49 protein-coding genes and 1 pseudogene (1 of these 50 only partly in view) are annotated in these 56,289 nt (G+C 72.3%); 27 read left to right on the top strand and 23 right to left on the bottom strand.

All coding sequences use genetic code 11. From position 1 onward, the window contains the following. Window positions 1-326, bottom strand: the start of a protein-coding gene (locus tag ACZ5WC_RS30700) for a DeoR/GlpR family DNA-binding transcription regulator (protein ID WP_468543903.1). The gene continues 436 nt to the left of window position 1, outside the view; only the first 326 of its 762 coding nucleotides appear in the window; its start codon is at window positions 324-326; its stop codon lies off the left edge, out of view. 159 nt (window positions 327-485) lie between these two features. Then, window positions 486-734, bottom strand: a complete 249-nt coding sequence (locus ACZ5WC_RS30695; RefSeq protein ID WP_468543902.1) for a DUF6296 family protein — start codon at window positions 732-734, stop codon at window positions 486-488. Window positions 735-916: 182 nt separating this feature from the next. On the opposite strand from ACZ5WC_RS30695, the gene ACZ5WC_RS30690 reads away from it, so the two are divergent. After that, window positions 917-1,729, top strand: coding sequence for a PepSY domain-containing protein (locus ACZ5WC_RS30690; protein ID WP_468543870.1), 813 nt, complete (start codon window positions 917-919; stop codon window positions 1,727-1,729). Between the two features lie 64 nt (window positions 1,730-1,793). Here the strand turns inward: ACZ5WC_RS30690 and ACZ5WC_RS30685 are convergent, their stop codons facing one another. From ACZ5WC_RS30685 to ACZ5WC_RS30675, 3 genes are all read right to left on the bottom strand, one after another. Next, window positions 1,794-2,924: a serine hydrolase domain-containing protein gene (locus tag ACZ5WC_RS30685; protein WP_468543901.1), complete on the bottom strand. Its 1,131-nt coding sequence runs from the start codon at window positions 2,922-2,924 to the stop codon at window positions 1,794-1,796. A gap of 253 nt (window positions 2,925-3,177) precedes the next feature. After that, the gene (locus ACZ5WC_RS30680; protein ID WP_468543869.1) at window positions 3,178-3,681 is read right to left on the bottom strand and encodes a GNAT family N-acetyltransferase; all 504 of its coding nucleotides are present in this window, start codon (window positions 3,679-3,681) and stop codon (window positions 3,178-3,180) included. A gap of 79 nt (window positions 3,682-3,760) precedes the next feature. Continuing rightward, a complete protein-coding gene (locus ACZ5WC_RS30675; RefSeq protein WP_468543900.1) occupies window positions 3,761-5,791 on the bottom strand; it encodes an ATP-binding protein in 2,031 nt (676 codons plus the stop codon). Between the two features lie 196 nt (window positions 5,792-5,987). On the opposite strand from ACZ5WC_RS30675, the gene ACZ5WC_RS30670 reads away from it, so the two are divergent. The 3 genes and pseudogenes from ACZ5WC_RS30670 to ACZ5WC_RS30660 all read left to right on the top strand — a co-directional run. Then, a complete protein-coding gene (locus tag ACZ5WC_RS30670) occupies window positions 5,988-6,203 on the top strand; it encodes a hypothetical protein (protein ID WP_096630474.1) in 216 nt (71 codons plus the stop codon). Window positions 6,204-6,385: 182 nt separating this feature from the next. After that, window positions 6,386-6,547 carry a hypothetical protein gene (locus tag ACZ5WC_RS30665; protein WP_468543868.1) on the top strand — a complete coding sequence of 54 codons (162 nt, stop codon included), beginning with the start codon at window positions 6,386-6,388 and terminating at the stop codon, window positions 6,545-6,547. Between the two features lie 311 nt (window positions 6,548-6,858). Then, window positions 6,859-7,182: pseudogene (locus ACZ5WC_RS30660) on the top strand (alpha-glucosidase); the annotation flags it as partial. Window positions 7,183-7,478: 296 nt separating this feature from the next. Here the strand turns inward: ACZ5WC_RS30660 and tsaD are convergent. After that, on the bottom strand, window positions 7,479-8,549 hold the full coding sequence (tsaD, locus tag ACZ5WC_RS30655) for a tRNA (adenosine(37)-N6)-threonylcarbamoyltransferase complex transferase subunit TsaD (protein ID WP_468543867.1): 1,071 nt from the start codon (window positions 8,547-8,549) through the stop codon (window positions 7,479-7,481). Between the two features lie 300 nt (window positions 8,550-8,849). Between tsaD and ACZ5WC_RS30650 the strand changes: the two genes are divergently transcribed. From ACZ5WC_RS30650 to ACZ5WC_RS30640, 3 genes are all read left to right on the top strand, one after another. Then, window positions 8,850-9,002: a hypothetical protein gene (locus tag ACZ5WC_RS30650; protein WP_468543866.1), complete on the top strand. Its 153-nt coding sequence runs from the start codon at window positions 8,850-8,852 to the stop codon at window positions 9,000-9,002. Window positions 9,003-9,142: 140 nt separating this feature from the next. Beyond that, entirely contained in the window at window positions 9,143-9,820 is a 678-nt protein-coding gene (locus tag ACZ5WC_RS30645; protein WP_468543865.1) for a lysophospholipid acyltransferase family protein, read from the top strand. A 141-nt stretch (window positions 9,821-9,961) separates the two neighbouring features. Continuing rightward, window positions 9,962-10,774: a VOC family protein gene (locus ACZ5WC_RS30640; RefSeq protein WP_468543864.1), complete on the top strand. Its 813-nt coding sequence runs from the start codon at window positions 9,962-9,964 to the stop codon at window positions 10,772-10,774. A 43-nt stretch (window positions 10,775-10,817) separates the two neighbouring features. Here the strand turns inward: ACZ5WC_RS30640 and ACZ5WC_RS30635 are convergent, their stop codons facing one another. Together ACZ5WC_RS30635 and ACZ5WC_RS30630 are read right to left on the bottom strand one after the other, a co-directional pair. Further along, window positions 10,818-11,678 (bottom strand): endo alpha-1,4 polygalactosaminidase, encoded by an 861-nt coding sequence (locus ACZ5WC_RS30635; protein ID WP_468543863.1) that lies wholly within the window; start codon window positions 11,676-11,678, stop codon window positions 10,818-10,820. Between the two features lie 179 nt (window positions 11,679-11,857). Then, a complete protein-coding gene (locus ACZ5WC_RS30630; protein ID WP_468543862.1) occupies window positions 11,858-12,805 on the bottom strand; it encodes a LysR family transcriptional regulator ArgP in 948 nt (315 codons plus the stop codon). A 66-nt stretch (window positions 12,806-12,871) separates the two neighbouring features. On the opposite strand from ACZ5WC_RS30630, the gene ACZ5WC_RS30625 reads away from it, so the two are divergent. Then, window positions 12,872-13,483, top strand: a complete 612-nt coding sequence (locus ACZ5WC_RS30625) for a LysE/ArgO family amino acid transporter (protein ID WP_468543861.1) — start codon at window positions 12,872-12,874, stop codon at window positions 13,481-13,483. Window positions 13,484-13,499: 16 nt separating this feature from the next. Here ACZ5WC_RS30625 and ACZ5WC_RS30620 read toward each other — a convergent pair whose 3' ends face one another. Then, window positions 13,500-14,138, bottom strand: coding sequence for a ScbR family autoregulator-binding transcription factor (locus ACZ5WC_RS30620; protein WP_468543860.1), 639 nt, complete (start codon window positions 14,136-14,138; stop codon window positions 13,500-13,502). Window positions 14,139-14,332: 194 nt separating this feature from the next. Between ACZ5WC_RS30620 and afsA the strand changes: the two genes are divergently transcribed. The 3 genes from afsA (at window position 14,333) to ACZ5WC_RS30605 (ending at window position 16,917) form a co-directional block, all read left to right on the top strand. Further along, window positions 14,333-15,238, top strand: a complete 906-nt coding sequence (gene afsA / locus ACZ5WC_RS30615; RefSeq protein WP_468543859.1) for a 2-oxo-3-(phosphooxy)propyl 3-oxoalkanoate synthase — start codon at window positions 14,333-14,335, stop codon at window positions 15,236-15,238. A gap of 56 nt (window positions 15,239-15,294) precedes the next feature. Continuing rightward, window positions 15,295-16,149 (top strand): NAD(P)H-binding protein, encoded by an 855-nt coding sequence (locus ACZ5WC_RS30610; protein ID WP_468543858.1) that lies wholly within the window; start codon window positions 15,295-15,297, stop codon window positions 16,147-16,149. A 108-nt stretch (window positions 16,150-16,257) separates the two neighbouring features. Continuing rightward, window positions 16,258-16,917, top strand: a complete 660-nt coding sequence (locus ACZ5WC_RS30605) for a ScbR family autoregulator-binding transcription factor (RefSeq protein WP_468543857.1) — start codon at window positions 16,258-16,260, stop codon at window positions 16,915-16,917. Between the two features lie 215 nt (window positions 16,918-17,132). Here ACZ5WC_RS30605 and ACZ5WC_RS30600 read toward each other — a convergent pair whose 3' ends face one another. Continuing rightward, on the bottom strand, window positions 17,133-18,041 hold the full coding sequence (locus tag ACZ5WC_RS30600) for a helix-turn-helix domain-containing protein (RefSeq protein ID WP_468543856.1): 909 nt from the start codon (window positions 18,039-18,041) through the stop codon (window positions 17,133-17,135). A 152-nt stretch (window positions 18,042-18,193) separates the two neighbouring features. Between ACZ5WC_RS30600 and ACZ5WC_RS30595 the strand changes: the two genes are divergently transcribed. Beyond that, on the top strand, window positions 18,194-19,234 hold the full coding sequence (locus ACZ5WC_RS30595) for an NAD(P)-dependent alcohol dehydrogenase (RefSeq protein WP_468543855.1): 1,041 nt from the start codon (window positions 18,194-18,196) through the stop codon (window positions 19,232-19,234). Between the two features lie 112 nt (window positions 19,235-19,346). Here the strand turns inward: ACZ5WC_RS30595 and ACZ5WC_RS30590 are convergent, their stop codons facing one another. Further along, window positions 19,347-19,712 carry an ArsR/SmtB family transcription factor gene (locus ACZ5WC_RS30590; RefSeq protein WP_468543854.1) on the bottom strand — a complete coding sequence of 122 codons (366 nt, stop codon included), beginning with the start codon at window positions 19,710-19,712 and terminating at the stop codon, window positions 19,347-19,349. Window positions 19,713-19,847: 135 nt separating this feature from the next. Here ACZ5WC_RS30590 and ACZ5WC_RS30585 point away from each other — a divergent pair, with 135 nt between their 5' ends. Beyond that, entirely contained in the window at window positions 19,848-20,966 is a 1,119-nt protein-coding gene (locus ACZ5WC_RS30585; protein ID WP_468543853.1) for an NADH:flavin oxidoreductase/NADH oxidase, read from the top strand. Window positions 20,967-21,058: 92 nt separating this feature from the next. On the opposite strand, the gene ACZ5WC_RS30580 is transcribed toward ACZ5WC_RS30585, so the two are convergent. From ACZ5WC_RS30580 to ACZ5WC_RS30530, 11 genes are all read right to left on the bottom strand, one after another. Further along, window positions 21,059-22,228 (bottom strand): AI-2E family transporter, encoded by a 1,170-nt coding sequence (locus ACZ5WC_RS30580; RefSeq protein ID WP_468543852.1) that lies wholly within the window; start codon window positions 22,226-22,228, stop codon window positions 21,059-21,061. Window positions 22,229-22,293: 65 nt separating this feature from the next. Continuing rightward, complete coding sequence (locus ACZ5WC_RS30575; protein WP_468543899.1) at window positions 22,294-24,507, bottom strand: HelD family protein; 2,214 nt, start codon at window positions 24,505-24,507, stop codon at window positions 22,294-22,296. Window positions 24,508-24,732: 225 nt separating this feature from the next. Beyond that, the gene (locus ACZ5WC_RS30570) at window positions 24,733-26,250 is read right to left on the bottom strand and encodes an AMP-binding protein (protein ID WP_468543851.1); all 1,518 of its coding nucleotides are present in this window, start codon (window positions 26,248-26,250) and stop codon (window positions 24,733-24,735) included. Further along, entirely contained in the window at window positions 26,247-26,672 is a 426-nt protein-coding gene (locus tag ACZ5WC_RS30565) for an acyl-CoA thioesterase (protein WP_468543850.1), read from the bottom strand. Before ACZ5WC_RS30565 ends, ACZ5WC_RS30570 begins: the two co-directional genes overlap by 4 nt. Then, window positions 26,669-27,007: a holo-ACP synthase gene (locus ACZ5WC_RS30560; RefSeq protein ID WP_311118261.1), complete on the bottom strand. Its 339-nt coding sequence runs from the start codon at window positions 27,005-27,007 to the stop codon at window positions 26,669-26,671. The genes ACZ5WC_RS30565 and ACZ5WC_RS30560 overlap by 4 nt, the downstream gene beginning before the upstream one ends. Continuing rightward, complete coding sequence (locus tag ACZ5WC_RS30555; RefSeq protein WP_468543849.1) at window positions 26,997-27,962, bottom strand: ferritin family protein; 966 nt, start codon at window positions 27,960-27,962, stop codon at window positions 26,997-26,999. The genes ACZ5WC_RS30560 and ACZ5WC_RS30555 overlap by 11 nt, the downstream gene beginning before the upstream one ends. Window positions 27,963-27,987: 25 nt before the next feature. Further along, entirely contained in the window at window positions 27,988-28,248 is a 261-nt protein-coding gene (locus tag ACZ5WC_RS30550) for a hypothetical protein (protein ID WP_096625145.1), read from the bottom strand. 59 nt (window positions 28,249-28,307) lie between these two features. After that, the gene (locus ACZ5WC_RS30545; RefSeq protein ID WP_468543848.1) at window positions 28,308-28,934 is read right to left on the bottom strand and encodes a TIGR03086 family metal-binding protein; all 627 of its coding nucleotides are present in this window, start codon (window positions 28,932-28,934) and stop codon (window positions 28,308-28,310) included. Between the two features lie 167 nt (window positions 28,935-29,101). After that, window positions 29,102-30,442 (bottom strand): aminotransferase-like domain-containing protein, encoded by a 1,341-nt coding sequence (locus ACZ5WC_RS30540; protein WP_468543847.1) that lies wholly within the window; start codon window positions 30,440-30,442, stop codon window positions 29,102-29,104. 4 nt (window positions 30,443-30,446) lie between these two features. Further along, window positions 30,447-31,397 (bottom strand): alpha/beta hydrolase, encoded by a 951-nt coding sequence (locus ACZ5WC_RS30535; RefSeq protein WP_468543846.1) that lies wholly within the window; start codon window positions 31,395-31,397, stop codon window positions 30,447-30,449. Between the two features lie 25 nt (window positions 31,398-31,422). Then, window positions 31,423-32,136 carry a TetR/AcrR family transcriptional regulator gene (locus tag ACZ5WC_RS30530; RefSeq protein ID WP_468543845.1) on the bottom strand — a complete coding sequence of 238 codons (714 nt, stop codon included), beginning with the start codon at window positions 32,134-32,136 and terminating at the stop codon, window positions 31,423-31,425. A 152-nt stretch (window positions 32,137-32,288) separates the two neighbouring features. Between ACZ5WC_RS30530 and ACZ5WC_RS30525 the strand changes: the two genes are divergently transcribed. Then, entirely contained in the window at window positions 32,289-33,368 is a 1,080-nt protein-coding gene (locus ACZ5WC_RS30525) for an alpha-hydroxy acid oxidase (RefSeq protein WP_468543844.1), read from the top strand. A gap of 388 nt (window positions 33,369-33,756) precedes the next feature. Then, window positions 33,757-35,097 (top strand): class I adenylate-forming enzyme family protein, encoded by a 1,341-nt coding sequence (locus ACZ5WC_RS30520; RefSeq protein WP_468543843.1) that lies wholly within the window; start codon window positions 33,757-33,759, stop codon window positions 35,095-35,097. Here the strand turns inward: ACZ5WC_RS30520 and ACZ5WC_RS30515 are convergent. Continuing rightward, the gene (locus tag ACZ5WC_RS30515) at window positions 35,067-35,735 is read right to left on the bottom strand and encodes a 4'-phosphopantetheinyl transferase family protein (protein WP_468543842.1); all 669 of its coding nucleotides are present in this window, start codon (window positions 35,733-35,735) and stop codon (window positions 35,067-35,069) included. The genes ACZ5WC_RS30520 and ACZ5WC_RS30515 overlap by 31 nt on opposite strands. Before the next feature lie 18 nt (window positions 35,736-35,753). Here ACZ5WC_RS30515 and ACZ5WC_RS30510 point away from each other — a divergent pair, with 18 nt between their 5' ends. The 12 genes from ACZ5WC_RS30510 (at window position 35,754) to ACZ5WC_RS30455 (ending at window position 56,162) form a co-directional block, all read left to right on the top strand. After that, window positions 35,754-36,017, top strand: coding sequence for an acyl carrier protein (locus ACZ5WC_RS30510; RefSeq protein WP_096625159.1), 264 nt, complete (start codon window positions 35,754-35,756; stop codon window positions 36,015-36,017). 172 nt (window positions 36,018-36,189) lie between these two features. Next, a complete protein-coding gene (locus tag ACZ5WC_RS30505; RefSeq protein ID WP_468543841.1) occupies window positions 36,190-37,839 on the top strand; it encodes a class I adenylate-forming enzyme family protein in 1,650 nt (549 codons plus the stop codon). Then, a complete protein-coding gene (locus tag ACZ5WC_RS30500) occupies window positions 37,836-39,101 on the top strand; it encodes a beta-ketoacyl-[acyl-carrier-protein] synthase family protein (protein WP_468543840.1) in 1,266 nt (421 codons plus the stop codon). Before ACZ5WC_RS30505 ends, ACZ5WC_RS30500 begins: the two co-directional genes overlap by 4 nt. A gap of 16 nt (window positions 39,102-39,117) precedes the next feature. After that, window positions 39,118-40,185: a 4-hydroxyphenylpyruvate dioxygenase gene (gene hppD, locus ACZ5WC_RS30495; RefSeq protein WP_468543839.1), complete on the top strand. Its 1,068-nt coding sequence runs from the start codon at window positions 39,118-39,120 to the stop codon at window positions 40,183-40,185. 50 nt (window positions 40,186-40,235) lie between these two features. After that, window positions 40,236-41,153 carry a phytanoyl-CoA dioxygenase family protein gene (locus ACZ5WC_RS30490; protein ID WP_468543838.1) on the top strand — a complete coding sequence of 306 codons (918 nt, stop codon included), beginning with the start codon at window positions 40,236-40,238 and terminating at the stop codon, window positions 41,151-41,153. Next, entirely contained in the window at window positions 41,153-42,049 is an 897-nt protein-coding gene (locus tag ACZ5WC_RS30485) for a prephenate dehydrogenase (protein WP_468543837.1), read from the top strand. The genes ACZ5WC_RS30490 and ACZ5WC_RS30485 overlap by 1 nt, the downstream gene beginning before the upstream one ends. A 65-nt stretch (window positions 42,050-42,114) precedes the next feature. Next, window positions 42,115-44,085 (top strand): FAD/NAD(P)-binding protein, encoded by a 1,971-nt coding sequence (locus tag ACZ5WC_RS30480; protein WP_468543836.1) that lies wholly within the window; start codon window positions 42,115-42,117, stop codon window positions 44,083-44,085. Next, a complete protein-coding gene (locus ACZ5WC_RS30475; RefSeq protein WP_468543835.1) occupies window positions 44,082-45,536 on the top strand; it encodes a nitrosuccinate lyase in 1,455 nt (484 codons plus the stop codon). The genes ACZ5WC_RS30480 and ACZ5WC_RS30475 overlap by 4 nt, the downstream gene beginning before the upstream one ends. A 170-nt stretch (window positions 45,537-45,706) precedes the next feature. Further along, window positions 45,707-47,158 (top strand): DHA2 family efflux MFS transporter permease subunit, encoded by a 1,452-nt coding sequence (locus ACZ5WC_RS30470; RefSeq protein ID WP_468543834.1) that lies wholly within the window; start codon window positions 45,707-45,709, stop codon window positions 47,156-47,158. 101 nt (window positions 47,159-47,259) lie between these two features. Further along, window positions 47,260-54,531: an amino acid adenylation domain-containing protein gene (locus ACZ5WC_RS30465; RefSeq protein ID WP_468543833.1), complete on the top strand. Its 7,272-nt coding sequence runs from the start codon at window positions 47,260-47,262 to the stop codon at window positions 54,529-54,531. Between the two features lies 1 nt (window position 54,532). Further along, window positions 54,533-55,717: an FAD-dependent monooxygenase gene (locus ACZ5WC_RS30460; protein ID WP_468543832.1), complete on the top strand. Its 1,185-nt coding sequence runs from the start codon at window positions 54,533-54,535 to the stop codon at window positions 55,715-55,717. A gap of 10 nt (window positions 55,718-55,727) precedes the next feature. Continuing rightward, window positions 55,728-56,162 (top strand): nuclear transport factor 2 family protein, encoded by a 435-nt coding sequence (locus ACZ5WC_RS30455; RefSeq protein ID WP_468543831.1) that lies wholly within the window; start codon window positions 55,728-55,730, stop codon window positions 56,160-56,162. Window positions 56,163-56,289 lie beyond the last annotated feature (127 nt).

Genomic DNA, 56,289 nt, shown 5'->3' with positions numbered 1-56,289 from the left:
GCGGCGAGCCGGGCGGTCGTGGTCCCGGCGTCGACGATCACACTGCCGTCCGCGGGGAGCTCGGCGAGCGCGGTCTGTGCGATGCGGTCCTTCTCATCGGCGGCGAGGGCGTCGCGCTGGGCGAGATCGGGCTCGAAGTCCAGCCGTCCGGCCGGAATCGCGCCGCCGTGCACCCGGCGCAGCAGCCCCGCCCGGTCCAGCGCCTTGAGATCCCGCCGGACCGTCTCGGCGGTCACCTGGAACTCCTCGGCCAGGGACAGTACGTCGACCCGGCCGCTCTCCTGGGCGAGGCGGAGGATCTCCTGCTGACGCTCCGGTGCGTACATGTGGTTTCGTTTCCGTTTCATGCCCGAGTCTGTGGTTTCGCGCTCAGGTTACGTTCGAGGTGCGGGAATGTAAACACAAACGGGCGAGGAATGGGCATGAACGGAAGGCGGGGCGCACCCGTGAGGGGTACGCCCCGCCGGTGGGGCTGTCCGGACTGGTCAGTGCGCTTGCGGTGCGTCCTCGCGGAGGGGGCGGACCAGCAGGGGAGCTCCCGGGAGCTGGTGTCCGCCGCTGGCGAGCATGCGGACCTCGCCCCGGTCGCTGATCTCGGCCCGTATGATCCCGGTCTCGTCCTCGTACACCGGGAACCCGCCCGCCCCCATCCGGTCCGTCAGTCGGACGGTGACCACGTCGTCCGTGGCGCCGGACAGCTGGAAGATGAGTTCGTAGCGCTCCGTGTGAACCATGTGGTGCATAACGGCCTCCCGGCCGGACCGCGGACAGGATGCGGTCCTGCAACCCATTGTTTCGCACCCCGTCACCCCTTGCCCGGGGAGCGACGGCCAACGGGCGGAGCCGCCCGGTCGATCGGGTGACTCCGCCCGGTAGGACAACATGAGCGGCCGCGCGGAGGGCTAGGCATGCGTGCATGAGACTTGAGCCTCGACGAAAGAACAGCGCTTCCCTCCGTTCCCGCAACCTCACGATGGTCGGCGCCCTCGGTATGGCGGCGGCCGCGGCCGTTCTGCTGACGGGCTGTGGCCAGAGCGCGGACAACGCGACGTCCGCGGCCACCTCCGAGGCCGCGAAGGTCGTTCCGCAGCAGCAGACGACCACCCCGTCCGCCACCGCCGAGCTGACCGAGGAGCAGCAGGAACGCAAGGAGGTGCTCGACGCCACGAAGGTCACCTTCGACGACGCCGCCACGACCGCTGTCGGCGAGGTGGCCGGGGGCAAGCTGGTCGATCTCGACCTGGAGGGCGTGGACGACGACGACCGCGACGAGAGCCCCAGTCCGACCGCGACCGGAAGCCCGACTGGGACGGCCAGCCCGACCGGAACCGCGAGCCCGACCGGAACGTCCAGTCCCACCGCGAGCCCCGGTGCCGAGGGCCCTGTCTGGGTCGCGGAGGTCGCCGAGAGGGACGGCACGATCCACACCGTGCGGATCAACGCGGTCGACGGCAAGGTCACCGAGGCCCGCGTCGACGCCGATCAGGACACGGAGGACAAGGAGCAGACGGTCGAGTGGCTCTCACAGGCCACCCAGACCCCCCAGCAGGCGGCGAAGGTCGCCACCGAGAAGAAGAAGGGGACGGTCACCTCCGTCAGGCTGGAGGAGAACAACGGCGACGGCGTCATCTGGGCCGTCGACGTGGTCGGCTCCGACTGGAAGAGGACGACCTTCGACGTGGACGCCAAGACCGACGCGATCGTCCGCGAGGAGAACGACGACTACTGACCGCTGAGAGCCTGCGAGGAAAGAGGGGTACGCCGGAGGTCCGGCGTACCCCTTCGCGCGTGCGCTACCGCTTGCCGCCCGGCTCGCGGCGGTCGAGCAGCCGGCAGACGAAGTCCTCCTGGAGCGCGCGGAGGGTGGCCAGCAGCCGCGGATTCGTGGTGCTGTTCACCTGGGAGGTGAGGGAGACGGTCAGGGACCGCTTGCCGTCCTTCGTGCCCGCCGCGAGCTGCGTGTAGCCGGGGAAGTTGCCGGTGTGTCCGTACACGGTGCCGCAGTGCGTCGTATAGGAGAAGAGGGCGAGTCCGGCCCTGTTGCGGCCGGGTCCGGCCGGTTCGGAGCTCCCCTCCACGAACGTCAGCTGCTGGCGGCGGACCGCGGGCCCCAGGCCCCGGCCCCCGGCGTAGCCGCGGATGAAGGCCCCCAGATCCCGGGGCGTCGAGACGATGCCGCCCGACGCCCACACTCCGGAGGCGCCGAGCACCGTGCTGACGTCCTCGGGCGCGTTCGGCGGGTCCGTCGCGTAGCCGTGCAGATAGGGCTCCGGCAGCCGGTAGCCCTGGGGGAGGGTGGTGTGACGAAGACCCAGTGGCCGGTACACGAGTTCGGCGAGGAGCCTCTCGTAACGCTGTCCCGTCGCTGCCTCCGCCATGAGGGCGACGGCGATGTTGTCGGAGTTCGAGTAGCGGTACGCGGAGCCCGGCCGGAACCGCAGCGGGTCCCCGGCGACGTAGTCCAGCAGCTTCCGGGAGTCGAAGTGCCTGCGCGGGTCGGCGGTCAGCTCGGCGATGAACGTGGGGTCCTCGGTGTAGTCGGGCAGCCCACTGGTGTGGTTCAGGAGCTGGCGGAGCGTCACCCGGTGCCAGGCGGAGGGCAGCCGGGGCAGTCGGCGCCCGAGGGTGTCGTCGAGGGAGAGGGCGCCACGGTCCGCCAGACGCAGGGCGACCGAACCGCTGAAGGCCTTCGCCGTGCTGGCGATCCGCATGTGATCGCCGGTCCGCGGGGGGCGGCCGGTGCCGATCTGCGAGGTGCCCGCCCGGTAGACCTCGCTGCGGCCGCCCGCCGTGAGGACCGCGATGGCCCCCGGCGGACCGCCCGGCGTGTCGACGAGCGCCTGGAGCTTGCGCCGCAGCTCAGGGTCGGCCGGCCCGTGCGGGCCGTCGCCCCCGTCACCGCCCGCGTGGGCCGGGCCGGTCAGCAGTCCGGCGAGCGAGGCGGCCGCCAGCACGGCGACGACGGCTCCTCGCCGGGCGGCTCGTTGCCGCAGGGAGCGGCCAGGGGGCGGCGGGACGGGGGGAAGGTGGCGTGTCGGCACCGGGGGTACCTCCTGGAAGGGGTGGCGTCGCGCGGACCGCGCGGGCGGGGCGTTCCGCTCCCGCGAGCCCCAGCATCCGACGGCCGGACGGGCCCTGCCCCCGAGGTGGCCCATCCGGCCGATCACTGGCGCACCGTCACCGGGCCGGGGCAGTGCCCCGGCGCAGATCGAGGACGTACCGTCGCCCCGGGCGGCCGCCGAACATGACGTCCTCCACCGGCTCGAAGCCGGTGCGGGCCAGCACCGCACGGGAGCCCGAGTTGTCCAGCGTCGTCTCCGCCCGCAGCTCGGTCAGCCCGTACTCCCGCACCGCCAGCACGCAGACCTGCTGAACCGCCCGGGTCGCGAGGCCGCGCCCGGCCGCCTTCTCGGCGATCCGGTACCCGAGCTCCGCCGAACCGTTCTCCACCTGCACGAGGTTGACGCGGCCCAGGACGGTCCCGTCGGCGTCCTCCATGAGATGGAAGTGGTGCAGGCCCGCGTCCTGCTCGGCGAGCAGCTCACGGTGGCGTTCGGCGAAACCGGCGAAGTAGTCGTCGCCCCGGTCGGGCACCGAGGCGGAGAAGTACGCGCGGTTCTCCCGCTCGAACGCGAGAAGGGCGTCGGCATGGCCGGGACGCAGGCGGCTGATGGTCGTCATACCGGGATGCTAGGCGGTTTCCGGCCCCGGCCCGGGGGCGTTTCCCGGCCCATCCCCGGCTCTCGCCGCGGGACAGCCCTCAGGGCAGCCGGCGTTCCAGCGCGTGGGCCAGGCCCCGTTCCGCGTCGTCGGCCGAAGCACTCAGGTAGGCCCGCTCGTAGGCCGAGTCGCCCGCGGCCTGCCGGGCCCGGAGCTCCCACTGCTCGCGGATCGCCCCGAGCTCCGGGGTGCCCCGGTGGGGGTGCCCGATCATGCGCCAGTACGTGTGCCCCGTCCCGGAGGCGCGGGCCGCGGCCACCCCGTTGCCCTGGACGGCGATGGCTCCGGCGAGCAGGTCGAGGCCGAGCGCGATACCGAGGCTGTCGTGCAGCTCGTGCTTGCTCGCGAGCATCGCCCGCGCATGGCTCTCCGCGTGCCGGGGGCGTCCCTGGAGCAGGTGGATGAGAGCCAGTTGGTGATCGGCGTAGGCCCGGGCCCAGTGCTCGCCGAAGCGCAGGCTGATCCGCTGGAGCCGGGTGGCCTCCTCGTACGCCTCGTCGAGGCGGCCGAGCGCGGACAGGGCGAACAGGCGTATCACCCGGCAGCGGAGCTGCGAAGGCGCGTCGGCGGGGTCGCCCGCGTGGTGGCGCAGCGCGTGGTCGCTGATGGAGTGCGCGGTGTGCGGCTTGCCCATCATCAGATACGTGAAGCTCATGGAGTGCGCCGCGAGGAGCACCGCCTCGGCGTCCTCGTCGCGGCGGGCCGCGGCATGGCACTCCTCGCCCGTACGGCGGGCCGCCTCGTGGTCGCCCTGGAGCGTCAGCGTGATGCCCAGGGCCCAGAGCGCGCGGGTGCGGTGCGGACCGGCGGAGAGCGGCAGGGCCAGCACCCGTTCCAGATACGTACGGGCCTGGTGCAGATGGCCGCAGCAGCTCCAGAACAGCCCGGCGCACCCGGCCATCTCCATCGCCTTCTCCGGGTCCTCGGCCAGCAGGTGGTCCAGGGCCGCGCACAGATCCGCGTGCGTGCCGGCGATCCGGTGGTACCACGCGACCTGCGAGGGCCCCAGCCAGCCCGCGTACGCCTGGACGGCGACCTGGGCGAAGTGCCGGGCGTGCCGGTCCGCCAGGAGGGCGTCCTGCGCCAGCTCGGCGAGCCACATCGCCCCGTACTCGCGCAGCGTGTCCAGCATCAGATAGCCCTCCCCGGTCCGCCGGAGCACCGACTGGTCGGCCAGCCGCTCCAGCGCGGGGGCGATCGCGTCGGCGTCGAGCGGCCCGCCCGCGCACACCGCCTCGGCGTCCGCCGCCGTGACGACGCCCCGGAAGACGGAGAGCCGCGCCCACAGCAGCCGCTCCAGCGGAGCGCAGAGCTCGTGGCTCCAGCCGATCGTGGTGCGCAGGGCGCGGTGGCGGCGGGGCCACAGCGTGTCGTCCGTGAGGGAGTCCATCCGGGAGGCCAGCCGTCCGGTGATCTCCTGGGCGCTGCTCCCGCGGAGCTGGGCGCAGGCCAGTTCGACGGCGAGCGGTATGCCGTCGAGGCGGCGGCAGATGTCGGCGACGGCGGCCGCACTGTCCGGGGCGTCGAGCCGGAGGTCCGGAACGATCGCGGCCGCGCGGTCGTGGAAGAGGCGGACGGCATCGTCCCCGTCGGATCCCGAGGAGAGCGGGGGCACCTCTATGACGTGCTCGTCCGGTGCGCCGAAGGGCTCCCTGCTGGTGGCCAGCACCGTCAGGCCCGGAGCCGCGGAGAGCAGTTCGGCGACGAGCTGCCGGCACGGGCCGACGACCCGCTCGCAGCAGTCGAGGACCAGGAGCAGCCGCCGGTCGGCCAGCCATTCGCAGAGTGCGGCCACCGGGCGGCGGGGGCTGTGGTCGAGCAGTCCGACCCCGTCGCAGACCGTCGTGGTGAGCAGCTGGTCGTCGTGCAGATGGGACAGGTCGGCCCACCACACACCGTCCGCGTAACGGCCCTGGACCCGCTCGGCGGTGCGCAGGGCCAGGCGGCTCTTGCCGACCCCGCCGCTGCCCGTGAGCGTGACCAGCCGATGATCTCGAAGTGCCCGTTCGATGCTGACCAGTTCGCTGTTGCGGCCGACGAAACTGGTCGTCACGACGGGGAGGTTGCCCATCACGGGGACATCCTGCCTCGCCGGGCCCCGCCGCCTCCGTTCATAGCGAAAAGCAGTCAGAAACGGCCGACAATGCATCCCATCCGATCGATGGGCGACGGGACCCGAAAGGTCAATGCGGGTCGGCGCCGGTCGGCGCCGGTCGGCGCGCGGGCGGCCCGGGAGCACTGTCAGTCCCCTGCGCTACGTTGCTGGCATGACGCGATTCGCAGGAGGGGCACCCTCGACCGGTCCGGAGGAGCGGCCTCCGGCCGAGGCGGCCACCGAACACCCGGAGATCACGTACATCGGATGCGCACGGTGCGGCACCCAGATCGCGGGCCTCGACGGCCGCTACGCCTGCTCGGGCTGCGGCTGGGTCAACCAGTGGACCGATGGCCACCGCCCGCTGCCCGCGGCCCGCGTCGGCTGACCGGGCCGGCCGCCCGCCGGTGCCGCCCGCCGGTGCCGCCCGCGCGGGTGTTCCAGCAGGTGTGACGGTTGTCCCAGTGCTGGACCGGAATCGCGACCGCCGCCGCCCACCACGTACACTCGCCCCCGCCTTTGCCGACCGGCAGGGGCTCTTCGCACGAGACCGACGGGGAAGTATTCCGTATGAGTACCGCAGACAGCACCGAAGCGCCGATCTACGCCGGCCTTGTGGAGGAACACGGCGACGTGCTCGCCGAAGTGCGCCGCGTGGCCGAGGAGGTCCTGCGCGACGCCGACCGCGCGGTCGACTTCGGCACCGTCCGGACGGCCGCCGCCGCCCGCTAGCAGCCCTGGGCGGACGAGCCGAAACCCGGCCCGCGTCCGCGAGGGCGGCCATGTGCCCCTGCGGGCCTGGCCATCACGGGACGGTGAACGTCCTGCGACTATTGCCATGTTCTTGCGTTCGTGACGCGATGGTTTGTTGAAGAACCGCCGCAAGCGGAAGCGGGTGAGGCCGCGGTAGGCCGGATGTCCTGAATCCAGGCCCGGCGCCACCGCGGCCCCCGGCGGACCGCCACGGACACCCCGGCGGCCCCGCGTCGGTGAGCGGCCCGCGCCGGCGCGCGGAGAGCGCTCCCGAGCGGGCGTCCCGAGCGGACCTGGACCTCGGCGCCCGCGCCGCCGCCCCGCTCTCGCTCGCCCTGCCCGGCTCCGCCTACCCCCACCAGGGCGAGGAGCGGGGGCCTGCCGGAAGCCGACGTACCGCTGGACCGCGTCCAGGACCCCCCATGTGCTTCCGCGCTGAGCGACGGGCCCCGGCCGCTGCGGCTGCCGTACCCCGCTGCCCCGGGCGGCTGGTGAACCGTACGCGGGCTTCGGTTCCACCGTGGAACCCTGGCTTCCGTTGCCCCCGGGACGGGCCGCTGCGCGCGGCCGACCGCCAGGCCGACGACCCCGCCTCCATGCTGTCCCTGTACCGCGTACCGCGAGGTCCTGCGGCAGAGGCGCTCCCTCACCGCGCTGCACACCGGACCGCTGTGCCGACTGAGCGAGGGGCCGGACCTCTGGATGTCCGCGCGCAGATGCACGTGGTCTGCATGTCCGAGCGCGGCGACCGCCCGGTCCGCGCGGTCGACCCCGCCGGGGAGCCCGTACCCCTCCCGGCCCGCACCGGGGTCCTGCTCACCCGTGGCCCCCTGGACGCCGAGGGCCGCCGAAGGGCCCGGGTTCCGGACGCCCCCCGGCGTCCGGAACCCGGGAGAAGACGGCCGGGGCCTCAGGCGGCCCGGCTCGCACTCCGCACACCCGGGTGCAGCGCCGCGTACTCCAGCGGCGCCGACGGGTCGATCGACACATCCAGCGGAGCGGGTTCCGCCCCCGCCCGCACCAGCAGATCGCCGACCGCCGCGATCATCGCCCCGTTGTCCGTGCACAGCTTCAGCGGCGGCACCCGCAGCGTGACCCCGGCCGCCCGGCACCGCCGCTCCGCCAGCTCCCGCACCCGCGAATTGGCGGCCACCCCGCCGACCACGACCAGCGTGGACACCCCGTGATCGCGGCAGGCAGCCACCGCCTTACGGGTCAGCACATCGGCCACGGCCTCCTGGAGCGACGCGGCCCCGTCGGCCACGGGCAGCTCGCCGCCCTCCACGCGCCGCTGCTCGGCCCACCGAGCGGCCGCCGTCTTGAGCCCGGAGAAGGAGAAGGAGTACGGGGCGTCCCGCGAGCCGGTCATCGGCCGCGGGAACGCCACCGCGCGCCGGTCGCCCTCCCGCGCCGCCCGGTCGATCGCCGGACCGCCCGGATAGGGCAGCCCGAACACCCGGGCGACCTTGTCGAAGCACTCCCCGGCCGCGTCGTCCACGGTGTCCCCGAGGTGCACGATCGGATCGCGAGCCAGATCCCGCACGAGCAGCAGCGAGGTGTGGCCGCCGGAGACGATCAGCACCACACAGGGGTCGGGCAGCGGACCGTGCTCCAGCGTGTCGGCGGCGACATGGCCCGCCAGATGATGCACGCCGTACAGCGGCACGCCCAGCGCGTACGCCAGCCCCTTCGCCCCGGCCAACCCCACCTGGAGGGCCCCGGAGAGCCCGGGCCCCGTGGTGACGGCGACCGCGCCGATGTCCTCCGTGCTCAGCCCCGCGCTGTCCAGCGCCTGCCGGACCACCGGGGGGAGCGCGTGCACATGCGCCCGCGCCGCGATCTCCGGCACGACTCCGCCAAAACGAGCGTGCTCGTCCATGCTGGAGGCCAGCGCATGCCCGAGCAGCCGTCCGTCCCGCACCAGTCCCGCCCCGGTCTCGTCGCAGGACGATTCGATCCCGAGCACCACGGGAGAGCCCACTGGAGCCTCCTTGCCACATTTCAGTAAGTGCAATCTATGTGCAATAAGGTAGTCCACCGCAGGCGGGCCCTTCACCGCGCGGGGGAGCCCCGGTGCTCCAGCAGAATCGTCGCGATGACGACCCGCGCGGGTTCGAGCGCGGTCCGGCCGCCCTCGGCATACCGGAGCCCGCTCCGCAGCACCCGCCCAGCGTCCGGCCGACGGTCCGTCGCCGGTCCAGCCCCAGCGCCGCGGTCAGCAGGCCGAAGCGGTACAGCACGCCATCCGTCACGCCGCCCCCCCACCACGTTCTCCCAGCGCATGCCCAGCGCGGGCAGCAGCGCGAAACCAGGGTCGCCCGCCAGCGGCTCGGGGCCGATCGCCCGCCTCGGCCCGCGCCCGCACCGCATGTCGACGCGGCACGGCAGCGCCGCCGAGCAGACCGGAGCCGAGCACCTGACCAGGTACGCCTGAGTACGAGCGCTCAGGCCCACCGCCCGGGCCGCCGCGAGGATGAGGACGACAGCCGGGGCGAGCGCCGGGCGGGCCCGGCCCGTCCGCGTCGCACCGCGGAAGGCCGCCCCGCCCACCGGACCACTGGAGAACCGAGACCCGTGCTCAGCCGCATCGCCGCCGTCGTCGTCCCCTCCTTCGGCCGCCTCACCGTGACGTCCGACCACGCCGCCCCGGCCGCGGGCAGCATCATCGTCGCCAACCACACCTCCCTCGCCGACCCGGGCATCGTCCTCGCCGCTCTGCTCCGCCTCGGCGTCGAACCCGTCGTCCTCGCCACCGCGGGGCTCTGGCGGATCCCGGTCCTCGGCCGGCTGCTGGAGCACGGCGGCCATGTGCCCGTGCACCGCCACACCCGCCGGGCGGCCGGCGCCCTCGACGAGGCGGCCGCCGCGCTCGGGGACGGGCGGCATGTCCTGATCTACGGGGAGGGCCGGCTGCCCGGCCGCACCGACGCCGCCGAGGCCCCGCCGGAGAGCTTCCGCAGCGGCCTCGCCCGCCTCGCCCACGCGTCCGGCGCTCCGGTCGTGCCGCTCGGCCAGGCGGGCGCCCGCCGCGTGACCTCAGGCCGGTGCGTCAAGCAGATCTCCGGGCTGCTCACCGCTCCGGCCCGCCGCCCCCGCCTCCACGTCCACGTCGGCGCCGCGCTGCACCTTCCGCCGGACGTCGAGGCGGCCACCGCCAGGGCCCGCGAAGCCGTCACCTCCGCCTGGCGCACGGCGGCCGGACACCTGGGCGAACCCGCGGCCCGGGTGGCGGCGGCGACGCGGGCGGCGTAGGTATGGAGGGCATGCTGCTCCGAGGAGGCGTGAGGCCGCGGAGCGCATCGGCCTGGAAGCGGCCGATGACCACCAGACCCACCCGCCGGACCGGCGTCAGCGGCCGGCGGCCCAGGACCGGGGGCGAGGAGACGGATCCCGATGACGGCGGCAGAGCAGACCACTCCCGTGCACGGCGTTCCGTGCTGGGTCAGTCTCATGACCCCGGACCTGCGGGCCACCGAGGGCTTCTACACGGCCGTTCTCGGCTGGACCTTCCGCTCCGGCACCCTCGGCAAGGGCTTCTCCGTCGCCCACGTCGGGACCGTGCCCGTCGCCGGGATCGGACAGATCGCCCCGGGCCTGCCCGCGTCCGTGAACTGGACCCCGTACTTCGCCGTCGACGACGTGGACGCCGCCGCGGGCAGGGTCCGGGAGCGCGGTGGCACGATCGCCGTCGGCCCGATCCGGCTGGGCCCCGGCCGGGGAGCCGTCGCCGCTGACCGCGAGGGGGCCGGATTCGGTTTCTGGGAGGGCCGGACCCCTCCGTGGCTGCTCGGTCGCGACAACGCACCGGCCTCCCTCGAACTGCGCACCAGCCACGCCTTCGACGCCGCGATCTTCTACGCCGAGATCTTCGGCTGGGCCTCCGAGGAGCCCGGTGGCTGCGAGGTCGGTTACGCCTACGCGCAGGACGCCGTCGTCGTACGCCAGGGCGGCCGGACCGTGGCCACCCTGCGCGGCGGCGGGGACGGCGCGTCCCCCGATCCCCGGCTGCGCCCGCGCTGGCACGTCCGCTTCCTGGTCGAGGATCTGGAAGCGGTCACCGAGGCGGCCCGCGGGGCGGGCGGCACGGTCTCGCCGCCGGTGGACTGCCCGGCCGACGGAACCGAGTCGGTGATCAGCGACCCCTACGGCGGCATCTTCACCGTCTGCACCCACCCCGTGCCGGACGCGCCCGGCCCTTCGGCCTGAGCCCGTCAGCAGGGCCGGACGCCTGTTCCTTCGGCCTGAGGCGTCAGCAGGTACGGAACACATACCCCGCTCGTCCGGCCGGCCTGACGTCCAGGTCCCGGCGCACCACCGACAGCCGGGCTCCCACGGACGAGCAGGCCCGGGCGAAGTCGCGCGCGGTGTACTCGACGACGAAGACCCGGTCGTCGTACGCGGAGGCGTAGTCCGCGCACTCGTCGTACCGGCCGCACTCCTCACTGACCGCGAAGTCGAACCCGATCGCCTCGCGCCGCTCCAGCAGATCGGCGCTGTTCTTCTGGCCGATCGCCAGCCCGGCCGCGTGCGCCCGGGCGGCCAGGAGCGAGGCGAACGCGGCGTTGTGCGCCGGGGTCAGCAGGCCGCCGGAGCGCTCGTAGGAGTCCAGGTTGTCCGGCTCCACCGCCTGGAACCCCGCCTTCGCGCAGCCGTCGATCCAGTCCCCGACGATCACCGCCAGCCGACCGCGCTTGGCCGCGGTCGAGGTGTCGAGCAGCGCCTCGCCCCACGCCTCGTCGTTGACCAGGTCGCCGTCGCTGTCGCGCAGCAGCAGACCGGGGCCGTTCTTCCGCCACCAGGCGAGTGCGTCCGGCTGGGCCTGGAACGCGTTGACGTAGCAGACGTTGTACAGCCCTTCGGCGGGCTGGTCGCCACGGTCGCGGACGACCGCCTCCACCCCGGCAGGCGGGGGGTACGCACCGCCGATCTGGTAGTCGAACGTCGCGTTCGCCGTGGGCGGCACGACCTTCGGCGCGGGCCGTGCGGGAGAGCCGGTGGCGAGGACGCCGGACAGGAGCAGCCCCGCTGCCGTCGCGACCGCGACACCGCCGGCGAGTGCGACGAGCCTGCTCCTGCGGCGGAGGAGGGGGGCGGGGACCTGCGGGGACATGCGTACTCCGGTGTGTGGGCGCCCGATTGGCGTCAGGCGGCGAGGCCTCGATGATCTGGAAGACGTTCGGTACGGGCGGCGGTGTGATGGCGTGGAGGGCGCAGCCGCCCGCCGTGCACAGGGCGGCGAATTCGCCGGCGGTACGTTCCCGGCCGCCGACGTCGACGAGCATATTGCGGTCACTGAGGCGGACGTCCTCCGGGCGGTCGGCCGGACCGGGGGCCGCGCAGGGTCTCGGCGGCCTCGGCCGCCACCGCCTCGGCAACGGCCGCCAGGGCCGGGGAGTCCAGTTTCCACTGCTGCCAGTACAGCGGGACGTCGACGACGTGATCCGGGGTGAGGGTCACCAGCTGGCCGGTGCTGAGCAGCGGTCGCGCGTGGACGTCGGGCAGCATGCCCCAGCCCATGCCCGCCGCCACGGCCTCCACGAACCCTTCGGAGGTGGGGACGGAGTGCCGCCGTGCGCCCGCTCCGGCCGGGAGGCCGAGCCCGCGCGCGAAGGAGTCCTGGAGGTCGTCCCGCCGGTCGAAGCAGAGCACGGGTGCGTCGGCGAGCAGCTCGCGCAGTTCGGCCCCCGTGCCCCGCCCGAGCCACCGGTCCGCGAAACCGGGCGTCGCCACCGGCATGTACCGCATCCGGCCCAGCCCCCGCACCGAACAGCCCGTCACCGCTTTCGGCGACGAGGTGACGGCCGCCATCACCAGTCCCTCCCGCAGCAGCGCGGCGGTGTGGTCCTGGTCCTCCCGGCGGAGCTCGTAGCAGAGGTCCAGCTCCTCGGGCACGCGCCGCAGGGCGGGCAGGAACCAGGTCGCCAGCGAGTCCGAGTTCACCGCGATCGCCAGGCGCGCCGACTCGCCCGGCCCGGACATCCCGAGCGCCGCGCGGGTGTCGCGCTCCAGCCGGGCCAGCTGCCGGGCGAAACGCACCACCGCGTCGCCGGACTCGGTGGGCCGGACCGGTTTCGTCCGCATCAGCAGCACCCGGCCCGTGCGCTGCTCCAGCGCCTTCACGCGCTGGCTGACCGCCGACGGTGTGACCCGCAGAGCCTGCGCGGCCGCATCGAACGTGCCTTCGTCGACGACGGCCAGCAGCGTCCGCACCTGATCGAGAGGAAGCTCCGACATCATGTGAGCTAATGATACGTAAGAATCATTAGCTGTACATGAGGATGCTGGCGTTCATACGGTTCTCCCATGACCAACGCCCTGACCGCCGCGGCCGCCGGCTTCGGCACCGGCCTCTCCCTCATCGTCGCCATCGGCGCCCAGAACGCCCTCGTGCTGCGCCAGGGCGTCCGCCGCGACGGCGTGCTCGCGGTGGTGGCCATCTGCGCCCTGTCCGACGCGGCGCTCATCGCGCTCGGCGTCGCCGGGGTCGGCGCCGTCGTCGTGGCCTGGCCGGCGGCCCTGAGCGTGGTGGGGCTGCTCGGCGGCGTGTTCCTGATCGGCTACGGCCTCCTCGCCGCGCGCCGTGTCCTGCGCCCGGCCGCGCTCCACACGCACGACGCCCCGGCCGCGACGAAGCGGGGCGTCGTGCTCACCTGCCTCGCGATGACCTGGCTCAACCCCCATGTGTACCTCGACACCGTCTTCCTGCTCGGCTCCGTCGCGGCCGACCAGGGGGCCCTGCGCTGGACCTTCGGGCTCGGCGCGATCCTCGCCAGCGTGTGCTGGTTCGCCGCCCTCGGCTACGGCGCCCGGCTGCTGAGCGGGGTCCTCGCGCGCCCTTCGTCGTGGCGGGTGCTGGACGGCCTCGTCGCCGTGATGATGATCGGCCTCGGTACGAAGCTGGCCCTGGGCGCCTGAACCCGGCCCGGCGGGCTCAGGTGACGGGATCGAGGCGGCTGAGGCGCTCCGCGCGCTCCGGGGTCAGATCGAGGGCGGTCAGGATCGAGGGCGTGGCGATGCTGGGGAGGATGTGCTGCTGGAGGGTGATGTGGCGGCGCTGGAGGTCGCGGTAGTCGGTGAGGGTCTGGGAGACCGCCTGGGTGCCGGCGAAGGCGGCGACATAGAGATCCGCGGTCTCAGTGGGGTTGACGTGAGGGAGCAGTTCGCCGTTGTGTTTGGCTTGGGCGAGGAGGGCGTGGGTGGCCTCCTGCCAGCGGAGGAAGGGGCCACTGCGGTCGAGGCCCTGAGCCTGCTGGTCCATCGAGAGGCGGACACCCGCTCGGGCGAGGAGGCTGGTCTGAAGCCGATGGCTGAAAAGTATCCCTACGTCGATGAGTTCCTGGAGCTTGAGGGTCTGGTCCGGGGCCGCCCTCGGCGGTTCCTGGGCATCGAGGACACCGAGGGCGAGATCTTCTTTCGACGGAAAATGAAAATAGAGGGCGCCTTTCGTGACGCCGGCGCTTTTCAGTATTTCGGTAATGGTGGCTGCTTGGTAACCGTATTTCTCAAAGGCCTGGGCTGCCGCCATCAGAATTGTCTGGCGTGTGCGGATCGCCCGGTCCTGCTTGGCCATTCTGTCTCCTTCGCTGGGCGGGGGCCGGTGAACGGCCGGGTCGGTGTGGGGGGCCCACCCTGCCGGGGATAGAAAAAAAACCGCTTAGTCTGTATCTTATCAGCGCGCGTGCATCGCAGGAACGGCTCGCCATCACATGACCCCTGGGGGGAGTTATGACCGAAGCAGCAGTTTTGATCGATCCGGTGCCGGCTATGGATTCGGAGGCCGCGGTGGTGCATCCCGTGGGGATCGAGATGGTGCACCGGAGCCGGCCGGAGGACGCCTTTCCGCAGAACTGGGTCCGCCTGGGGCATGACCGGTTCTCGGTGGAGGCGCTCCTCCCGCACGACCACCCGTTCTTCGCGCCCGTGGCGGAGGACCGGCACGACCCGCTGCTCGTCGCCGAGGCGATGCGGCAGGCGGCCATGCTCGCCTTCCACGCCGGGTACGGAGTCCCCCTCGGCCACCACTTCCTGATGGCGGACCTGGACTACGTGTGCCATCCGGAGCAGCTGGCCGTCGGGGGCGGGCCCACCGTGATCGACGTGGAGGTGTACTGCTCCGACCTGAAGTGGCGGGGCGGGCTCCCGGCGCAGGGGCGCGTCGGCTGGGCGGTGCACCGGGACGGACGGCTCGCCGCCACGGGCACGGGGGCGACCCGGTTCACCACCCCCAAGGCGTACCGGCGGATCCGTCAGGACGTGCCCACCGAAGGCATATCCATACCGCGGACCGCACCGGTGCCCGCCGCCCGGGCGGGCCGGACCAGGGCCGAGGACGTGGTGCTGTCGGAGACCGGACGGGACGGCGTCTGGGGACTGCGCGTGGACACCCGGCATCCGACGCTGTTCCAGCGCCCCAACGACCACGTCCCGGGCATGCTGCTGCTGGAGGCGGCCCGGCAGGCCGCGTGCCTGGTGGCCGGAGGCGGCGGGATGGTCCCGGCGGAGGCGAGCACCCGCTTCCACCGGTACGCCGAGTTCGGCAGCCCGTGCTGGATCAGGGCGGTGGTCCTGCCCGAATCGGCCGGCGATACGGTGACCATGAGGGTGACGGGCCACCAGGACGGCAAGCCGGTGTTCTCCACGCTCCTGTCCGGTCCACTGGTCAGGGCCTGAGGTGCGGCCGACCCCGAAGTGCTACGGCTGTGGACAAGGGTGTTGAGGGGTTCCGGATGATTCTGGTGACGGGTGCGACCGGGGCGGTGGGTCGCGAGGTCGCCGGACTGCTGGCGGCGACCGGGCCGGTGCGGATTCTCGCGCGCCGCCCCGAGCGGCTGACCGTACGGGGACCGCAGGTCGAGGCCGTCGCGGGTGAGTACGCGGACCGCCCCGCCCTCGACCGGGCGCTGAACGGCGTCACGTCGGTGTTCCTGGTGACGAACAGCCCCACGGAGCCCGACGACGAGAGGGTCGCGACGGCCGCGGCCGCGGCGGGCGTCCGCCACCTGGTGAAGCTGTCGATGATGGCCGTGGAGGAGCCCGGCGCCGACGACTTCATCACCCGGCGCCAGCGGGAGAACGAACAGGCCGTCAGGGAGTCGGGCGTCCCGTGGACGTTCGTCCGCCCCAGGACCTTCATGTCCAACACCCTGTCCTGGGCGCCCGGTATCCGCTCGTCGGGCGTGGTACGCGCCCTGTACGGCGACGCGCCGGTCGCCTGCATCGACCCGCGCGACGTCGCAGCGGTCGCCGTCGGCGTCCTGACCGGTACGGGTCACGAGGGCAAGGCGTACGCCGTCTCGGGCCCCGAGGCGATCACCGCACGTGAGCAGACGGCCCAGCTCTCCCGAGCACTGGGGCGGCCGCTGCGCTTCGAGGAACTGGGCCCGGACGCGGCGCGCACGGCACTGCTCGCGAAGTATCCCCGGCCGGTGGCGGAAGCCTTCCTCGAAAGCGCGGAGCGGCAGCTCGCGGGCGCCAAGGCGGCGGTCGTGCCGACGGTCCACGACGTGACGGGCGGCGAGGCCCGGCCGTTCCGTACCTGGGCGGCCGACCACAAGGACGCGTTCGCGCCGGTCCAGCGGTGATGCCCCGCTCCCGCGGTGTGCCGCGCTCTCCCCTTCTCCGGTTCTCCGCGAACAAAACCGGTAAGTTGGTTTGATATCCCCCGACGCCGTCCATGAGCGGAGGCTCCGGTGACCAAGCAGGAGCGTGCCACCCGTACCCGCCAGGCGCTGATCCGATCCGCCGCCACCGTGATCGAGCGGCACGGCTACGCGGAGGCGCGACTGGTCCTGATCAGTTCCGGCGCGGGCGTCAGCACGGGCGCGCTGCACTTCCACTTCGAGAACAAGGCAGCCGTCGCGGAGGCCGTGGTCGCCGAGGCGTCACGCGGCCTGCACGAGGTGTCCGGCGCGATCCGCCACCGTACGGACACCGCCCTCCAGGCCCTCGTCGACACCTCGCACACCGTCGCCGAACTGCTCCGCGACGACCCGGTCACCCGGGCCGGGTTCCGGCTGAGCTGTGACGGGGAGCGCTCCGCCGCACCGGACCTGCGCGCGGAGTGGCAGCGCCGTGTCCAGGACCTGCTGACCGAGGCCGCCGACGCCGGAACGCTCGCCGAGGGCGTGTCCCGCGAGGACGCGGTGGCCGCGATCGTCGCGACGACGGCCGGATTCGAGGTGCTGGGCCGGCACGACGGCGCCTGGCTGTCCCCGCGGACGCTCACGGGCTTCTGGCAGCTGCTGCTGCCCCGGCTCGCCACCCCACAGGCCCTCGCATGGCTGGACCCGTCCGGCACCGGGGCGACGACGGCCACTCCCGGGCACACCGTCCGCGAGGGGGCGGGGTAGGCAGGGGAGCCGGAACCGGTCGCGCGGCGCTGACGGCCGCTCGGAACGCTCATGGACCCGAGGGGTGTGAGCCGCCCACAGTGTGGGAGTTCCGATGTATCGGTCGCGCAGCCGCCGCGTAGCGGCCTTGTCCTGTCGCCGCGGGGCGTGCGATCCCCGACCAGCTGGGTGGCCCCGGGCCGCCCCGGTCGGTGTCGCTGATCACGCCCGGCTGATCACACCCGCCCCGACGACTCCGCTGCCCGGGCCGCGTCCGCTCCCCAGCTCGCCAGGAGGCGCAGGGCCTGGGCCGACTCGGAGCCGGGCTCCGCGTGATACGTGACCAGGTACTGCTCCTCGTCGTCCGGGAGGTTCAGCGTCTCGTAGGACAGGGTCAGTTCACCGGCGAGGGGGTGCCGGATCACCTTGACGCCGTGGCCCTTCTCCTTCACGTTGTGCGTGGCCCACAGCCGCCGGAACTCCTCGCTCTTGACGGAGAGTTCGCCCACCAGGGCCGACAGCTCCGGATCGTCCGGGTGGCAGCCCGCGTACAGCCGCAGATAGCTGACCATGTCCGAGGCCTTGGAGCCCCAGTCCACGAACAGGTCCCGGTAGCCGGGGGAGAGGAACACGAGCCGCGCCCAGTTGCGTTCGGCGGGCGGCAGGGCGCCCCAGTCGCCGAACACGGCCGCCGCCATGGGGTTCCAGACGAGGATGTCGGAGCGCGCCCCGGAGACGTATGCCGGGACGCCGTCCATCGCGTCCAGGAGATGCCGCAGCCCTGGCCGCACCTGCTGGACCCGCGCCGGGCGGCGCTTCTTCTTGTGCTGCCCCGGCTTGGCCAGGTGCGTCAGATGCGCGTGTTCGGCGTCGGTGAGCCGCAGCGCACGGGCGATCGCGTCGAGCACCTCGGCGGACACATTGCGGCCGTTGCCCTGTTCGAGGCGGGTGTAGTACGCCACGGAGACCCCCGCGAGCTGCGCCAGCTCCTCCCGCCGCAGCCCCGGCACCCGGCGGGCCCGACCGAACTCCGGCAGCCCCACGTCCTGCGGCAGGAGCCGGGCCCGCCGGGTGCGCAGGAACTCGCTGAGCTCGGCGCGACGGTCCAGCGGCTCGGGGGCGGAGGCTGCGGGCTGATCGTCCATGGCTCCCATTATTCCTGGTCGTACGCCCAGGAGCCTGTCCCTGCCAGTGGTAGGACCAGTGGGCGTAGGCAGAGCGGTGACCTGGGTAAAGGCCGGCCGCAGAGTAATGCTGGAGGTGTTCTTACCGCACCACCCAGAGGAGAACCTCCGGCATGACCACCGTTGCCGCTTACGCCGCTCCCCGTGCCAAGGCCCCGCTGGAGCGCACCACGATCGAGCGCCGCCCGGTGGGCGAGTTCGACGTTCTGATCGACATCAAGTACGCCGGTATCTGCCACTCCGACATCCACCAGGCCCGTGACGGCTGGGGCGAGGGCATCTTCCCGATGGTGCCCGGCCACGAGATCGCCGGTGTCGTCGCGGAGACCGGGTCCGGCGTCACCGGGTTCAGGGTCGGCGACCGCGTCGGCGTCGGCTGCATGGTCGACTCCTGCGGAAGCTGCGACGCCTGCCTGACGGGCCGCGAGCAGCACTGCGCCGAGGGCAACACGCAGACGTACAACGCGCTCGACCGGAGCGACGAGCCGACGTACGGCGGCTACTCGACGCACATCGTCGTGCGCGACGCGTTCGTCGTCCGCATCCCCGAGGGCATCGCCCTCGACGAGGCCGCGCCCCTGCTGTGCGCGGGCATCACCACGTACTCCCCGCTCAAGCGCTGGGGCGCGGGCCCCGGCAAGAAGGTCGCGGTCGTCGGGCTGGGCGGCCTCGGCCACATGGCCGTCAAGATCGCGCACACCCTCGGTGCGGAGGTCACCGTCCTCTCCCAGTCGCTGCGGAAGAAGGACGACGGGCTGAAGCTGGGCGCCGACCACTACTACGCGACCAGCGACCCCACGACCTTCGAGGAGCTGGCCGGAACCTTCGACATCATCCTGTCCACGGTCTCGGCGCCGCTGGACTTCGGCGCCTACCTCGACCTGCTGCGGACCGACGGCACGCTGGTCAACGTCGGCGCCCCCGAAGAGCCGATCACGCTGAACCTGTTCTCGCTGATCAGCGGCAACAGGTCGATCTCCGGCTCGGCGATCGGCGGGATCGCGGAGACCCAGGAGATGCTGGACTTCTGCGCCGTGCACGGTCTCGGCTCCGAGATCGAGGTGATCGAGGCGAACCGGATCAACGAGGCGTACGAGCGGGTTCTCGCGAGCGACGTCCGCTACCGGTTCGTGATCGACACAGCGACGATCTGATACGACCGGAACGACCGGAACGACCGGAACGGCCGGGACGGCCGGGACGACCGGAAACGGAAATACGCGTCGGCTCCGAGCCTCCCCAAGGGCTCGGGGCCGACGCGTTTCCTCATGCCGGGGCGGAGGGGCCGGCGGCGGCCCGTCGCGCACCTTCCAGGACGGCCGGCAGCAGCCCGGGGAAGCGCTCCTCCAGGTCGTCCGCGCGCAGCCGGCTCATACGGGAGGTTCCCTCGTAGTGCTGGCGGATCACGCCCGCCTCGCGCAGCACCTTGAAGTGGTGGGTGGTCGTGGACTTGCTCACCGGAAGATCGAACGCGATGCACGCCATGTCGTCGTGTCCCTCGGCGAGCTCGCGGGCGATGCGCAGCCGGATGGGGTCGGACAGCGCGTGCAGGACGGCCTCCAGGCGGATCTCCTCCCGGGGGGGATGGGCGAGCTGTCGCCCGGACGCGGCTCCGCGCTCGGTGGTGGGCATGGGGACCTCCTTCTGGTCGCGTTCCCAAAGTACGAAGTTCCTCGTAGTTTGACAACTCCCGTACTACGAGGTCTATCGTACCTGCATCGCCGCTGCTCCCCGGCAGCGACGCCACGAACCCGAGGAGGCATACCGGTGAGTGCTCTGTTCACGCCCCTGACCCTGCGGTCCCTGGAGATCCCGAACCGTGTGTGGATGTCTCCGATGTGCATGTACTCCGCGGCCAGCGAAGGACCGGAGACCGGCGTTCCGACGGACTTCCACCTCACCCACCTCGCGGGCCGCGCCGCCGGAGGCGCCGGGCTCGTGATGGTGGAGGCCACCGGCGTGCGCCCGGACGGCCGGATCAGCCCGTGGGACCTGGGCCTGTGGAACGACCGCCAGCAGGAGGCCTTCGCCCGGATCGCCGCGGCGATCACCTCCCACGGATCGGTTCCGGCCATCCAGCTCGCACATGCCGGGCGCAAGGCGTCGACCGACCGGCCCTGGCTGGGCGACCGCTACGTCCCCGGGAGCGAGGGCGGCTGGACGTCCGTCGCCCCGAGCGCCGTGGCCTTCGACGGACTGCCCGTCCCGCACGAGCTGACCGAGGACGAGATACAGCAGCTCGTGCGCGACTTCGCCGCGGCCGCCGCGCGCGCCCTCGCAGCCGGATTCCGGGTCGTCGAGATCCATGGCGCCCACGGCTACCTGATCAACTCCTTCCTCTCCCCGGTCTCCAACCACCGCACCGACGCCTACGGCGGCAGCTGGGAGAACCGCCTGCGCTTCCCGCTCCAGGTGGTCGACGCCGTCCGCGCGGTCTGGCCCGACGACCTGCCGGTCCTCTTCCGCACCTCGGCCACCGACTGGCTGACCGAGAACCCCGGGGACCCGCGTGAGGGCTGGACCGGCGACGACACCGTGCGCCTGGCCAAGGAGCTGACCGCCCACGGCGTCGACCTGCTGGACGTCTCCACCGGCGGACTGGTCCGCGACGCCGCGATCTCCGCGCACCCCGGCTACCAGGTGCCCTTCGCCGAACAGGTCCGGCGGACCACCGGCACCCCCACCTCCGCCGTGGGCCTCGTCCTCGAACCCGCCCAGGCCGAGGAGATCGTCGCCACGGGGCAGGCCGACGCCGTCATGATCGGCCGTGAGATGCTGCGCGACCCGCACTGGGCCCACCACGCCGCCGACGCCCTGGGAGCCGAGCCCCGCTGGCCCGACCCGTACGGCTACGCCGTGGTGCGCCGCCGCACCGCCAAGGCCTGACCGCGCGCTGCGCCCGCCTCCCGGCGGCGATCCGGTCCGGCGCCCGAACTCCCGGCGCCGGACCGGATGTTACGACGTGTGCCGGGCGGTCGTCACGAAGGGGCAGGCGCGTCAGCGGGCAGGGCGTCCGCCTCCGGCGGCCCGTCCGGGTCCTTCGGCCCGTCCGGGTCCTCAGTCCCCTGCGGGTCATCCGGCTGTCCGGGGACGCTGAGCTGTTCGCGGACGTAGTTCCAGACGACCGCGAGCACCGCGGCGAACGGCACCGCGAGCAGGCTGCCCACGACCCCGGCCAGACTGGCGCCCAGTGTCACCGCGAGCAGGATCACCGCCGCGTGCAGACCGAGGCCCCGGCTCTGGATCATGGGCTGGAACACATTGCCCTCCAGCTGCTGCACCACGATGATGATCGCCAGCACGATCAGCGCGTCCGTCAGCCCGTTGGAGACCAGCGCGATGACCACCGCGACGAAACCGGCGAACAGCGCGCCCACGATCGGTACGAACGCCGAGACGAAGGTCAGCACCGCCAGTGGCAGGACCAGCGGCACCCCCAGGACCCACAGGCCGATCCCGATGAACACCGCGTCGAGCAGCCCGACGAACGCCTGGGACCGCACGAACGCGCCCAGGGTGTCCCAGCCGCGCTCGGCCACGGCCGGCACGTCGGTGGAGAGCCGGCCCGGGAGCTGTCGGGTGAGCCAGGGCAGGAACCGCGGGCCGTCCTTCAGGAAGAAGAACATCAGGAAAACGGCCAGAACGGCCGTGACCAGACCGTTGACCACCGTGCTCACCCCGCTGACGACGGTGGTGACCATGCTGCCGACACTGTCCTGGATGCGGGTCGTCGCGGTGTCGAGAGCACCGGTGATCTGGTCGTCGCCGATGTTCAGCGGCGGCCCCGCCGCCCACTCGCGCAGCCGCTGGATGCCCTCGACCACCCCGTCGGCCAGTTCACCGGACTGGTCCGCCACCGGCACCGCGATCAGGGCCACGACGCCCATCCCCAGCAGCAGGAAGAGGACGGTCACCGCCGCGGCGGCGAGGGCCGGCCGCCACCCGCGCCGACGCAGGAAGCGGGCGAGCGGCCACGTCAGCGTGGTGAGGAACAGGGCGACCATCAGCGGCCATACGACCGACCACATCCGGCCGAGCACCCACAGTGCGACCGCGGCCATCACCAGGACCAGCAGCAACTCGGCGGAGACGCGGGCCGATGTGCGCAGGGCGGCGGCCGTCTTTGTCGAACTCAGGGGCGAAGACATGGCGTCACCCTATGGGCTCCCCGGGCCTGCTCCCCAACCCCTCCCGCACCGGGCCCGGACCGCTCTCACCTCAACGCCCGGGGCAGTTCCTCCCGATGGACGATGCCCAGGCGCTGGGTCGCCCGCGTCAGCGCCACGTACAGATCGCTCGTCCCGAACCGCGCGGGCTCCACCACCAGCACATGGTCGAACTCCAACCCCTTGGCCTCGCGCGGATCGAGCAGCACCACCGGACGGGTGAGATCGGGCGCGGCGCCCGCCGTGACCCCCTCCAGCGGGGCGGCGATCTCCTCGTGCAGCGCCCGGGGCGCGACGACCGCGAGCCGTCCCTCCCGGGGCGTCAGCTCCCCGACCGCCCCGGCCACCGTGCCCGCGAGGTCGTCGCCCGCGTCCCGCGTCCACGGCTTCTCACCGGTCGACCGCACCGAGACGGGCGCGGTGAAGGAGGGGTCCTGCTCCCGTACGACCCCGGCGGCCAGCTCCATGATCTCGGCGGGCGTACGGTAGTTGACCTTCAGCGTGACGTGCTCGAAGCGGTCACCGACGTACGGACCGAGGATCTTCCCCCACGATCCGACGCCCGCCTCCTCGGAGGTCTGGGCCGGGTCGCCGACCAGGGTCAGCGAGCGGGTCGGCGCCCTGCGCATCAGCAGCCGCCACGCCATCGGCGAGAGCTCCTGGGCCTCGTCGACGATGATGTGCCCGAACGCCCAGGTGCGGTCCGCCGCGGCCCGCTCGGCGGCGGTGCGGTGGTCGGCCTCCTCGTGGCGTTCCGCCATCCGCTCGGCGTCGATGATGTCGTGGGCGGCGAGGAGCTCGGACTCCTCGTCCTCGAACTCGTAGCTCTCCGACCCGCGCGACAGTTCCAGCACGCCCTGCGCGTAACCGATCCGCTCCTGGCGTACGGCCTCGGCAGCGGCCCGCTCGGCGCTGTCGTCGACGCCGAGCAGCTCCGCGGCCTCGTCCAGCAGCGGTACGTCGGCGGGGGTCCACTCGCTCCCGGCCGCCGTACGCCGGATGGCGTCGGCGTCCTCGTCCGGTACGTACACGGGCGCGGCCAGATAGTCCGCGAGGAACGCCTCGGGGGTGAGTGGCGGCCACAGCTCGTCGACCGCCGCGTGCACCTCTTTGCTCAGGGCGACGCCCCGGCCGAGCAGCGCGATGTCGTCCGGGCCGAGGAAGTTGGGACCGCCGTAGGGGTCGGCGCCGATGCGCTCGGTGAGCTGGGCCGTGAGGGCGTCGATGATCCGGAAGACGAAGTGCGGGCGGGCGAGGTTGTGGGGGAGCAGGGTGTCCCGTGCCGCCTGCCGGGCCTCGTAGGCGATCTCCCAGTCGAGGACGAGCTCACCGCCGTCGTCGTGCGGGATGACCATCGGGGCGCCGGGTTCGGGCAGCTGCTGCCGGTCGCGTACGGCCAGGGCGAGGGCCTCGGCCATCTGATCGCCGCCCTTGACGGCGGCGGCACGGGCCGTGTCCGTACCGGTGGCGTGCACGCCGGGGAAGAGCTCGGCCTGCGTCGAGAGCAGCACCCCCGTCTCGCCGAGAGCGGGCAGGACCTCCCCGATGTAGCGCAGGAACGCCGGATTGGGCCCCACGATCAGCACGGCGCGCTTGGCCAGCAGCTCGCGCTGCTCGTAGAGCAGGAACGCCGCCCGGTGCAGCGCGACGGCCGTCTTCCCGGTGCCCGGGCCGCCCTCGACGACCAGGACTCCGTGGTGCGGGGCGCGGATGATGGCGTCCTGCTCGGCCTGGATGGTGCGCACGATGTCGCCCATGCGCCCGGTGCGCGCGGAGTTCAGCGCCGCGAGCAGGACGGCGTCGCCGTTCGGGTCCTCGAAGCCGGTGCGGTCGTCGTCGCCCAGGTCGAGGATCTCGTCGTGGAGTTCGGTGACCGTGCGGCCCTCGGTGGCGATGTGTCTGCGACGGCGCAGCCCCATCGGGGTGTGTCCGGTGGCGAGATAGAAGGGACGGGCCACCGGTGCGCGCCAGTCGATGAGGACCGGCGTATGGTCGCTGTCGTCCTCGCGGATCCCGATGCGGCCGATGTGGTGCGCGAGACCGTCGGTGCGATCGATGCGGCCGAAGCACAGGGAGCCGTCCACGGCGTTGAGCGCCGCCAGCAGACCCGAGCGCTCCGCGACGAGGATGTCGCGTTCGAGCCGTGCCTGCTGTCCCGTACCGACCGGCGTCAGCGCGTGCTCGACGCCCCGGGCCGCTCCGCCGCGCAGCGCGTCGACCCGGGCATGGAGCCGGTCGATGAATTCCTGCTCTTCCCGCAATTCGTCGCTTTCCCGGTTTGACAAAATGGCTCCCCGCCGGATATATTCGTTCCTATAAGGCCCCCGAGCGGGGCCTTTCTGCATGAGCGCAGAAGAATCCAATATACGCGGGACAATCCCCGGACCGCAATTACGGGCCGGGGATTGCTCATGCCGCCGACGCGCCGGACCTCCGGTCCTCCCTTGGCGTTGTTCGAGCGGACGTGCCGATCACGGCCCGTCCGATCAGCCGAGCGTTCCCTGTTCGAGCTGCGCGACCATATGGGTACGGGCCGGCTTCCCGCTCGCCGTGCGGGCGACGGCGCTGTGCGTCACCTGCACCACCCGCTCCGGAGCCGCACCGAATTCGGTGGCGACGAGGGCGGCCAGCCGGTCCGTGTCGATCTCCCGCGCCCGCTCCGGCACGATGACGACGGCGTACGAGCCGGCGTACGGCAGGACCACGCACTCGGCGACGCCCGGAACCGTCGCCGCCACTTGTTCGACGTCCGTGGCGAAGACATTGGCGCCGTTGACGGAGATGCGGTCGCCCCTGCGGCCGCTCAGATGGAGATGTCCCGAGCGCAGGCACCCCAGGTCGCCGGTGTCGAACCAGGTGGTGCGATGGTCGGTGGCCCCGTCGTAGCCGTCGAACAGCGTCGCACCGCGCAGCTGTACGGCGCCGACCTCCCCGTCCGCGCAGTCGCGGCCCGATTCGTCCACGATGCGCAGGTCCAGGCCGGGCATGGTGCTGCCGAGACACGCGGTGGTGGTGGGCCCGTCCGTACGGAAGCCGGTGGCGGCGTCCACGTAGCGGTGAGAGGTGGCCATCAGCGCCGCCTCGGCGAGCCCGTAGCAGAACACCAGGGCCGTCGGGTCGAAGCCCCAGGGCCCGACGGCGTCGAGGAAGGTGCGCACCGACTGCGGGCGGATGGGTTCGGCCCCGCAGAACACGGTGCTCCAGGTGCTGAGCAACCGGGTGTCGGGCGCGTCCTGGCCCGCGGCCGCCTCCGTCATCCGGGCCGCGAGGTAGCGCAGCATGAAGTCGGGGAAGGCGCTGTGCACGCTCTCCGCGTCACGCAGCAGCCGCAGGGCGGCCATGGGCCTGCGCAGAAAGGTGCCCGGCTCCTCGACGACCAGGTCGATCCCCTGGACGAGCGATGTCAGGACCCCGATGAGCCCCATGTCGTGATGGAGCGGCAGGGCGATCAGCCCGGCATGGCCGGGCTTCATGCCTGCGATGACGCTGATCGCGTCGATGTTTCCGAGCACGGCCCGGTGGCTGAGCGGAATGGGGCGGGGCATCCCGGTGGAGCCGCTCGTGTACTGGACGAACGCGAGGCCGTCACGGTCGCCCGGCGCCGGCTCGGGGGAGGAGTGCGGACGGAGTACCAGCCGGAGCTCGTTCAGCCCGTGCCCGGAGATGCGGAAGGCGTGGCGCACGTTCTGCTGCCGCATCACCCGGGCGAAGTACTGGCCGAGGATCGCCCCCGGGACGCGCGGTTTCACGGAGACCGGGACCGCGCCGAGGTGCATCAGGCCCAGCAGGGCCAGCACCCCTTCACGGGAGCTGCTGATGCGCAGCATCACCCGGTCCCCGGGACGTACCCCTTGCTGGGCGAAGCCGCCGGCGGCGGCCGCGATCTGCTCGGCGAAGGCGGGATAGGACAGGCTCTCCCGCTTGGCGGAGGTGCCGAAGGTGACCGTCGCGCCGTGCCGGTGGGCCTGCCCGGCGACCGCCTCCTGGAGCGTGTTCACGATCATGCCGCTCTCCCCGGGATGTCCAGCAGCGCCTGGAGATCGGCCCGGTGGATGCGTTTGGTGTCACGGTCGACGAGCCCCAGCCGGACCCGGCCCCGGGCGACCACGGTGCCGTCAGGCTGTTCGATGTCCTGGGTGAGCGTGAAGCTGTACGTGGACTGCTCCGCGAACGCCGTACGGACGACGACACGCCCCACCGGGTCCCAGTCGACGGCCTTGAGGTAGTCCAGCTGGAGCTGGAGGACCACCGCGACCAGGGTGCTGTCCCGCAGGTCGACCCCCTGGGCGAGCCCCCAGTGCCAGCGGCCCGCCTCAAGGATCTGGACGTGGACACTGTTGTTCAGATGCCCGGCCCAGTCGAAGTCGTTGGGCCGCAGGGCGACTTCGCAGGCGTGGGCGAAGTCCAGCGGTGTGCGGACGCTCATGGCGCCTGCCCTCCTCTCCTCGTCGGCTCGGCCAGGAGGACGACCACCGCACCGGCCATGTCACCGGTGTGGCTGATCGACACCTCCATCGCGAGGCACTGCTGCCGCTGCCACCGGGCGATGGCCCCGTGCAGCCGTATCCGTGGCTGCCCGGCGGGGCCGTGCACCACCTCGACCTCGGGAAAGGTGTGGTCCGGTGCACCGCCCAGGGAGCTGAGCGCCTTGACGAAGGCCTCCTTGGCCGAGAACAGCCCGGCCAGGGACGCCCAGGGGTCGGGCCGGGAGCGGCAGTGTGCCCGCTCCCCGGCGGTGAACAGGGCTCCGCTATCGAGCAAGTGCGGCTTCGCGCGAAGCTCCGGCACGGACTGCAGATCGAATCCGGTCGACATCGTTCGTACGGAGGCTGGCGAAGTAGGCACGCTTGAGGTCCTCATACGATGTGATCTGGATGCCGGTCACCTCGCGGACCAGGGCGAACACGCTGGTCAGCTTCTTCGCGTGGACCGACCCCTCGTGCAGGGCGTCGTCGGCGAGGGCGAACTCCTCGTCGCCGCTACGGGTCCGCTCCCACCAGTTGACGTGGCCGTCGCGCTCGGTCTGGGCCTCCCGGGCGGCGCCGAAGGTCTCGCCGCCGTCGGGCCGGACCCAGGTGTACGCCATCGACAGGACGTCCTTGAGGGGATAGACGCCGGAGTCCACCAGGGCCTTGGCGAACGAGGCGAAGTACTGGCGGTGCTGCACCTCGTCCTTCATGACGGTATGGAAGACGTCCCGCACCAGAGGGTCCTCGGTGGTCCGCGACTGCCAGCCGTAGGAGACACACGCCTCGATCTCCACGCACGCCTGGAGCATGCAGACCCGCGCGTAGTTGTCCATCGGGAGCGGGCCGCGGCACTCGATGACCTCCTCCTCGTCGATCGGATCGATGCCCGCCATCTCCATGAGCCGGCCGAAGGCGATCTCGTGGTGCGCCTCCTCCTCCAGCCAGTAGCGGGCCGACCAGGCGGCGGCGATGTGCAGGATGTCGGAGCCCAGCGGGTTCGACTCGCGGATCTCGTTGGCGAGCTTGACGCCGTCGACGGCCAGCCGGATACCGGCCGGCTGGGTGGTCAGTTCGGCACGGGAGGCGTGCCACAGGGCGGCCCGGTCACCGTCCTTGGGGCGTTCCAGACGGCGGCCCTCGAAGAGGCTGTCCGTCCCCCAGCGCCGCTGCTCGTGATAGCTCTGCTGGACGCGCAGGACGTCGGTGACGGTGGCTCCGGTGCGGAGCTCCTTGACGATGTCGGTCATGATCAGCACGGTTCGCGCCTTCCGGTCAGGAGGAGGTGGTGGCGAGCTGCTTGCCGAGAGCCGAGACGACGTCCTCGGCGGTGTGGTCGAGGGTCATCGTCGGCAGTTCGACGTCGTCGTCGAGGCCCGCGTCGGCGAGCGCTCCGGCGAACGCGTCGAGCAGGTCGATGGAGTTGATCGCGCTCGGCGAGGCGACCAGCACGGCCGACAGCGGCTGGCCGGCGAACACCTCTTCCTGGGTCAGGCCCAGACGGCGTGCGACATTGACTCGGATGTCGGCGAGCATGCGTGTCTCCCTGTTGAGGTCGGTACGTACGTACGGGCGCGGGGCCGGGTCGTGCGTGTTCAGCCCCGCGGAGCGGAGAAGGGTCGGCGGGCCGCGTCCGCGGTCCAGTCGGGGGACCTGCCGAGCGCGGTCAGTACCAGGTCGAGCACGTCCGCGCCGGGCGTCGCGCGCAGGGCCGGGCGGAACAGCGCCGCCGGGCCGACCCTGCGTTCGTCGTCCGGGACGCGCAGGGCGAACACCAGGGCGGCCTCCGCGGTCGCGTCGTCCACGTCGAGGCTCACCCCGAGGGCGCGGGCCAGGTCCCAGCCGTGAACCACGTAGTCCAGGAAGTGGAACCCGATCGCGACCGAGGCGGGGAAGCCGAGGGTGTCGCTGATCTCCGGGAGGACGAACTCCCGGGTGAGCACGCCGGGCGGGGCGAAGGCGTCGAGGACCGTGTCGGCCGCCGTGCGATAGGCCGTCAGCGGGTCGTCGCCGAGTTCGGCGGGCCGCCATACGGAGAGGTCGGCCCCGTTTCCCGCGGCGGCTGCCGCGAAGCCGTGGTGCTGGCCCGCCATATGGGCCACCAGCTGACGCAGCGTCCAGTCGGCGCACGGGGTGGGCAGGTCCCAGTCCTGAGGATCCGCCTGCTCCAGGATGCGTACGGTCTCCAGCACGGCGGCTCGGTCCAGCTTCCGGATGTCCATGCGGAACCTTTCGGCGAGTGCGGGCCCACGCAGGCGTCTCCTGACGGAGTGCGCGAGCAGGAAAACAATAGCACGACCGTACGTTTAGTTAGTGTGGGGTGGCGCGAAAGAGAGGTGCCCCGACCCGGTCGGGCCGGGGCACCTTCGCCGTCCGTGCCGACCGGTCGCTACCGGCCCGCCTCAGCGGCCCGCGCGGTGATGAAGGCGGCGAGTCTGCTCACGCCTTCGGTGATCTGGCCGGGAGTCAATGAGCTGCAGGAGAGGCGGAGCCGGCGCTCCCCGCCGCCCCCCAGGTAGAAGTCGCTCATCGGCGTCCAGAGCACGCCGAAGTTCCGTGCCGAATGCTCCAGGGCCTTGGCGTCGGCGAGGAACGGGACATCCACCACGAGGAAGAAGCCGCCGTCCGGCCGGTTCCAGCCGACACCGAGCGCGTCCCGCCGTTCGGCGGGAAAGTGCCGGTCCAGCTCGGCCAGGAGGGTGTTGAGATTGGCGCGGTAGAAGGCGATGGCCGCGGCGTTCGCCTCGCGCAGCCGGCAGCCGGAATCGATGAGCAGCCCGCCGACGACGGCCTGGCTGACGGCCGAGGTGTTGACCGTGGTCATGCTCTTGATCTTGGAGAGCTGGTCGGCCAGCAAGGACCGCTCGCCCGCCGGTCCGATGACCTCCTGATCGGCCACCACATAGCCGACGCGGGCCCCCGGCAGCGCGGTCTTCGCGAACGACCCGAGGTGCAGCACCCGCCGCTCCCGGTCCAGGGCCTTGAGCGTGGGCCGGGGAGTTCCCGCCCGTACGAAGAAGCCGTACGGATTGTCCTCCAGGATCAGCAGGTCCTCCTGGGCGGCGATCTCCAGGAGCCGTTCGCGGGCGGCGAGGGTCATGCTCGCGCCCGAGGGATTGGCGAAGTCCGGCACGATGTACAGCGCACGGGGCCTTCCCCCGGCCGCCCGGGTCCGCCGGACACCCTCCAGAACGGCCTCCGGGTCCGGTCCGTCGGGGCCCTCCGGGACGGGGCGCATCGCGATGTCGAGCAACCGGGCCGCGCCCGTGGCCCCGATGTAGCAGGGCGAGCTGACGAGCAGCGTGTCCTCGGGCCGCGCGAAGAGCGCCCGCAGCACCAGCAGCATCGCCTCCTGGCAGCCGGTCGTCACCACGACCGACTCCGGGGCGACGTGGATGCCCTCGTCGTTGGCGAGGGTCCGGGCGATGAGGTCGTGGATGATGCCGTTCGTGCGCCCGTACTGGAAGAGCTGGGTGCGCACCCGGTCCTCGGACCAGCCGAGTTCCCGCTCCAGGTGTTCGGTGTAGATCCGCAGATAGCGCGCCAGGTCCTCCGTGGCGAAGGAGCCCTCGGACGGCCTGCCCGGAGCGAAGGACAGCGCGTCGGGGAAGCGCGAGACGACCTCGTTGAGGAAGTTCATCGCGTCGAGCACCGGATCGGTGAGGGACGGGTGCAGACCGGTCAGGTCGAGCGCCCGGGGCCGTTCCGCCGCAGGGGTGGTCCCGCTCATCGGATCAGCCTCCCGTCGCGGCGAGGGCGAAGGTCTTCCGCAGGTACTCCGCGGCCTGTCCGACGGCGCTGCGGCCCGCGTCCAGGGTGCCCGCCATGGCGAAGAAGCCGTGGGCCACGCCCGGGTAGCGGGTCGACTCGACCGGTACGCCGCTCTCGCGCAGCCGGTCGGCGTACAGCTCCCCCTCGTCGCGCAGCGGGTCGTACTCGGCGGTGATCACCAGCGCGGGCGGCAGCCCGGAGTGATCAGGCGCCCGCAGGGGCGATGCCAGGGGATGGCCGCCGTCCTCGGGCGATGCCAGGTAGTTCTCCCAGTACCACTGCACGGACTTGCGGTTGAAGAGCAGCCGATCGCTGTTCTCGCGGAGGGAGGGGGTGTCCGCGAACTGGTCCGTGTTCGGATAGACCAGCAGCTGGGCCAGCAGCTCCGGGCCGCCCGCCTCCCTGGCCATGAGAGTGACGGCGGCGGCGAGATTGCCCCCGGCGCTGTCGCCGCCGACGGCCACCCGGGTGCTGTCGCCGCCGAACCGCTCGGCGTGCTCGACGGCCCACCGCACGCCCGCGAAGCAGTCGTCGGGGGCAGCCGGGAACTTGTTCTCCGGCGCGAGCCGGTAGCCCACCGCGACGGTGAGGCAGCCGACGGCATTGGCCAGACTCCGGCAGATCGCGTCGCCGGTCTCGATGGAACCCAGTGTCCAGCCGCCGCCGAAGAAGTAGACGAGCACCGGCAACGGGCCCTCGCCGGACGGGCGGTAGATCCGGACGGGGAGGGGCCCGCCGGGGCCGGCGATCGTCTCGTCGGTCACCTGGTGCACCGGCTCGGGGGTCCCCGCGCCGGCCTGGATGGCGGCGAGGTCGGCGGCCCGCGCCTCGTCGAGCGTCATCGTGTAGAGCGGCCGGGCGTCCTCGGCTGCGAGCCGGTCGTACAGCTCCTGGAATTGCGGATCAAAGGGCATGGTGCCTCCGGGGCGTGGTGCGCGGTCAGCGGGACCGCGAAGGGGCGGTGTCGGAAGGGGCGGTGCTGGAGGGGACGCTGTCGGAAGGGACGGCGTCCGGGGTGTCGGGCAGCAGCGAGGGGTCGGTCGCGACGCCTCGGAGGCGGTTGAGGATTCCGCCGGCCGCCTTGCTGTAGCAGGTGAAGTTGGAGTGCAGGACGGACTCGGCGTTGGCCATCTCCAGGAGGGCGACGAGCTCGAAGGCGAGCTGGGGGATGTCGGTGTCGTCCCGGACCTCACCCGCGCGCCTGGCGTCGTCGATGGTGTGCTCCAGGAGGGAGAACCAGCTGCCGTGCGCCCCGGCGACCGTATCGTGCACTCTGCCCTCGCGGGCGTCGTACTCGGCGGAGACCGAGTAGAAGAAGCAGCCGCCGGGAAAGACGCGCTGCTCCGAGTAGGTGAGCCAGTTGCGGCAGAGCAGCCAGACCCGGCCGAGGCCCGGGGGCAGTTCGCGGGTGGGCTGCACCACGTGCTCGATGTAGACCTTGATGGCGGCGCGCACGGTGGCCAGCTGTAGCTCCACCTTGGAGCCGAACAGGGCGAACACCCCGCTCTTGCTGAGCCCCAGTTCATTCGCCAGTCGCCCTAAGGACAGGCCTTCGAGGCCTTCGACCGATGCAATGCCGACAGCGTGGCGCAGGATCAACCGCCGTGTCTGGTTGCCCCGTTCGACCCGTCCATCGGCGTGCGTCGTAGTCACGCGACCTCCTCAATCTTCCCGTTCGGGCCCGTGACAGGGCCCGGTCACTGTACAAAGTGGACGACCGTGCTGTCATTGTGCGAGAGTACGGTAAGCGTACGGTCGTGCGGTTAACTGGGGTACGCGGATTCAACCATCGGCGGGGGAGCAGGATGGCGGCGTTGACACTTGACGAGTACGAGGCTGTGGCGAGGGACCGGTTGTCCCGCCCGGTGTGGGACTTCATCGAGGGCGGGAGCGGCACCGAGTCGATGCTGTCGACGGGCCGTGAGGCGCTCGACAGGATCAGGCTGCGGCCTCGCTGTCTCGTGGATGTCTCGGTGTGCGATCCCGGTACGTCGCTTCTCGGGGCGGGGCTGGCGGCCCCGTTGGGCATCGCGCCCATGGCCTATCACCGGCTCGCGCACCCCGAGGGCGAGGTGGCGACCGCACGTGCGGCGGGCGCCGCGGGCGCCCTTCTGGTCGTGAGCATGTTCGCCAGTCGCAGCCTGGAGGACGTCGCCGCCGAGGCGACCGGTCCGCTGTGGTTGCAGCTCTACTGGCTCAGGCGGCGGGAGCCGATGCTGGAGCTGATCCGGCGTGCGGAGGACGCCGGCTACCGGGCGCTGGTCCTGACGGTCGACGCTCCGCGCGTCGCGTACCGGCCGAGAGACGTCCGTAACGGCTTCTCCCTGCCCGAGGGAATCCGTGCGGTCAACGTCGATCCTTCCGTCATGTCCGCCTCTCACAGCGGGCAGGCGGGGCAGTCCGCTATCGCCAGGCATTCGGCGGAGCAGTTCGACCCCTCCATTACCTGGGCCGATCTTGAATGGCTGCGGGAGCGTACGTCACTGCCGCTCGTATTGAAGGGTGTGCTTACCGGAGAAGATGCCGAGCTGGCAGCGAAACACGGGGTCGAGGCGCTCGTCGTCTCGAATCACGGCGGCCGGCAGCTGGACTTCGCGAGACCTGCGGCCGAGGCCCTTCCGGAGATCGCGGAAGCGGTGGACGGGCGATGCCGGCTGATTCTCGACGGCTCGATCCGGCATGGCGCCGATGTCGCGAAGGCGCTGTGCCTGGGCGCGGACGCGGTGTTCGTCGGCCGCCCGGCCCTGTGGGGCCTGGCGCACTCCGGGGCTGAGGGCGTCGAGGCCGTCCTGCGGCTGCTCTCGGACGAGTTCGCCGAGGTGATGGCCCTCATGGGCGCACCGCGTGTCGAGGATTTCGTAAGTTCAAGAATTGTTCATTTCTGAACTGAATTTCTCTTGGGCGCGACTGGACGCCCTTGGTTGCTTTCTCGGTGCCGAAGGGCTATTTGGCATGCCAAAAATCGGTGCTCCGTGCGGGCCGGGGGATTTCTACTCGCAAGTATGAATCCGTAGAAGGTTTCGCTTGATTACCGAGAGGTAATGCGTGACGATGGATCTGTCGCCGAGGAAATGAGTGCGGCGATGAATGGCCGATACGTCCAGGACAGAGTTGTCCGACGGCTCATCGGCTCTTTCCGAGAACTCTGGATGGGTGGGGATTCCTGTGGGGGGAACGGCGCCTATAAGGCCCGTTTGCGCCGAGGGCGACTGGGTCGACGATGTATTACTCAAGGGGGACGGGCGGGAAATCGCCCTGTATCTGAGCGGACCGGTGACCCGAGCCGAGCTCAGGAGGCTCGTCGGGGAACAGCAGCAGCGCTTCGCAGCGGCCGGCCTGGTCGCCGGAGGCACCGTCGCCGTACGGCTGCCGCCCTCTCTGAGCTGTATCGTCGCGATGCTCGCCGGATGGCGCAGCGGAGCCCAGGTCGCCCTGCTCGACTACCGCTTGACGACGCATGAGGTCGGCAAGGCGGTCGCGCGGCTGGCACCGCAACTGGTCATCGAACCGGCGGTCGACGTCACCGGCACCCTGCGCGGGTTCTTCGACGTCGAAGCCCGGATCACCCCACTGCGCGGCGGCCGGCCGGCCGCTTCGGAACACGCTCTGCTGCAACTGAGCTCCGGCTCCACGGGCCCTTCCAAGGTCATCGGCCGCACGGCCGGCAGCCTCCTCGCGGAGCTCGACCGGTACGCCCGGCTGGACGGCTTTCCGCGCCAGGGCGAACGTACCGTGGTGCTCGCCTCGATCGTCCATGTGCTCGGCCTGGTCGGGGGACTGCTCCACGGACTCGCCGCCGGGGCACAGGTGGTCCTGCCCGCCTGGCAGTCCGTCGACGGCATCCTCAAGGCCGTCGCGGCGGAGGACCGGCCCACGACCGTCCTCGGGGTCCCCTCCCAGACCGCGGTGCTCGCCGCGGCCCGGACACCGCCCCGGCTGCCCCAGCTACGACGGATGATCACCGGCGGCGAACTGGTCAAGGAGAGCGTCCGGGAACGGTTCACCACCGGCTACGGCGCCGAACTGGGCGTCATGTACGGGATGACCGAGGCCGGTGTCATCGCCACCGACCTCACCGGGGCCGACCGCCCCGCCCTGACCCCGGCCCCCGGCATGCGGGTGCGGGTCGACGACGGAGAGATCCTCCTCGGCCTGCCGGAGAGCCCCTATGTGGGGCTGACGGATCCCGCACGCTACGTGGACGGCTGGCTGCGCACGAAGGACGCGGGCAGCATCGACGAAGCGACCGGACTGCTCACCGTCCACGGCCGGCTCGACTCGCAAGTGTCCATCGGCGGACTCAAGGTGGACCTCTCCGAGGTCGAGGCCTCCATCTCGGCCCTGCCGGGTGTCTCCGAGGCCGTCGTGGTGCACGGCACCGGAATCGAGGCCTTCGTGATGGTCGACGAACAGGCCGTGTTCGACGGCCTCGCCGACAGCCTCGCGGCCCGCCTGGCGCCGTACAAGCGGCCACGCTCGCTGAACCTGCTGACGGAACTCCCGCGCACCGCGACCGGCAAGCCGGTCCGCAACGCGGAGATCCTCCGCGCCGCGGTGAGATCCGCGGCCGCCGCACCACCGGCTCAGCTGCACACGGCGGGAGAGACCCGTTGAACCCTGACGCGTGTCTCCACGGAGCGCTCCTCGCTCCCTGCCCCGACGCACTGGGCGACGCCGATGACACGGCGCCCGCCGTCGACGAGGACGGCCGCGGAGGCCACCTCCCGATCGGCCGGGAGCGGCCGTAGCACCGGCGGCAGGTCCCCGCCGGGGGGCCAGGCCCCCGGAAGCGGTACGCGGCGGCTCATCCCGCCCCGGCGCAGGCCCCGGCCGAGCGCCTTGCCCACCGACTCCTTCTGCGTCCACAACCACAGGAACGCGGCCGACCGTTCCTCCTCGGCGAGCCCTGTCACCCAGGCCGTCTCGACCGGGTCGAGCCACGCCCGGGCCATCGCCTCGGCACGCAGTGGTCGTACGACCTCCACATCCACCCCGACAGACGGCCCGCCAGTCAGCGCGACAGCCAATGACCCGCGTCCGTGCGTGACGCTGACCTGCACCGGCTTCCCGGCCCCGCAGAGCAGCGGGCGGCCGCCTTCCTCATGCTCCAACCAGATTTCGGATAGCGGGACATCGAGCATTCCGGCCGCGGCCCGCACCAGCAGGCCGTGCGCCTTCCGACGCTCGTCGCCATCCGTGGTGCACCACAGCACCGTCACCGTGTCCGGGGCCAGTCCCGGGTGCCTGTCCATGAAAGAGGAGTCAACCAAATGTCCACCGAAGTTGAGAAGTTCATCATCGAGGCGCTGAAGAACATGAACTACGACGTCACGGATGTCACCGGCGAGACCCCGCTCGGCCCGGCCGGACTGGACCTCGAATCGCTCTCCGTCGCCGAGGTCGCCATCCAGGTGGAGGACACCTACGGCGTGAAGTTCGAGGAGGACGAGATGGAGACCGTCGCGCTGTTCACCGTCGCGGGCCTCGTCAAGGAGATCGTCGAGCGGGCGTCCGTCGCTGCCGCGGCCAAGTGAGTCCAGGGCCGGTTCCGGCCCACGGGGCACGCCCTTCCTGCCCGCGTGCCTCCGGGCACGGGCGGGAGAGGGCGACCCGGAACCGCTGAAGCGGGTGGACCGGGCGCGCCCGTACTGCCCCAGGGCCTGTCGTACGCAAAGAGTCTGATCCAGGAAGTAAGGACACCGGGGAATGAATCCGAAGAACGAGCGCGCCGAACTCGCGGCCGACCAAAGACTGGGCGTCGGCAACGTGCTGACGGAGCTCCTCGCCCGCGGCACCGGTCTGGACACACCGACCCTCACCTTCGACACCGACGTGGACGGGCACCCGGCCTGGCAGGCCCTGACACTGGCCGAACTGGGCGAGCGCGTGGCAGCCCGGGCGGCCGCCCTGCACGACCTCGGAGTCAAGCCGAGAGACCCGGTCGCCGTCTTCGTGACGGCCGGCGCGGACCAGGTGCTCAGCTATCTGGCCCTGGTCCGGCTCGGCGCGATCCCGGCCCTCATCAACGGCAAGGTCCCCGTCGACCAGGTCGGCGAATACATCAGGCGCCTCGGTGCGGTCGGCGTCATAGCCGACGTCCCGCACTGGGACGCCCTGACCTCCGTCGGCAGCGCCACCCCGCTGCTCGCGGACCCCGCCGACCTCGGCAAGGGCGACCCCGCAGCAGCCCCGGGGCCCTACCGGCACCACGGCAACGAGCCCGTGGTCATCACCCACTCCTCCGGAACGACCGGCCTGCCCAAGGCCGTCATCCACTCGCACCACAGCCTCTTCGCGGCCATCCGGCACCGGCTGACACTGCCCAAGGGCCAGGGCATCGACCGGATGCTCGGCGCCCTGCCGTCCGCCCACGCGGCCACCGTCATCGCCGTCAACCTCGCCCTCACCAACCGCGCCCAGCTGGCCGTTCTCTCCCAGCAGGCCGGCGGCCCGGTGCTCGACGCCATCGAGTCCTGGCAGCCGCACAGCGTCCTCGGCTTCGCCACCACCTGGTCCGAACTGGCAGGTGAGGACCTCTCGCAGCGCGACCTCGCCTCCGTGAGCACCTGGTGGAACACCGGCGACTGCGCGCACGAGGCCCACATCCGCAAGCTCATCGCCGTCGGCTCACGGCAGACCATCACGGCCAAGGGCCGCGAGCGGCGCACCGGCTCGTTCTTCGTGGACGGCCTCGGCTCCTCGGAGATGGGCCACTCCCAGTTCTTCATCACACACACCCCCGAGACCACCCGCTACGGCCGGTGCATCGGAAAGCCGCACGCCTTCTCGGACGTCGCCGTCGTCGACGACGACGGCGAGAAGCTCGGAACCGGCGAGGTGGGCCAGCTCGCCATCAACGCCCCCACCCTGTCGCTCGGTTACTGGAACGACTCGGTGACCACCTACCGCACCCGCCGCGACGGCTACTTCCTCACCGGCGACCTCGTCTACCGCGACGAGGAGGGCTACTACTACCACGTCGACCGGCTGGTGGACGCCGTGGACATCGGCGAGGGCCACAAGCTCTACACCATGCTCTGCGAGGAGCAGGTCCTCGCCCAGTGCGCCGACGTCCTGGAATGCACCGTCGTCGCCGTACGGACCGACGACCGGGTCGCCACCTCCGTCCTGCTCTTCCTCGACCCGGGTGCCGACCAGGAGGCCGACCGGACCGACGAGGTCCTCGCCGCACTCGACCCCCGGGTGGCCCGCACCGTCGAGCGCGTCGTCGCCGTGAGCCCGGACCGCATCCCGCTCGGCGCGACCGGCAAGGTCCGCAAGATCCTGCTGCGCCGCCGGTTCCTCGACGGCGAGCTGTTCGGCCCCGCGACGACCGCCAAGGAGGTGGCGGCATGAGCGGCCCCACCGCGGACGGGAAAGCCGTCATCACCGGACTCGGCACCTTCACTCCGCTCGGCCGCGGCGCGGCGGCCACCTTCGACGCGCTTCTCCACGGCAAGTCCGGGCTGCGCAGGCCGCCGGAGGGCCACCTCCTCGACGGCAGCGTCGACGTGGCTGGCATCGCACCGGACATCGAGGCACGCGAGGTTCTGCCGCCGAGCGAGGGCCGCCTCGTCGACCGCTACGCCCTGATGGCCCTGGCCGCGGCGGACGAAGCGCTCCTCGACGCGGGCCTCGTCGTCGGACAGGACGTGGACCCGCACCGGGTCGCCGTCGTCATCTCCAGCGGAGCGGGCGGCCTGACGACGTACGAGGCACAGACCCAGGCCCGCACCGAGCGCGGCCCCACGGCCGTCAGCCCCTACCTGCTCCCGGGCATGCTGCCGAACATGGCGGCCGCCCGTATCGCCATCAAGTACGGTATCCGGGGCTGGAGTTCGGCGATCGCCACCGCCTGCGCGGCCGGCGCCCACGCGGTGGCCGAGGCCGCCCGGCTCATCCGGTACGGCGAGGCCGACGTCGTGGTCTGCGGCGGGTCCGAGGCCCCGCTCAACCCCACCTCCGCACTGGCCTTCGCCCACGCCAGGGCGCTCGCCCACAGCTGGGACGACCCCGAGGCGGCCAGCCGCCCCTTCGACCGCCGCCGCAACGGCTTCGTCCTGGCCGAGGGCTCGGGCGTGCTCGTCGTCGAGCGCGCCGCACACGCCGACGCGCGCGGCGCGGCGGGCTACGCCGACCTCCTCGGCTGGGGCGCCACCACCGACGCGTACCGGCCCACGGCACCGCGGCCCGACGGCGAGGGCGCCGCCATGAGCATGCGCGGGGCGCTCGCCACCGGCGGGCTCGTCCCCGACGACATCGGCTACATCAACGCCCACGGCACCGCGACCAAACTGGGCGACATCGCCGAGACGAAGGCGGTCCGCGCCGTCTTCGGCGACCGCTCCCCGGCCGTCAGCAGCACGAAGTCGATGACCGGGCACCTCCTGGGCGGATCCGGCGCGGTCGAGGCGGCCTTCACCGCCCTCGCCATCTCGCGCGGCCAGCTGCCGCCCACCCACAACCTCGACGAGATCGACCCGGCCTGCGATGTGGACCACGTGCGCGGCGAGGCCAGAACGCAGCCGATCGAGGCCGCGATCTCCAACTCGTTCGCCTTCGGCGGCCACAACGTCAGCCTGCTGCTCGGTACGGCAAGCACCCGCAAGAAGCGCTAGAGAAAGGGAAACAGACGTGCAAATCGGAGCCGTCGACCATGTCGAGTTCTACGTCGGGGACGCACAGCAGTCGGCGTTCTTCCTCTGCACCGCGTTCGGATTCCGGGTCTGCGGCCAGGCCGGCCCCGAGACGGGCCAGGCCGACCGGCGCTCCCTGCTGCTGCGCCAGGGCGGCATCGATGTCGTCCTGACCTCGGCACTGAGCGAGAAGCACCCCGCGGCCGCCTATGTGGCCCAGCACGGCGACGGGGTGGCCAACATCGCCTTCGAGGTCACCGACGCCGCCAAGGCGTTCGCCCTGGCCGTCGAGCGCGGCGCCACCGCCGTCGAGGAGCCCGAGACGCACAGCAAGGACGGCACCGAGGTCGTCACCGCGTCCGTGCTCGGCTTCGGGGACGTCGCCCACCGCTTCGTCCAGCGCTCCGGGGACCGGGAGCAGTTCCTGCCCGGCGTGATGGACATCTTCGCCGAGGACCCGGACCGCAGCGAAGAGCTGCTGAGCACCGTGGACCACGCGGCGATCTGCCTGCCCGCCGGCCTGCTGCGGCCCACCGTCGCCTTCTACGAGAAGGTCTTCGGCTTCAACCAGATCTTCGAGGAGTTCATCGAGGTCGGGGAGCAGGCCATGGACTCCAAGGTGGTGCAGAGCCCCTCGGGGAAGGTCACCTTCACCCTCATCGAGCCGGTCACCGACCGCAAGCCCGGCCAGATCGACGGCTTCCTGGCCCGCCACAACGGCGCCGGCGTCCAGCATCTCGCCCTGCTCGCCGACGACATCGTCAAGGCGGTGCCCGCGCTGGAGGCCCGCGGGGTGAAGTTCCTGGAGACCCCCGCCACCTACTACGACGAGCTGGAGGCGCGCCTCGGCCGCCCCGACCTGAAGATCGAGGACCTCCGGCGCACCAACGTCCTGGTCGACCAGGACCACTGGGGCCAGGTCTTCCAGATCTTCACCCAGTCGCTGCACGTGCGGAAGACCTTCTTCTGGGAGGTCATCGACCGGCACGGGGCCCGCACCTTCGGCAGCGGCAACATCAAGGCCCTCTACGAGGCGGTGGCACGCGAGAAGGCGACGACCGCCTGATCCGCCGCCCCGCCCGTACGCACCGCGTCACTCGCACCGAAGGAAGATCCGTGACTGTTCAGGAATCCGCAGCCTTCACCCTGACCGACGAGGAGCGGGAGCTGCTCCCCTCCGACGAAGACGTCCTCTTCTACGCCGAGCACGGCTGGTTCCTCTCGAAGAAGCTGTTCACCGACGAGGAGGTCGACCTCCTGGAGTCGGCCAGCGAGCGCTTCTACGCCGGCCACCGCGACCGCACGCTGCCCGTTCGCCCGCCCAAGCTCGCCTACTGGGAGCCGGAGCACGGCGATGTGCAGCGGCACAACGACTACATCCACTACGAGGACGACACGATCGGCCGCATCCTGCGCAAGCCGCTGCTCGGCGCGGTGGCCGCCCGGCTCGCCGAGGCCGAGGAGATCCGGGTCTTCCAGTCGACGCTGATCTTCAAGCCGCCGGTCGCGGAGGAGACGTCGAACATCGTGCCCTGGCACTTCGACCGCCACTACTGGTCCACGTCCACCTCCGAGCGGATGCTGACCGCGTTCATCCCCTTCCACGACTGCGACGAGGAGATGGGCACCATCACCATGGTGGACGGCAGCCACAACTGGAAGGAGACCGCGGACAACGACGCCACCTCCCTGCACTTCGCCGAGCGCGACCGCGGCGAGCTGGAGGTCATGCTGGAGGAGAACGCCCGCTACAACGGCGTCGAGGTACGCAAGATCCCCGTCCGCATCCCCAAGGGCCACGTCAACTTCCACCACTGCCGCACCTACCACGGCAGCGGACCGAACGTCAGCGACCGGCCGCGCCGGGCCGTCTCCCTCCACCTCCAGGACGGCGGGAACCGCTACCGCGACTTCCGCCGCTCGGACGGCACGCAGGTCGCGTACAACCACGACGTGCTGGTGCGCAGGACCGCCGAGGGCACCCCGGACTACAGCGACCCCGAGTACCTGCCGCTGTTGTGGAGCAGCCGCTGATGCGCAGTGCCGCAGTGGTCGGTACCGGCCTGATCGGTACGTCGATCGCCCTGGCCCTGCGGGGCCGGGGCGTGACCACCTACCTGCTGGACCGGGACCCGGAGGCGGCCCGGACCGCGGCCGACCTCGGCGCCGGTCTGGTGGGCGCCCCGCGTACGCCCGTGGACCTGGCGGTCCTCGCGGTTCCTCCGCAGCACGTGGCATCGGCTCTGCACGAGCACCAGCGGCTGCGTCTGGCCGAGGACTTCACCGATGCGGCGAGCGTCAAGGCCAAGCCGCAGGCGGAGGCGGCCGCCCTGGGCTGCGACCTCAGCCGCTACGTGGGCGGACACCCCATGGCGGGCCGGGAGCAGTCCGGCCCGCTCGCGGCCCAGGGCGACCTCTTCCAGGGCCGCCCCTGGGTGCTCACCCCGGCGGCGGGCGTCGGCCGCCGGGCCGTCGACCGGGCGACGGAACTCGCCGCGCTGTGCGGGGCCCGTCCGGTCGTGATGGGCCACGAGGAGCACGACCGGGCGGTGGCCCTGATCTCGCACGCCCCGCACATGGTGGCGAGCCTGCTGGCCGCCCGGCTGCTGGACGGTGACGAGAGCGAACTCCAGCTCGCCGGACAGGGGCTGCGTGACGCGACCCGCATCGCGGCGGGGGACGCCGAGCTGTGGACCGACATCGTCGGCTCCAACGCGAGCGCCGTCGCCGAGGTGCTCGGCGAGGTCGCCCTCGAACTCCGCACGGTCGTGGACGCCCTGCGCGACCTCGGCTCGGACGCGCCGGAGCGCCACCTCACCAGCCGGGCGCACCTCACCACGGCCCTGGTCCGCGGCGTACAGGGCCGGGGCCGGATACCGGCGAAGGCCCCGGGCGGGCTGCGGCTGAGCGGTGTGGCCGCCGCCAACTGACCCACGGCCACCCGCGGCCGGGGGCGCGGACCTACATGACTTCCGATTCAGTGGAGAGACTGACTATGACCAGCCGACGGCTCGACGTCTGCCTCATCGGTGCCGGGCCCCGAGGGCTCTCCGTCCTCGAACGGCTGTGCGCGAACGCCGGGTCGGCGCCGGACGAGGTGCCGATCACGGTGCATGTGGCGGACCCGTATCCGCCCGGGGCCGGTCAGGTGTGGCGTACCGACCAGCCCGAGCACCTGCTGATGAACACCGTGGCCTCCCAGGTCACGATGTTCACCGACGAGAGCGTCCGGATCGACGGGGTGCTCGCCCCCGGGCCCAGCCTCTACGAATGGGCGCGCTTCCTGACCCTGGTCGGCCCCATGGACGACCGGCAGCGCGACGAGCGGCTGCTGGACGAGGCGCGTGCGCTCGGCCCCGACTCCTATCCCACCCGTGCCTTCTACGGGCACTATCTGGAGTGGGTCTTCGAGCGGGTCACCAGGACCGCGCCGGGACGGCTGACCACCGTCGTCCACCGGGCGCGGGCGGTGGCGATCGAGGAGGAGCCCCACAGCGGGAAGACGGGCTCCCTCCAAAGCGTCCTGCTCGACAACGGGGTGCTCATCGACGGTCTCGACGCGGTCGTCCTCGCCCAGGGGCACCTGCCCGTACGCCGGTCCCGCCGGCAGACCGAACTCGGCGGCTTCGCCCACGCCAACGGCCTGCGCTACGTGGTGCCCGCCAACCCGGCGGACGTGGACCTGTCGCCGGTGGAGCCGGGCGAGACCGTCGCGCTGCTGGGACTCGGGCTGAACTTCTTCGACTACATGGCACTGCTGACCCACGGGCGCGGCGGCCGCTTCGTCCGCCGCTCGGACCGGCTGGTCTATCTGCCCTCGGGCCGCGAACCCCGGCTCGTCGCAGGCTCCCGCCGAGGTCTTCCCTTCCACTCCCGGGGAGAGAACCAGAAGGGCGCCCACGGCCGGCACGAGCCCGCCGTGCTGACCGACGAGGTGATCCGGGAGCTGCGGGAGCAGGCCCGGCGGCACGAGGGCATCGACTTCCAGGCCACGGTCTGGCCGCTGGTCAGCAAGGAGGTCGAGACCGTCTACTACGCCACGCTGCTCACCGCCGACGGCCGCTCCGGCGACGCGGAACGGCTGCGGGCGCGCTACCTCGCGGCGAAGCCGGGCAGCAGCCAGGAGCTCGACGTCCTCGCGGAGTTCGGCATCGGTCCGCACGACCACTGGGACTGGGACCGGATCGCCCGCCCGCACGCGGACCGGGAGTTCGCCTCACCGCGCGACTTCCACGACTGGCTGCTTTGCCATCTGCGCGAGGACCTGAGGGCCGCGCGCGAGGGCAACGTGGCCGGACCGCTGAAGGCCGCCCTCGACGTACTGCGCGATCTGCGCAACGAACTGCGGCTGGTCATCGACCACGGCGGTCTCACGGGCAGCTCGCACCGGCAGCACCTGGACGGCTGGTACACACCGCTCAACGCGTTCCTCTCCATCGGCCCGCCCGCCGGCCGGATCGAGGAGGCGATCGCCCTCATCGAGGCCGGTGTCCTGCGGGTGCTCGGCCCCGACGTCCGCTCCGGCACGGACGAGGACGCCCGGGCGTTCACCATCGAGTCCGCCGCGGTCCCCGGTTCGCTGACCCGGGCCACCACGCTGGTCGAGGCCCGTCTGCCGGAGATCGATCTGCGGACCACCGCCGACCCGCTGCTGCTCCAGCTCCTGGACACCGGCCAGTGCCGCCCCTACGAGGTCGCGGGCCCCGACGGTACGGTGTACGAGACCGGCGGACTCGCCGTCACCGACGCTCCGTTCCACGTCATCGACGCCGACGGCCGCGCGCATCCGCGCCGTTTCGCCTTCGGGGTGCCGACCGAGTCCGTGCACTGGGCCACGGCGGCGGGGATACGTCCCGGGGTGAACTCCGTGACACTCCAGGACTCGGACGCCATCGCGCACGCCGTACTGGCGCTGGCACAGGGTCTTCGCCGGGACAGCGAGATGATGGGAGAACTGACAAGGTGAACGCCACCACCCCGCCCGCACACGCCGCTGACACCATCGACGCCGGGCTGTTGAGCCCGGTACGGGCCGGAACCCCGGCGGAGGCGGCCACGTCCGACGGGGCCTGGCTCCAGGCACTGCTCGACGCGGAGGCCGCGCTGGTACGGGCCCAGGCGGGCCTCGGCAACGTACCCGGCGCAGCGGCCGAGGCGATCACCGAGCTGGCCCGTGCCGAGCGGCTGGACCTGCGGGAGATCGCCGTGCTCAGCCGGGGCGCGGCGAACCCGGTGGTGGCCGTGGTCCAGGCGTTCACCGCCCTGGTGGCGGCCAAGGCCCCCGACGCCGCCGACTACGTCCACCGGGGCTCGACCAGCCAGGACATCTTCGACACCGCGCTGATGCTGGTCGCCGGACGGACCCTGGACCTCCTGGTGGCGGATCTGGACGCCATCGCCGCGTCCCTGCGGACGCTGGCCGACGAGCACCGGCAGACGCTCATGGCCGGGCGCACGCTGGCGCTCCACGCGGTGCCCACGACCTTCGGCCTCAAGGCGGCCGGCTGGCTGGCGGCGGTCTGCGACACGGGGGACCGGCTGCGCCGGCTCAGGTCCGACGGCCTGGTCGTCCAACTCGGCGGCGCGGCGGGCACGCTGGCGGGCTACGTCGAATACGAACGGCTGCACCGCGAAGGGCGGCAGGAGACCGTGGCCGAGGGCTACGCGGCCCGGCTGGCCGAGCGGTTCGCCGTGGAGACGGGGCTGTCCGCCCCGGCCCTGCCCTGGCACAGCCACCGTGCCCCCGTCGCCGCGCTGGGCGCCGAACTGGCCCTGGCCACCGGGGTGCTGGGGAAGATCGCCGTGGACGTCCAGTCGCTCGCCCGGACCGAGACCGCCGAGCTCGCGGAGCCCGCCGCGGCGGGCCGGGGGGTCTCGTCGGCGATGCCGCAGAAACGCAACCCCGCCCTCGCCACGCTGATCCGCTCGGCGGCCCTGCAAGTACCCGCGTACGCCGGTGTGCTGGCGCAGACGATGCTGTCCGAGGACGAGCGCTCGGCCGGCGCCTGGCACGCCGAATGGCAGCCGCTGCGGGAGTGTCTGCGGCTCGCAGGAGGGGCCGCGCACACCGCACGCGAGCTGGTGGCCGGTCTGGAGGTCTCGCCCGGGCGCATGCGGGCCAACCTGGACCTGACCGGTGGTCTGATCGTCTCGGAGCGGCTGGCGGCCGTCCTGGCACCCGTGCTCGGCAAGGCCGCCGCGAAGGACGTCATGAGCCGGGCCGCGCGCACGGCGGCCGCCTCGGGCCTGCCGCTCGCCGAGGTCCTCCTGAGGGAGGACGTGATCGCCGAGCGGTTCGGCGTACGGGACCTGGAGCGGCTGCTCGACCCGGCCGGATACACCGGCGCCGCCGAGGAACTGACGGCACGGGCGCTGCGGCGCTACGCCCCGCCCCGGAACATGTCCGGCACTCCCTAGACAGGCCCTCGCCCCCCGGTGAGGCCGGTCTGTCCTCGCCGGGGGGAGGGAGCCCCATCAACACCCGCGCGCAACGGACCCGCCCCTCGTTCGCCCCTTTAAATGCACGCACGATCGTTTATATTCATCCCCGGGTCCAAGCCGTGGACCCACTGACGAAGGGGCTACGCATGACCACCGCTTCACCGCAGTCGGCCGGGGCGAACCCGGCGGACGACGCGGCACCGGCCGACGGGCAACGGCCGCAGGGATCATCGGGTGCCTCACCCGCCGCGAAGCTGGCACTGTTCGTCGCCTCCGGCGCGACCTTCCTCGCGGTGCTCGACACCACGGTCGTGAACATCGCCTTCTCCGACCTGCGCGTCGACTTCCCCGACGCCTCCCTGTCCCAGCTGACCTGGGTCGTCACCTCCTACACCGTGGTGTTCGCCGCGCTGCTCGCCGTCGCGGGCCGGGTCGCCGACGTCATCGGACGCAAGAAGCTCTTCCTCTGGTCCACCGCCCTGTTCACCCTCGCCTCGGTACTGAGCGGACTCGCCGTCGACGTGCCGATGCTCGTCGCCGCCCGCGCCCTGCAAGGAGTGGCCGCCGCAGGGATGATCCCCTCCGCTCTCGGACTGGTGCTCCAGCACACGCCCCCCGCCCGCCGCCAGATCGCCGTCGGGGTCTGGGGAGCGGTCGGCAGCATGGCCGCGGCCGTGGGACCGAGCCTCGGCGGGCTGCTCGTGGACGTATGGGGCTGGCGCAGCGTCTTCCTGATCAACCTGCCGATCGGCCTGGCCATCGTCGTGATCGCGGCCCGGCTCGCGGCCGATGCACCGAGCGGCCGCCGCTACCCCGACCCGGTGGGCACCCTCGCCCTCGCCCTCGGCATCGGCGGTGTCGTCTTCGGCGTCACCCAGGGAACGGAATGGGGCTGGGGCAGCGGCAGGGTCCTCGCCCTGATGACCGGCGGCGCCGTGCTCGTCGTGACCGCACTGCTGCTCTCCCGGCGCCACCCCGCACCCGCCATCGAGTGGGACCTGTGGCGCAACCGCGTCTTCGCCGCCACCAACGTCTCCTCGCTGCTCTTCGGCGCGGCCATGTACGCCTACCTCCTCAGCACCCTCCTCTTCCTCAACGCCGTCTGGGGCTACTCGGAGCTCAAGGCGGGCCTCGCGGTCACCCCCGGGGCCTTCAGCGCCGCCGTCGGCGCCATCGTGGTGGGACGCCGGGTCGGCCCCCGCGCCCAGTGGGCCGCGCTCGCCGTGGGCTCCACGCTCTTCGGCGCCTCGTGCGCCGCGATGTACCTGCTCCTCGACGCCGAGCGCGCCTACCTGGCGCTCTGGCTCCCCATCGGCATCGTCGCCGGCCTCGGCATCGGCGCCGCGCTGACCGCCATCTCCAACGCGGCCACCGCCTCGCTCCAGCCGCAGCGCTTCGCCTCCGGCACCGGCCTGCTCATGACGACGCGCCAGGTCGGCGGAGCCCTCGGCATCGCCGCCCTCGCCGCCATCATCGAACGACACAACGTCCTCGACGCCGAGGGATATCTGCAGGTCTTCCTCGCCTGCGCCATCGGAGCCGTGGCCGCCGCCGCGGTCGCCCCGGTGTTCCGCCCACGCGGCAGCCAGGCCCCCTAAGGGCGCCTGTCCGAGGACCGGGCCCATCCGCGCCCGGACGCCTTCGGTGTGCCCGGCAGGGCACCCGCTCACGAACGGACAAGCTCATCAGCGCTGAGAACGTGCAGCTGTCTCCGTACCAGCGGGACATCTGGCTCGCGGAATCCCGGACACCGGGCAGCCCCCAGTTCAACGGAGCCGTCTTCGAGCGGTTCACGGGCACCCTGGACGGCGAACTGCTGCGCACCTGCTTCACCCGTGCACTGGCGCGGCACGACACCTTCCTCCTCCGGTTCGACGAGTTCGACGGCGCGCCCCGGCAGTGGCTCGCCGACACGCTGACGGTCGACGGCGAGCCCGCCGTCGACCTGGTCGACCTCTCCGCCGAGCCCGACCCCGCCGCCGCGTGCCGGACCTGGCGCGAGCGGGCCATGGCCGTCCCGTTCGAGCTGCGGGACCGGCGGCTCTTCCACGCGGTGCTGCTGCGCGAGAGCGAGCAGGTGCTCCACCTCTTCCTGAAGGCGCACCACCTGCTCCTCGACGGGCGGGGCGCGGAGATCCTGCACACCGAAGTACTGGAGGACTACGCCCGCCTCTCCCGGGGCCAGGAACCCCGGGACCGGCCCCCCGCCCCCTCCGCGCTGACCGCCGTCACCGGCCGGGACACCTACTTCGGCTCCCGGGAGGAGGCGGACGACCGGGCCTTCCACCGTGCCGAACTCGCGGCGACCGACCTCCACTGCTTCCCCCGCCGACGGCAGGAGGGCACGCCCGCCTTCGGCTTCCACACCTTCACACTCCCCGGCGAGGTGGCCGACACCCTCAAGGAGCACGGCAGCGCCCCCTTCCCCTTCTTCGCCGCCGCACTCGGCACCTGGCTCGCCCGGGTGCACCGCACCGAGCAGGCGGTGATCGGCATACCCCTGCTCAACCGGCGCACCAGGACCGAGCTGACCACCGTCGCGCAGTACGCCAACACCCTGCCGCTGCGCATCGAGGTGCCCGACGGGAAGCCCCTCCTGGCCATCGCCGCCGATGTGCGGGAGTCGGCGGGTCTGCTGACGCAGCACCAGCGGCTGCCCGTCGGGGACGTACTGCGGGAGCTGCCCGCCGACGGGTCCCGGGAGCGACGGCTCTTCGACGTCACCCTGACCTACATGACCCTGCGCAAACCGCTGGAGGTTGCGGGCGTGGTACGCGGGGGAGTGACGTTCACCGCGCCGCCGCACCAGGACGAGGCGCTGGTCGTCAGCATCGTCACCACCCGCGGCAGCGCGGACCTCCAGATCGAACTGCGCTACGCCACCGACGTGTTCGACGACGATCTGCCCATCACCTCACTCGTCGAGCACCTCACATCCCTGATCGCCAACGGCCTCGCCAAGCCGGAACGACCGGCGAACGAACTGCTGATGACCGGCGAACGCGAACAGGACGAGCTGCGGCGCCTCGCCCGCGGCCCCCGGATCCCGTTCGCCGACGACACCACCCTGCACGCGCTCTTCGAGGAACAGGCCGTCCGCACGCCCTCCAGGGCCGCCGTCTTCGCCGCCGACGGCGAGGAACCGATCGGCTACGCCGAACTCGACGCCCGGGCCAACCAGGTCGCGCGGTCCCTGCGCGCCCGCGGCATACGGACGGGCGACCGGGTCGCCGTCCTCATGGAACGCGGCCCGCACCTGCTCCCCGCCGTCCTCGGCATCCTCAAGTCCGGCGCGGCCTACGTCCCGGTGGACCCGGGACACCCCGAGCGGCGCATCGCCTTCATCATCGAGGACAGCGCGGCCAGGGCCGTCGTGACGGACTCGGCCGCCCCGCCCGTACCGGTGCCCGATGACACAGCGCTCTGCCCGGTCGGCGAACTGCTGCGCGGCCCCACCGACCCGGTACGGGCCGAGGCGGGCCCGCGCGACCTCGCCTACGTCATCTACACCTCAGGCTCCACCGGCCGGCCCAAGGGCGTCATGGTCGAGCACCGCTCCGTGGTGAACCGCCTCGCCTGGATGCAGCGGGCCTTCCCGGTCGGCGCGGACGACGTGCTGCTGCAGAAGACCCCGATCTCCTTCGACGTGTCGGTGTGGGAGCTGTTCTGGTGGGCACTGGAAGGAGCGTCCGTCGCGCTGCTGCCGCCGGGCGGCGAGAAGGACCCGCGGCAGATCCTGCGCACGGTCGGCCAACGGCAGGTCACCGTCCTGCACTTCGTCCCCTCCATGCTCGGACCCTTCCTCGACCTGCTGGAGGAGTCGCCCGGGCTGCTCCCCGGCACCGGGTCGCTGCGGCACGTCTTCTGCAGCGGCGAGGCCCTGTCGCCCGGCCGCGTGGAGCAGTTCCACCGGGTCTTCGGCTCCGACGGCGCACCCCGCCTGGTCAACCTGTACGGCCCGACCGAAGCCACCGTCGATGTCTGTGCGCACACCTGCACCCCACCGGACGGCGCACCCGTCACCCGGGTCCCCATCGGCCGCCCCATCGACAACATCGAGCTGTACGTCCTGGACCGGGCCGGTGAACCGCAGCCCGTCGGCGTCCCCGGCGAGCTGTGCGTCGGCGGCGTCGGCGTGGCCCGCGGCTATCTGAACAGGCCCGGACTGACCCGGGAGAAGTGCACCGACGCGCCCTTCGTCGACGGCGGCCGCCTCTACCGCACGGGCGACCTCGCGCGCTGGCTCGGCGACGGCACCCTGGAGTACCTCGGCCGGATCGACGGGCAGGTCAAGATACGCGGCCACCGCATCGAGCCGGGCGAGGTCCAGGACGCCCTGTGCCGCATACCCGGGGTGCGGGACGCCGCCGTCGTGGACCGCACCGCCCCCGGGCGCGGCGTGTTCCTGGCGGGCTACTACGTCGCCGAGGACGACCTGAGCGCCGCCCTCCTGCGTGACCGGCTGGCCGGGACCCTCCCCGAGGCCATGATCCCGGCCCACTTCCAGCGTATCGACGCCATCCCGCTCACCCCGAACGGCAAGCTGGACCGCCGCAGGCTCCCCGCCCCCGACACCGCCCCGCCCGGACCCCCGGGCGCGGCGCCCCGCACCCCGGCCGAGAAGCTGCTCGCGGGCGTCTGGGCCGAGGTGCTCCAGGCGCCCCGGGTCGGCATCCACGACGACTACCACGCCCTGGGCGGCGACTCGCTCCTGATGCTGCGCATCCGCGCGCGCGCCGAACAGCAGGGCCTCCACTTCTCCCTCGACGACCTCGCACAGCACCCCACCGTCGCGCGGCTCGCGGCGCACAGCACCGAGACCTCGGCCCCCGAGGCCCAGCTGCCTCCCTTCGCCCTCGTCTCCCACGTCGACCGGGCCCGCCTCGAAGGAGCCGTCGACGCCTTCCCGCTGACCCGGCTCCAACTGGGGCTCGCCTACCACAGCCGCCGGGACGAGCACTCCGCCGTCTACCACGACGTCTTCCGCTACCGCCTGGTCATGGACTGGGACGAGACACACTTCCGCGACGCCTTCGAACGGCTCGTGGCCCGCCACCCCGCTCTGCGCTCCTCCTTCGACCTCGGCGGCCTCAGCGAGCCGATGCAGATCGTGCACGCCGGCGCGCCGGGCGGCCTGGACATCGCCGACCTGCGGGGACGCGCCCACGACGAGGCGGAAGCCGAGATCGCCCGGCACGTCGAGGAACGCCGCTTCCACCGCTACGTCTTCGAGCGGGCACCGCTCCACCTGTTCCGCGCCCATGTCCGCGACGACGCGGTCGACCTGGTGCTGAGCTTCCACCACGCGCTGCTCGACGGAGGCAGCGTCGCCAACCTGCTGCGGGAGCTCCTCCAGGACTACCTGCACCACCTCGGCGCGGACATCGCCGCCGTCCCCGACAGCGAACTGCCCACCCCGGCCCACCACGTGCGAGAAGAACGGGAATCAGAGGCGGACCCCGCCGCCCGTGCGCACTGGCGGCGCCGGATCGCGGGCGCGCACGCCCTGCGGCTCGACGGCTTCGGGCCGTACGAACCCCCGGGCGAGGCCACCCACGTGGCCCACCGCACGGTCCTGCCCGACGACCTCACCCGCCGGACCCGCGCGGTGGCCAAGGAACACGCCCTGCCCGTGAAGTCCCTGCTGCTCGCCGCGCACTGCCTCACCCTGCGCCTCTTCTCCGGCGCCGACGACTTCACCACCGGCGTGATCACCCACGGACGGCCCGAACGCGCCGACGCCGACCGCATGGTGGGCCTCTTCCTCAACACCGTCCCCGTGCGCTTCACCCACGCGACCGCAGGGCCCGGCTGGATCGACGTGGCCCGGGAGCTGTTCCGGCAGGAGACCGCGGGCCGCCCCCACCAGCGCTACCCGCTGAGCGCGATACAGGCCGACCAGGGCGGAAGCCCGGTGCTCCACACCGCGTTCAACTACGTCCACTTCCACACGCTCACCGACGTACTGCGCCTGCCCGACGTCCACCTGGAGCAGTTCACGACCTGGGAGGAGACCGACTTCCAGCTCCTCGTCAACGCCTTCCTGCACCCCGTGGACGGCACGCTCGGACTGCGCATCGACGGCGACGGCCACAGCATCACCCCCGCCCAGGCCGAGCTGTTCGCCGACACCTACAGCGAGGTGCTGCGCCGGCTCGTCACCCGGCCCGAGGAGAAGCCCGACCTCGCCTCCCCGGCCGGACGGCCACCGCACCCCCGGCACGACGGGGACCAGGACGGAACGGCGTACACCGAGGACGTCGTCCAGCTCTTCGACCGGCAGGCCGACCGCACCCCCGACGCACCCGCCGTCACCACCGGCGACCGGACCTGGACCTACCGCCAACTCCGGGAGCGGGCCGAGCGGGTGGCCCGCAGGCTGCTCGCCCTCGGCGCCGGTCCCGGTGCGCGCGTCGGCATCGCCATGGGCCGTTCGCCGGAGACCGTCGCCGCCATCGTCGGCACCGCCAAGGCGGGCGCCGCCTGCGTCCCGCTGGACACCGCCTACCCCCCGGCCCGGCTCGCCGCCATGGTCGAGCAGGCCGAACCCTTCCGGATCATCGCCCGCACCGAGGACGCCCGCCTGCTGCCGGACCCGGACCTGCTCCTGAGCGCCGAGTCGCTCTTCGGCACGGCCTACCAGGGCACGGACGCGGAACCGCCGAGCGCCCTGCCGGGGCCGGTCGGCCTCGACAGCACCGCGTACATCCTGTTCACCTCCGGCTCCACCGGCCGCCCCAAGGGCGTCGTGATGCCGCACCGGTCGCTCGCCAACCTGAGCGGCTGGCAGGTCCGGGCGGCGAGCGCGGCCGCCGGGCGGACCACCGTCCAGTACGCACCCCTCAGCTTCGACGTCTCCTTCCAGGAGATCTACTCCACGCTCTGTTCGGGAGGCACCCTGCGCCTGATCACCGAGGACGAACGACGGGACATGAGGCTGCTGCTGAAGCTGCTCGACGAGAGCGGGGCGGCACGGATCTTCCTGCCGTACGTGGCCCTGCAACAGCTCGCCGAGGCGTACGGGGCACTCGGCACCGCCCCACAAGGACTGCGGGTGATCGTGTCCTCCGGCGAGCAACTGCGGGTCACCGAGGAGATCCGCGCGCTCATCGCCGCACTGCCGGGGGCGATCCTGGAGAACCAGTACGGTCCCACCGAGACGCACGTGGTCACCCGCCACACCCTGTCCGGCGACCCGGCGGCCTTCCCGGCGCTCGTGCCGATCGGCACCCCCCTGCCCGGGGCCGGCGCGCAGGTCCTGGACGCCCTCGGCCGGCCCGTCCCCACCGGCGTCCTGGGCGAGCTGTACCTGACCGGAGCGGCGCTCGCCGACGGGTACCTCGGCGCGGCCGCCGCGACCGCCGAACGCTTCGTCAGCGTCGAGGGCCCCGACGGCGCGACCACCGCGTACCGCACCGGCGACCTGGGGCGCGTCCTGCCCGGCGGCGCCCTCGCCTACGCAGGCCGGTCCGACACCCAGGTCAAGATCCGCGGCTACCGGGTCGAGCCCGCCGAGGCCGAGATCGCCCTCATCGCCCTCGCGGCACGCCACCGGGACGTCGACGTCCGGCAGGCCGCGGTCGTCGCCCGCCGCACCCCGCAGGGGCAGACCGCCCTGGCCGCCTTCCTGGTCGGTGACGAGGAGCGGACCGACCTGGACCTGCTGATCGCCGAACTCCGCTCCGCCCTGCCCGAGTTCCTGGTCCCGCAGCACTTCACCTGGCTGCCCGCCCTGCCCCTGACCCCGAGCGGCAAACGCGACGACGCGGCCCTGCGGGCCCTGCCCCCGACCCGGCGGACCGCCCAGGACGGCCAGGCACCCCGGGACGCGTACGAACGCACCCTCGCGGAGCTGCTCGGCGAACTCCTCGGCCTCGACCGGATCGGCATCCACGACGACATCTTCGCCCTCGGCGCCACCTCGCTCACCACCATGCGGCTCGTCGTCCTGATAGAGCAGCGATACGGCGTCTCCCTCCCCATCTCCGGGTTCATCGCCGCACCCACCGTGGCCGCCCTCGCCGCGAAGCTGCGCTCGGGCGGCGCCGAGATCGGCTTCGACCCGCTGGTGCCGATCCGCCGCGAAGGCGACCGGCCGCCGCTGTTCCTGGCCCACCCCATGGGCGGCAACGTGCTCTGCTACCTGCCGCTGGCCCGCCATCTGCCCGACGACCAGCCGCTGTACGCCTTCCAGGCAGCCGGAGGCGACCTGGGGACCGAGCCCCTGCGCACGGTCCCCGAGATCGCCGAGAGCTACATCGCGGCCATGCGCCGGGTACGGCCCGAAGGCCCGTACACCATCGGAGGCTGGTCCTTCGGGGGCTTCGTGGCCTTCGAGATGGCACGCCGGCTGAGGGCATCGGGAGCGGAGGTCGCCGCGGTGATCCTCCTCGACACCGTGGCCCTGGGGCCGGTGGAGGAGCGCCGCAACTACACCGACGAGGCACTGCTCGGCTGGTTCTTCTGGGAACTCCTGCTGCTCGGCCGGGGCGGCGACTCGCCGCTGGAGACCATCCCCGCCGAACTCACCTCACTCGACGAGAAGTTCGACTTCATCGCCCGGGTCGCGGCCGACGAGGGAGTCCTGCCGCCCGACAGCAATGGGTCGCTCGTCGGCCGCCTCTTCCGGGTGTACGAGTCCAACTGGCGGGCCACCCAGGACTACGAGCCCGGCCCCGCCACCGAAGGCCTCACCCTGATCCGGGCCACCGAACCGCTGCCGCAGGTCCTGCGCGCGATGCACGAGGCGGGCAGCACCCGGCACACCGACCCCGCCAACGGCTGGCACACCATGACCGCGGGCCCGGTCGAGGTCGTCCACGTGCCCGGCGACCACCTCTCGATCATGGAGGAGCCGCACGTGGCGCACCTCGCCCGGGCCGTCGCCGAGGCGGCACGGCACACGAGCGCAGGCACACCGCACCCCACGGCCCTCCCCTCCCCATCCCGTACCGCCAAGAAGGGACACTGACGTGTCACAGCGCACCCGCCCCCGGGCCATCGTGATCGGAGCCGGAATCGGAGGCCTGGCGACGGCCGTGGCCCTGCGCCGCGTCGGCATCGACGTGGCGGTCCACGAACGGGCCCCCGACCTGCGCCCCGCCGGATTCGGCATCTCCGTGATGAGCAACGCCGTGGCCGCCCTGCGGGCCCTCGGCATCGACCTCGGGCTGGAGAAGCGCGGCCAGACGATCCTCCACACCGAGATCATGACCGACAAGGGCCGCACCCTGCGGTCCCTGCCCGTCGAGACAGCGGGCGACCGCCTCGGCGCGCCCAGCGTGGCCATGTACCGGGGCGACCTCCAGGCCGCCCTGCTCGACGCACTGGGCGGACTGCCCGTCTCGCTCGGTGCGGCCGCCACCGACTACGAGATCACCGGGGACGGCGTCCGGGTCCGCTTCGAGGACGGCCGCGAGGACACCGGCGACATCCTGATCGGCGCCGACGGCATCAACTCCGCCGTCCGCCGCCGACGCACCGCCGACGACAGCGGCCCGCGGTACGGCGGATTCCTCTGCTGGCTCTCCGTCACCCCCTTCGCCCACCCGAAGATCACCCAGGGGTTCAACGCCCACTACTGGGGCCTCGGAAAGCGCTTCGGCATCCACGACGTCGGCCAGGGCCGCGCCTACTGGTGGGGCACGCTGAACATGCCCGCCGACGAGGCACGCCGCTGGGACGGCGACAAGGACCGGATCGTCCGCGCCTACACGGGGTGGGCGGACGAGGTGTGCGAGGCCATCGCGACCACCCCCGTCGAGGACATCGTCGCCGTACCCGCCCAGGACCGCCCCTTCCTGGAGCAATGGGGAGAAGGCCCGGTGACCCTCCTCGGCGATGCCGCCCACCCGATGCTGCCCAGCCTCGGCCAGGGCGGCAGCACGGCCATCGAGGACGCCGTGGTGCTCGCGCAGTGCCTGGCCGCCGGGACGGACACCGTCGCGGCGCTGCGCCGCTACGAGAACCTGCGGCGCGAGCGGACCCGGGAAATGGTCGAGGTCTCCCGCCGGTTCGGCGGCTTCGAACAGCTGGAGAACCCCGTGCTGCGCGCCGTACGCGACGCGTATCTGCGCCACGCACCGCAATCCGTCCTGTTCAAGCCCTTCCAGCGGGCCCTGACGCCCCGGCTGCTCGACGACGCACCGGCGAACTGAAGGAGAGACGATGACCACCACCGCCATCCGCGCCGAGGCACACCAAGACGCCAAGAGCGTGGTGCACCGCTACCTCCAGGCCCTGCGGGACCGTGATGCCGAGGCGATCGGCGAACTGGTCGCCACCGATGCCGTGTACCGCATACCCGGCAGCCACCCGGTGGCGGGAACCTGGACCGGACTCGCGGAAATCGCCGGGAAGTTCCTCATCCCCATGGGCGAACTCTTCGACCCGATGGCCGACTACACGGTCGACGTCCACCATGTGATCGCCGAGGGCGAGGAGGTCGCCGTGGAGTGCGTCACGCGAGCCACGACCCGGGGCGGCGCCCCCTACGTCCTGCCCATCAGCGCCCAGTTCACCGTCAGGGACGGGCAGATCCGCAGCATGCGCGAGTACTTCGACACCGAGTACTTCTCCTCGACGCTCTTCGGCCGGGACTGAGACACCGGTCCGGCCCCGGGGGGGGGGGGGGGGGGGGGGGGGGGGAGGGGGGGGGGTGTGGGGGGGGGGGGGGAGGGAGAAGGCAGACAAAGAAAAACGGGGTCTCCCCAGACATCCGCCCCGCCTT

Source organism: Streptomyces sp. NPDC033165 (assembly GCF_055577965.1).
Note: the sequence above shows the minus strand (reverse complement) of the source record. Positions and strands in the feature narration are given on the sequence as shown.

What these genes read in the sequence shown, in the direction of transcription:
- ACZ5WC_RS30695 (WP_468543902.1), bottom strand. Translation starts at nt 734, where the DNA reads ATGGTTCACACGGAGCGCTACGAACTCATCTTCCAGCTGTCCGGCGCC.
- ACZ5WC_RS30690 (WP_468543870.1), top strand. Translation starts at nt 917, where the DNA reads ATGAGACTTGAGCCTCGACGAAAGAACAGCGCTTCCCTCCGTTCCCGC.
- ACZ5WC_RS30680 (WP_468543869.1), bottom strand. Translation starts at nt 3,681, where the DNA reads ATGACGACCATCAGCCGCCTGCGTCCCGGCCATGCCGACGCCCTTCTC.
- ACZ5WC_RS30675 (WP_468543900.1), bottom strand. Translation starts at nt 5,791, where the DNA reads ATGGGCAACCTCCCCGTCGTGACGACCAGTTTCGTCGGCCGCAACAGC.
- ACZ5WC_RS30670 (WP_096630474.1), top strand. Translation starts at nt 5,988, where the DNA reads ATGACGCGATTCGCAGGAGGGGCACCCTCGACCGGTCCGGAGGAGCGG.
- ACZ5WC_RS30665 (WP_468543868.1), top strand. Translation starts at nt 6,386, where the DNA reads ATGAGTACCGCAGACAGCACCGAAGCGCCGATCTACGCCGGCCTTGTG.
- ACZ5WC_RS30650 (WP_468543866.1), top strand. Translation starts at nt 8,850, where the DNA reads ATGCCCAGCGCGGGCAGCAGCGCGAAACCAGGGTCGCCCGCCAGCGGC.
- ACZ5WC_RS30640 (WP_468543864.1), top strand. Translation starts at nt 9,962, where the DNA reads ATGACGGCGGCAGAGCAGACCACTCCCGTGCACGGCGTTCCGTGCTGG.
- ACZ5WC_RS30635 (WP_468543863.1), bottom strand. Translation starts at nt 11,678, where the DNA reads ATGTCCCCGCAGGTCCCCGCCCCCCTCCTCCGCCGCAGGAGCAGGCTC.
- ACZ5WC_RS30630 (WP_468543862.1), bottom strand. Translation starts at nt 12,805, where the DNA reads ATGATGTCGGAGCTTCCTCTCGATCAGGTGCGGACGCTGCTGGCCGTC.
- ACZ5WC_RS30625 (WP_468543861.1), top strand. Translation starts at nt 12,872, where the DNA reads ATGACCAACGCCCTGACCGCCGCGGCCGCCGGCTTCGGCACCGGCCTC.
- ACZ5WC_RS30620 (WP_468543860.1), bottom strand. Translation starts at nt 14,138, where the DNA reads ATGGCCAAGCAGGACCGGGCGATCCGCACACGCCAGACAATTCTGATG.
- afsA (WP_468543859.1), top strand. Translation starts at nt 14,333, where the DNA reads ATGGATTCGGAGGCCGCGGTGGTGCATCCCGTGGGGATCGAGATGGTG.
- ACZ5WC_RS30610 (WP_468543858.1), top strand. Translation starts at nt 15,295, where the DNA reads ATGATTCTGGTGACGGGTGCGACCGGGGCGGTGGGTCGCGAGGTCGCC.
- ACZ5WC_RS30600 (WP_468543856.1), bottom strand. Translation starts at nt 18,041, where the DNA reads ATGGACGATCAGCCCGCAGCCTCCGCCCCCGAGCCGCTGGACCGTCGC.
- ACZ5WC_RS30595 (WP_468543855.1), top strand. Translation starts at nt 18,194, where the DNA reads ATGACCACCGTTGCCGCTTACGCCGCTCCCCGTGCCAAGGCCCCGCTG.
- ACZ5WC_RS30590 (WP_468543854.1), bottom strand. Translation starts at nt 19,712, where the DNA reads ATGCCCACCACCGAGCGCGGAGCCGCGTCCGGGCGACAGCTCGCCCAT.
- ACZ5WC_RS30580 (WP_468543852.1), bottom strand. Translation starts at nt 22,228, where the DNA reads ATGTCTTCGCCCCTGAGTTCGACAAAGACGGCCGCCGCCCTGCGCACA.
- ACZ5WC_RS30570 (WP_468543851.1), bottom strand. Translation starts at nt 26,250, where the DNA reads ATGATCGTGAACACGCTCCAGGAGGCGGTCGCCGGGCAGGCCCACCGG.
- ACZ5WC_RS30565 (WP_468543850.1), bottom strand. Translation starts at nt 26,672, where the DNA reads ATGAGCGTCCGCACACCGCTGGACTTCGCCCACGCCTGCGAAGTCGCC.
- ACZ5WC_RS30555 (WP_468543849.1), bottom strand. Translation starts at nt 27,962, where the DNA reads ATGACCGACATCGTCAAGGAGCTCCGCACCGGAGCCACCGTCACCGAC.
- ACZ5WC_RS30550 (WP_096625145.1), bottom strand. Translation starts at nt 28,248, where the DNA reads ATGCTCGCCGACATCCGAGTCAATGTCGCACGCCGTCTGGGCCTGACC.
- ACZ5WC_RS30545 (WP_468543848.1), bottom strand. Translation starts at nt 28,934, where the DNA reads ATGGACATCCGGAAGCTGGACCGAGCCGCCGTGCTGGAGACCGTACGC.
- ACZ5WC_RS30540 (WP_468543847.1), bottom strand. Translation starts at nt 30,442, where the DNA reads ATGAGCGGGACCACCCCTGCGGCGGAACGGCCCCGGGCGCTCGACCTG.
- ACZ5WC_RS30535 (WP_468543846.1), bottom strand. Translation starts at nt 31,397, where the DNA reads ATGCCCTTTGATCCGCAATTCCAGGAGCTGTACGACCGGCTCGCAGCC.
- ACZ5WC_RS30525 (WP_468543844.1), top strand. Translation starts at nt 32,289, where the DNA reads ATGGCGGCGTTGACACTTGACGAGTACGAGGCTGTGGCGAGGGACCGG.
- ACZ5WC_RS30515 (WP_468543842.1), bottom strand. Translation starts at nt 35,735, where the DNA reads ATGGACAGGCACCCGGGACTGGCCCCGGACACGGTGACGGTGCTGTGG.
- ACZ5WC_RS30510 (WP_096625159.1), top strand. Translation starts at nt 35,754, where the DNA reads ATGTCCACCGAAGTTGAGAAGTTCATCATCGAGGCGCTGAAGAACATG.
- ACZ5WC_RS30505 (WP_468543841.1), top strand. Translation starts at nt 36,190, where the DNA reads ATGAATCCGAAGAACGAGCGCGCCGAACTCGCGGCCGACCAAAGACTG.
- ACZ5WC_RS30500 (WP_468543840.1), top strand. Translation starts at nt 37,836, where the DNA reads ATGAGCGGCCCCACCGCGGACGGGAAAGCCGTCATCACCGGACTCGGC.
- ACZ5WC_RS30485 (WP_468543837.1), top strand. Translation starts at nt 41,153, where the DNA reads ATGCGCAGTGCCGCAGTGGTCGGTACCGGCCTGATCGGTACGTCGATC.
- ACZ5WC_RS30480 (WP_468543836.1), top strand. Translation starts at nt 42,115, where the DNA reads ATGACCAGCCGACGGCTCGACGTCTGCCTCATCGGTGCCGGGCCCCGA.
- ACZ5WC_RS30470 (WP_468543834.1), top strand. Translation starts at nt 45,707, where the DNA reads ATGACCACCGCTTCACCGCAGTCGGCCGGGGCGAACCCGGCGGACGAC.
- ACZ5WC_RS30455 (WP_468543831.1), top strand. Translation starts at nt 55,728, where the DNA reads ATGACCACCACCGCCATCCGCGCCGAGGCACACCAAGACGCCAAGAGC.